Here is a 57,671-nt window from a genome sequence, read left to right on the forward strand (position 1 = left end):
AGCCCATAGGCGAGATCGCCTATGGGCTCGGCTTCAAGTACCCACAGCACTTCACCCGTCTGTTCAAACAGCATGTCGGCCTCATCCCAAAGGAATACCGAAGCTCCCTGAATTAGGCCAGAATGCCCTTAGGGTTACAATAACCCTAAGGGCATTCTCAGACAGCAATATCTTGTCGGCGAACTCTTCCCCATATAAGCAGGCAGGGCCGTTAAGTTCTAACTAATTTAGTCATAACTTCAATTTTGTTGGCAAAAGCCACGATCGCGTCCTTCATGGAGCGGAAGCCGCTTTTGCGAGCGATGTTCAGCGCCACGCTCTTCAACAGGGACAGGTTCTCGGCCGCCTGCGCCTTGCTGATGCCGTTGCCATCCTCCCCCAGGGTCACGTCCTTTTCCCAGTGCACCCGGTTCTCGATTCCCCAGTGCCCCCGAATAGCCTCTGCCAGCATTGCCGCCTCCGCCCCATTTAGGCTGCAGATGTAGTAGCTGACCCGCTCATAGTCCCGGCCCTGCCGCCTGCCCCGGCGCAGCAGGCGGATATACCACACCAGCCCCGGCCACTGGGCCTTTGCCTCCGCGCTGGCCCCATACAGGTCCAGCGTGCGGTGCACCTGGCGTCCCCGGCTGCGCTCGCTCTGCTGCCAGCGCCGGCGGCGCCGGCGGCCGTCTGCTCCATGTCTGAGAGCAGCTTCTGCTGATTGCCCTTGACCTTGATCAAGTAGTGCTGCTGGTTGCGGGCAATGAGCTCAACTGTTTTTTTTGGCAGTGCAGCGCGTCAAGCGTCGGCAGCAGGCCCCGTTGGGTGAGTCGGCCCAGCAGCTCCCGCACGCTGCCGTTCTCGAAGCGCTCGACCTCCTCTATAGCTCAACACGATTTTTACGCTGACTGGACCATTTAATTGGCTGGTACTGGGCTGGTGGCCCAAGCCCTGAATCAGTTTCTATTTAATGGAAACAGTGGAGTGTAGCGGTTGTGGCACTGCTCCTAGCCGGAGCAGCTTACTTTGTTTCTATGGCCGGGCACTACGGGGCACAGCTGGTACACCTAGAAGGCGTGGGGCCACAAGGCAACTACCTGGAAGCTGCGCACGAACATTAACTGGTTTCAGGAAACTACCTTTAGTTAGTTCAGGCAAACCCACCTGCAGATAAACGACGCAATAACCTTTGCTGCGTCGTTTATCGTTTACAATGGTATTGTGCTGCATAACAACAACTTGCCACTAAAAACCTGCAAACTATGAAAGAAAACGATCCTAAACACTGGCACCATGCCCCCGATGCAAAGCAAAAAGCAGAGGAAAATATTGGCAAAGTGGAGGAGCGCTTAGAAGAGAAAACCCTGCACGGCCACACCGAGGCCATGCAGCCGGACACCCGCCGCCACCCACCACACGACGAGCATGCCGGGCACGACAAGCACGAAGGCCACCACGACCACCACCGCATGATGATCGAGGACTTCAAGAAAAGGTTCTGGATCTCACTTGTCCTTTCCATCCCAGTGATCATTCTGAGCCCGATGATCCAGGGCATCCTGGGCTATACCCTGGATGTGCCGTATGGGACCTTCATTGCCTTTGCCCTTTCCAGTGTCATCTATTTCTATGGCGGATGGCCGTTTCTGAAGGGACTGGTTGAGGAAGTGAAGAAAGGGGCACCGGGTATGATGACCCTGATCGGGGTGGCTGTTTCGGTAGCCTACCTCTACAGTACTGCCGTTGCCTTTGGCCTGGAGGGGATGGACTTTTTCTGGGAGCTGGCAACCCTGATCGTGATCATGCTGCTGGGTCATTGGATCGAGATGCGCTCTGTACTGGGAGCCTCCAAAGCACTGGAGCTGCTGGTGAGCATGATGCCTGATGAGGCACAGGTAATCAAAAACGGCGAAACCGTTACGGTGAGTGTGGACGAGCTCCGTCCGGGCGACATCATCCTGATAAAACCCGGGGAGAAAGTACCCGCCGATGGCGTGGTGGTGCAGGGAGAAAGCTACCTGAACGAGAGCATGCTGACCGGGGAAAGCAAGCCCGTGCAGAAAAAAACAGACGATAAGGTGATCGGTGGGGCGATTAACGGGAACGGGTCGCTGCAGGTGCGCGTGCAGACGACCGGAAAGGACAGCTACCTGAACAAGGTGATCAAGCTGGTGCAGGATGCCCAGAAGACAAAATCCGAAACGCAGCGGCTAGCCGACAAAGCGGCTAAATGGCTGACCTATGTAGCGCTTACCGCAGGTTTTGCCACCCTGTTTGCCTGGTGGATACTGGCTGGGACTGAGTTTGGCTTTGCCCTGGAGCGCATGGTTACCGTCATGGTGATTTCCTGCCCGCACGCACTTGGCCTGGCCATACCTTTGGTAGTTGCCATCTCCACGGCTGTTTCAGCTAACAATGGCCTTCTGATACGTAATCGTACGGCTTTTGAGAACTCCAGAAAGATTACCACCATCATTTTCGATAAAACCGGAACGCTTACCCAGGGCTCTCATGAGGTGGCCCAGATCGTTGTGTTTGACAAGAACTATACAGAAAAGGAGCTGCTCCGCCTTGCTGCTGGCATCGAGCAAAACTCTGAGCACTATATCTCACAGGGCATCCTTCGCAAAGTAAAATCCGAGGGCATTTCTATACCTTCCTCTTCCAGCTTTACCTACCTGCCGGGCAAAGGACTGGAAGGAAACGTGGAGGGCAAAGACATCAAAGTAGTAGGCCCGAATTACATCAAGGAGTTTGCCGTGCAGGTACCCGATAGCCAGGCTGAGGAAGGCGTCGAAACGGTGGTTTATATTATGGTTGCGCAGCAAGTGGTCGGCTATATCACCATGCGCGACCAGATCAGGCCAGAGTCTGCGGAGGCTATTCGAATACTGAAAGAGAACGGCATCAAAAACCTGCTGCTAACCGGCGACAACGAGCGCGTGGCCAAAAGCGTGAGCGACAAGCTGGGCATGGACGGATACATTGCCAACGTGCTGCCCCACGAAAAGCAGGAAAAAGTAAAGGAACTGCAGGCCAAAGGCGAGTTTGTGGCCATGACCGGAGACGGCGTGAACGATGCCCCTGCTCTGGCGCAGGCCGATGTCGGTATCGCCGTAGGGTCCGGTACCGACGTTGCCGCCGAAACAGCCGATATAATACTGGTAAACAGCAACCCACAGGATATTGCCTCGCTTATACTTTTCGGAAAGGCTACGTATAAAAAGATGATCCAAAACCTGATCTGGGCAACCGGTTACAACGTCATCGCACTTCCGCTGGCAGCAGGTGTGCTGTACCAACAAGGCATTATGGTTTCCCCTGCCATAGGGGCCGCTCTCATGAGCCTTAGCACAGTAATTGTTGCCATCAACGCCCAGCTGCTACGCAGAGAAATAAAATAAGGCATAAGTGTAAACCCTTACCCTAAGACAGGTATAGAATCAACAACGTAAACTTTTAAAAACTATGAAAACCACAATAGTCAATTCGATCATTCTTCTCCTCTTAAGTGTAACCGCTTGTCAGCAGGAAGCCAGCGTGCAGACAATTATGCAGAATGAAGCGCAACGCAAGGAAGTGTATAACATGATACTGGAGGATGATGAGATGAACAAAGAGATGATGCAGGTAATGCGCGAAAAAAACAGCGGTGATATGATGGGAGATGCCGGTATGATGGGCAAGGACCACATGATGATGGGTGACAGCGCCGGTATGATGGGAGGCATGGACCAAGGGCAAATGCGCAACATGATGCAGCAGATGATGGCTGCCTGCGCCCAAGACTCTGCTAACTGCAATATGATGTCCGGAATGATGATGGGCAACAGCGGCATGATGCGGAACATGATGCAGCAGATGCGCCAGAAGGGCATGATGGACGAGGCCTGTATGCAGCAAATGATGCAGAAGATGAGCAAGATGGCGAAATGAGCGATGTAGGTTTATTTCGCTTCCCGAATAAAAAAGAGAGGCCAGCAAATCAAAATTGCCGGCCTCTCTTTTTTACGTGTGGCGGTAGGAGTTATCGTCCCTGGTCACCAGCGTAAGTTGCTGCCAAGGGGTATGAGATGCCCCGATTTATACCGCTGTGTTTTGCAAGAGATCGGGGTGGCATACGGCAGTGAGTCTAAGAGGCAGTTTTAACCGGTACCTCAATCCCTAGCTTATCCCAGGATATCTGGATAGTTCCCTCAGACCCAGGTGCAGCGTTTATGGCATACTTCAGCCTTTCCTGGTGCTGCCCCAGTGCAGTTGGCTTCACCTGAACGCGCACAATGTCGTCTTTCTGATCATAGTCATCAGCCAGGTGCTGCCCAAAGTTCCTGTTGATGATTAGGGTCCACTCCTCGCGGCCCGGAATCGTGAACAAAGCATATTTGCCTGCCGGTATTTGCTTACCGCCAATAACGAGCGCCTTGTCTGTTTCAAGGGCAGTGGCCATGTGCGCACCCGTTACCCATACCTGGTCATAAGCCACTAACCCGCCCCAAATGGTGCGTCCTTTTACGCCGGGCGCATGGTACGTGAGTTTCAGGTTTGCCTCCCCTATCTTGCCGCTCGCTTCCGACGGAATACTGCCCCTGATCGTGTCTTGAAGGGCCGCTGTATTTTCAGGCGCTTCTACCGCTACGTTTGTGGCCGCTTGCTCCTGCTGCACGGTTTCCTCGCTGTTATTGGTACAGGCCGCAAAAACAGCCGAGGCGGTTGCCACCAGGGCAACAAGCCGTAATGATCTCTTCATGTTATTGGTTTTAAGTGCGTAGGTGTAAATGTGAAAATGCAAAGATAGTACTTCTGCCAGTATTAGATATGTAGCTTTTTTTTGACTTTCCTGACAGATGGGGAGGAAACATAATACAGGAAAAACCCCGAAAGCACGGTAAAGACACCGAACAGCGAGAAAACCCGCAACAGAATATTCCCGAAGTTGTCCCTGCCCTCAAAATCCATGGTATGCAGCATCCACAGGAAATCAAACACGCGCCATCTGTTATGCCGGATCGCCTGGTAATTCCCGTATTCAGAGGAGATGTAGACGGTACAGTCTGGCTCGTTAAAGGTAATGGCCCAGGCTGGCAACGGCCGTTCGCGATATTCCTGATGTGCACCGACCTCCGTCAGGTATTGCCAACTGTACTTTCACACTGGGCTGCCCCATGCTGTGCCCACCTGCTTTATAATCGTGCGGGGCCGCGGCACCTCCCGAAAAATACCGGATCTGATAGGCAGGAACACCCAGTGTGTCGATCACTTGGATTGAATTAATTGAATCGACTTTGGCAGGGAATCCAGGGCCAACTGCAGGGAAGCCAGCTTTACCATCTCCGGGCAGAGACGGTTAGTACAGGCATCGAGCGAGGCAAAGCTGAGGTTGGAGCCTGTACAGTATTGGCAGCTGGATTTCTATTCCGTTACTTCAATAATTTATCAGGAACTCATTTAGTACGCCACGCTCTACAAAAACAGAATCTAAGTATAGTTTCGTCTCATTATTCTTGGTCACATACCAAGAAAATTCTGATTTCCTTCCAGCAACCGCTTCTATTGTATAAATACCGCAAACATCCTGTCCAATCCACTGCTCGCCTTCACTTTCTTTCACTGTGCCACAACTTTCCCTGTTTAGAATTCCTTTTGTCAATCCTTGTCCACAGTTACACCAATTAAGAATAAACTTATCTGTATTAGTTTGTGGATTAGCATTTACAAATTTAATTTTTAGGATAGCTGTTGGGCTAAGCGTATGATTGAAAGTGGTATTTCCTCCTTTGCTTAAGCTTGAAAGGGAGGCGTCTATATAACCATCGGTGTACCCTTCCTTTAAATTATTCTCATTTATAGACATTTCAAGTCTTTGAGCATCATTGAACACTATAAGGTTGGCTTTATAATACCCATTTCTATCTGTAGTCGCCTCTCCTACGGTCTCACGTCTACCGTCAGTTATTAAACCCATTCCTGATGATGATTTTACAGCATCGACTTGTATCTGAACTCCTTCGATTGGTTGATTTGAGATATCGTCAGTTATTCGTCCTTCAATGACGTAGATTTCTGCATCCTCCTTTTCGCAAGAACTGAAAACAATACATAGCGACAGTAATAGTATCAAATTAGGTATTGCTTTCATATTGATTGCTTTTTGATTTTAAATCAACTTGATGCTAACTTCTTTTCTGCCCGGAGATGGTCGCCGTGTACTGCATCAATGCTGTTCCAGCTGAAATAAAGCCCTCCCAGCGTCCAGAAGAGGAACTACACACCCAATTGTATACCCAGATAGCGATGGAATTTACGGATATAGTAGTTTTTACCTTTCGCCATAGAATCGAATATAGAGGTTATTCTGCAATGTTGTACAGTGCTATGAAGATAGCAGAAGGCATAAGGCCTGCATCAGAAATATAATACAATTTCAACTTAATGTTAAACATAAGGCAACTATGGTTTTAGCGCGTTTTTTTACCACCCTTTAGGCTTGGCAGACAAGCGCCCCTGAAGTGGAGAGAAACGAAAGTGGTTTATACCTTAAAACCGCGCTGACAGCCCGCCTCCGGCACCGAAGCGGTTGTCGTAGCTGCCGGTGAGCGAGAAGTTCTTAGACAGGAAATATTCCAGCCCCAGGTTCCAGGTGACTTCTTTCCTGAAGTTGTCTTTTCTGCCCGACTCTTTGTTAGGCAGGCTGTCTACCCACCCAAAATCCGCCTGGTACTCATACGAGCCGAAAAGCGCTGTTCTCGGGAAAATCATCACCTCGCGGCTGAAGCTGATCTGAGGGCGGAGTTTATTGTCTATCCGAACATCCAGGTTAAACAAATAGGGCGTCAGGTACCGGATACCGGCAATGGCTGTGGCCTCAATCCCATCCAGGCTATCGTCTGTTTCGTTCTCTACGTTCACGCCCGCGAATACCCTCACCCAGTCGTAGAGATACCGCTCGTATGAGAACTCAGCCTCCAGATTCCTGTTCCAACCGTACTCCGCGCTCAGGTTAAACTGGTTTCGGAGGTTAGAGGCTACCAGGTTCAGTTCGGTCATGTGCGAGGCAAGGTCTACAATTCCCCAGGCAAAATAGTGGTTGCTTTTGTTCGTCAGGATATTTAGCGGATAGCCTTTCAGCCGCTCATCCCTCGGGGTGTCGTAGCTGAAAATGCGGGCCATACCGGCATCCATGTGATAGAGGATATGGCAATGGAAGAACCAGTCCCCGTACTCGTTGGCGTCAAACTCGATCACCACTTTCTGCATGGGGGCCACATTGACGGTATGCTTTAGCGGGGAGTATTCCCCATGCTCGTTGATCACCCTGAAAAAGTGCCCGTGCAGGTGCATGGGGTGGTGCATCATGGTCAGGTTGTTCAGCGTGATGCGGGTAACCTCGCCTTTGCTGATCCTGATCTTGTCGTCCTCCTTCAGCGGCACACCGTTCATGCTCCAGATGTAGCGCACCATGTTGCCTGTTAAATTCAGGAGGATTTCCCTTTTGGGTTGCCCTTCCGCAAAATCTGTTGGCACCGGCGACTTCAGGTAACCGTAGTTATACTCGGCAAACATATCCATACCACCCATGCCCGCGTGGTCCTGCATACTGGTCGTAGGCTTGTCTTTTTCCTGTATCATTTCCAGTGCGGGCATTTCTGCTGCAACTGCTGCTTTGCCCATATCATGGCCTTCATGCCCCTGCATCATCTTTTCGGCAGCAGTTGTGTCCTGTTTCATCTCCTGCTTGCCCGCGTGGTGCATGTGCGGCGTTTGCTCCTTTTTCTTTGCTGCGGAATCCTGCATTGCAGCCGGACCAACGTCCTTCATCTCTCCCGTGTGATGGTTCATCCTGGAGTGGTTCATAATCCTGACGGTTGGGGCAGGCTTTTTCGACTCGCCCATCTGGTGGTTGGGACGCGTTGGCGCTTTTTCAGGTTCAGGTTTTGCCTCGAGCATTTTATGGTCCATCTGCTGATGGGTTTTATGTTCCAGCGAAGCCGTGTCTTTCTTCTCCCCTTCCTTTTTATGGTCCGGAGCTATTTTCTTTGTCCCACCGTGGTCCATACCCTGCATACCGTCCATCTGCATGCCATACTCCTGCATCATTTCGTGGGCTTCATCTTTTGATGGGCTGAATTTGATTGCTGGGGCACCCATTTTCATGTCCATGGCGGCCATTTGCTGCATCATGGCTATCTGATCAGGCCGGGGCACGTCAGGCGCTGCCAGAACTTGCCCGGTGCCCAGATAAGCCGAGGTCTGGCCTGAGCCATCCTGCACCGAAGCCCGTACTTCCATTTTGCCGCTTTGCGGAACAGTAACTATAAAATCGTAGGTTTCGGCTACGGCAATGAAGGTTTTGTCACGAGCAACAGGCACGACATCTACCCCATCGGCCGCAACCAGCAGCGGGTCTTCTCCGCCAAAGGTCAGCCAGAACTGGCTGGAGGCGGCAGCGTTGATAAAGCGCAACCTTACCTTCTGGCCCGGCTCAAATTCCGGGTATTGTTTTGCAGGCTCCCCGTTAGTGAGGAAGGCCGGGTAATACACATCGGCAATATCGGCTCCGTCCATGCGCTGCCGCCAGAAATTGAGCTGTGCACCCAACGCACCTCTGGCAATTACCTGGTTAAGCGGTGTGGCGGTTCCTTTTTTAATGTCATACCACTCCAGTCCCCGCTTTAAGGTCTTCAACACGTTCTTTGGCTTTTCATAGGTCCAGTCCGATAGCACCAGCACCAAATCGGTGTCATAGGCCAGCGTTTGCGCTTTAGGATCGATCACGATAGAGCCGTAAATCCCTGACTGCTCCTGCAAGCCGGTATGCGAGTGATACCAGTACGTACCCGCATGTTTAATCGGGAACTCATACCTGAACGTAGTGCCTGCCTTAATGGGAGGCGTGGTGAGATAAGGCACCCCATCAAAGAAATTGGGTAGCAGTAACCCATGCCAGTGCACCGAGGTCTCTTCGTCCATCTCATTTCTGACGTAAATCACAGCATAATCGCCTTCGGTAAAGCGCAGCGTTGGGCCCGGAATTGTGCCGTTAATGGTCATGCCCCTTGTTTTTTTGCCGGCTATTTCTACTTCTTTCTGATTGATGGTGATGGTGTAAACGGTGGTGTCAGTCTGTGCGTGGGCTTCTCCGATAAAGAGACTAAACAGTATAAAGAGCGCGAAACGCAGGGAATGGGATAGAGTTGTATTCAAGGTATTGCAGTTAGTAAAGAACGCTTACACCCATTTATACAGCATTTGGTATAGTCAAGTTGTATGCGCGCGCCTATACAAGTTTGTGTTGTGCCTGTCACGCCTTTTGCTGGTTCTATGTTTGCCCTTACGAACCTCCCACGTATCAAGCAGTACAGTTTTTCAACTCTGGCAGGCACTTTCCGTTTAGGATTCCTTTAAGAAACACCGCACGATATATGAACCTGCTATACTTTATTCCCGGCCTTCTGGTATACCTTGTAACACTTCTGGATCTGATTAAGACGACCTTCTCATCAAACGGTGGGGGTATGATCACCAGCCTTGTTGCGAAGGCTGTATGGAAAGCGTTCTTTCTGGTTTCCGGGAAGGATGGAAAAGCGAGAATACTTACTTACGCCGGTCCCGCTGTACTGCTCTCTGTCTTACTGGTCTGGGTAATCGGCATCTGGGCTGGCTTTTTCCTGTTGCTCATGGCTGACCCTGATGCCGTGCAGAAAAGCACCACCTTGGCGCTGGCCACTCCCTTGGAAAAACTTTACTACGCCGGCTTCACCCTATTTACCCTGGGCGTCGGCGATTATGTAGCTACTACCGATTTCTGGCGCATACTCACAGATGTGGCGGGCTTTACAGGACTTGCCTTCATTACGGCTTCTATCACCTACTTTGTGCCGGTTTTGTCGGCAGTGGGTTTGCAAAGCAAGCTTAGCCTGTATCTGAACAGCATGGGCAAAACTCCGCAGCGAATTCTGGCAAACAGTTGGGACGGCGAAGGCTTCTCCGCCTTTTTCGATAATGTTTCGGATATCTGCCAGATGCTCATGCAGCACACCATAAACCATCACTCCTACCCTGTAATACACTATTTCCACAACAGCAACCCCAGGCATTCTATAGCTCCCGCCATCGCGCTCTTAGATGAAACGCACCGGTTATTGCGGCATGCAGTGGACAAAAGAGCTGTTACAGACGACCTTAGGATGACGATGCTCCAAGCGGCTCTGGACGACTACCTTGACATGGTAAAAGGCAGCTTTATAAAGGATGCATCCACAGCTAAGCAGGCCCCTGTTCCGGATCTTAGCTTATTGAAGCAAGTGGGGATACCCCTTCAAAACGAAAATGACGACAGGCAAGCTATAGCCAGCAACGAGGATAAACGCCGCGAACTTTTGACGCTCTTGCTGCAAAAGGATGGCTGGGGCTGGGCAGAGGTCTATTAAACGCAGCCACCTGCAGCCCTTTATATGTTGGCAAAGCACAATAGCTGTCTACCAAAACGTGAGTTAGTAATGCCCTAGTGCCAGGGCACGGGAAAAGCCCCGCTGCAACGGGCAATCCGTCGAAGCACTATTCTTTGTCCAGGCGCTCTAACATTGCTTTCATCTCGCTGATTTCTTTTTTCTGGGCCTCAATGATTTCATCCGCCAGCTTTTTTACTTCCGGGTCCTTGATGTCAGCGCGTTCGCTGGCTAGTATGGCAATAGAGTGATGCGGGATCATTGCTTTCATCCAGAGCACATCGCCTATTGGCTCTTGCGCACGAACAAGTAACAGGGCACTTACAAACAAGGTAATACTTCCAGCAACTATGGCGATGTTCTTTTTCCTGTTTTTATACATCTTTTTCATAAACAGGAACATAATCACGGCCATTGCCGAAATACCCAGACAAGACATATAAAAGCGTGTCATGCTAAAATACACATGGTTAAACTGATACGTGTTCATGTACATGGTCATGTACATTGCCAGAAAAGAAAAGGCCAGCATAGCGACAAACTTTGTATAGCTTCCTTTCATGTTGTTGTTTTGATGCTCGTTTTCCATTTTATTGTTTTAGAGTATTGGCAAAGCATCTAAAAACGAGAATATACCATCAGGGTTGTGTTTCTGTTTATGTCACAACCGGAGGTGTATATGAATTAATTATCAGGTCTCTATGGGATAACAGAAGTCATATGCCAGCTTACTGGATCATATATACTTTACCGGTTTTACCAGTCGGGCCTTCCTCGTCGGTTCCCAGGATGTATACCTCGCCGCTGTTGTCCTGCCCAAAGCCTACTATATAATGCCCAAAGGCGTTGCCCGGCTTATCCTTAAAGTAAAGTTTTCTGTAATTCCAGGGGCCCTGCTCGCCATCCACCTTAGCTGCATAAACAGCTCCGTCTGGTTTACCGTGGTGCTGCGTCCAGACACCAAAAAGGTAGTCCCCATTCAGGGCCTGGCGTTTGTCTCCCCTGTACACATAGCCACCGACACTCACAATCCCCAATCCTTCCTCCGGATAAGTCATGCTGTTTTTAAACGCTATCACGGGGTCCACAAACTTGTTTCCCAGGCTATCCTGATCGGGGCAGTCGGGCAGCGGGTTTTTATTGTCGGCAGCATTAAAGCAGAGTGTGCCCTCTTTCACGTTCCAACCGTAGTTGCCCCCTTTCCTGATAACATCAATCTCCTCGTGCAGTACCTGCCCCGCATCAGCCGCTATGATCATTCCGGTCTCGCTGTCGATAGAAAAGCGATAGGGGTTACGTAAACCGTAGGCGAAAATCTCTTTCATGCCATCCTGGTTACTGGCAAAAGGATTATCCGCAGGAATACCATAAGGCGAACCGCTGTTGACATCGATGCGCAGAATACTGCCCAAAAGATTTTGCTTGATGTCCTGCCCGTTTCCTCCCTCATTGTCTTTGTACCAATCCCGCACGTGGCCCGTGCCAATGTCATTCTTGTTACCGCCGTCACCTATGCTGACGTACAGATAACCGTCCGGTCCGAACATCAGTGTGCCCGCGTTGTGGTTGTCCTGGGGCTGATCAACCTGCATCAGCACTTTTTCAGAGGCAGGGGCAGCATTTTCTCGATTGTCTCCTGTTGCCAAGTATTCTGCCACGACGCTGGTGTGGTCAAAGCCGTTGGGCGCTGATTGGCGCAAGGGAGCACTATAGTACACGAAGAACCTGCCGTTACGCTGAAAGTCCGGATGGAAGGCAAGCCCCAGCAGCCCCCGCTCCTCATGTTCGTCTTTGAGCTTCACAATTTTACGCTTTAGGTCCAGAAAAGGCTCCGGCTGTAGCTGACCGTCCTTAATAACCCTGATCACGCCGACCTGGTCCACCACAAAAAGCCTTTCATCGTTGGGTGGCTGTGTCAGAAAAACAGGGGAAACCAGATCAGAGGCTATCATTTGCAGGCTTAGCGAATCCACAGGTTGTTCGTCCTGTGAAGCCGCTGCGTCTGCGATGTCAGAAGAGGGCGATGAAGTACACGCGTAGTTCAGAAACAGCGGAAGTGTAAAAATGAATAAGTATAGCTTTTTCATAGTCGATAGGTATAGAGGTTAAGTAAAAGTTTAAGAGGTGCTAATTCTGTCATGTACTATCATGCATCATATTTTAACCAGCTTATCACGTTTTTGACCAGATCAGTAGTCACAGCGGTGAATTCAGGTTGTCTCTTTTGAAGGCTTTGGAGAAGCAGGGCCTTGCGCTCTTAGGACTTCCTCTAACTCACGCTCCGTCATGCTGCCCCAGTACCTTCTGTATTCTGTCTCATCAGTGGTATGTGGTATAGGCTGCAGTTCTGGCGCCACCTGATGCAAAGCCTCCTCCAGTGCCTCGTATGGCCGGTAACCTATTATAATTACGCCCTGCCCTTCTCCCTCCCGTTTCATGGTAAGCGCCGGAAACCGGCTGATGCCATGCAGCCGCACCTTTTGCAGATCCTCCTCAAAAGCTTCTCTGGCAGCTTTGCTGCCCATATCCCGCTGAAGCCTGTCAACATCGACCAATGCCTGGTTTTCTTTGTGAAGCTCTTCCCCCACCTGTTGCAGCACTTCCCAGTCAGCTATGTCTTTCCCGTGCAGCATGATCGCCTCCCGCAACTTGCGCAGGTACGCTTCCGCCGCCACCGGCGACTGCATCTCCGCCGCTTTCACAGCGATACAGGCAGGGTAAGAGGACTTTGGCGGATTCTCGTACCACACGCGCTCTCTTATCGGCATCCCGGATTTATACTTCGCCTCCAGCCACAAAGGCCCCATTTGCAGTGGGCGGCTTACGGCGTTCATGGGGTCGCTGAAGCTATCCCAATTAGGTATAAGCCCCCCCATTCGGTAGCGCCACTTTACTTTGCCTTGATACGCAAAGCGCAGCCGTCGCCACTGCGGCTCCATGGCCCAGCTCCAGCAACAAAGAGGGTCGGTGTAGAACTCTATCTCCACCGACCCCGCTTCTTTTTTATTTCTTGGATTGTTCTTGATTTCTGTCATTCTATCAAATGTAACCCCTGCCTACAGGCAGTTCTGCGGGTATTCACACCAATGGTTCTCACCGCTTGGTACGGCTTTTTTAACCTGTTGGCTACGCTCTTTGCTCATCTCTTTGTCTTTCTTCTCTACGCTCTCCATGGTGCGGTCTGTGCCGCGCGGCCCGTGGTCGATCATACCGTTACTATCCACAATATGTTTAAACGGCTCCTGTACGTACTGCCAGGTCTCACCTAAGCCCGGGCTCTTGCCTTCGTTCCAGGGGCCCTTGGCATCGGCACCGTTCGAGAGGTTAAAGTAGCTGTTGCTGTAGCGCGGGTCTCCCTGCAGCACCCCCGGCGGGAAGTTAGGCTGTATGGTGCTTAAGGCTGCCTCAAACATCTGGTGGTGGGCAACCTCGCGGGTCATCAGGAAATTTAGCGTTTCCTTTACATAGGGATCATCGGTGAACTGCATCAGGTACTCATATACGATCTTAGCCCTGGACTCAGCCGCGATGTTGGAGCGCAGGTCCACGGTTGGGTCGCCGTTTGCGTTCACGTAGGTACCCGACCACGGCACACCCTGACTGTTGGTTACGGTGGGTCCGCCGCCGCTCAACACCAGGAACTGCGGGTTCATCATGGCGTTGTGGATGAAGTTCTCCTTCTTGTCTTTGCCGTCCAGCAGCTGCATGATCTCCGCCTTTGCAGCAGCATCTTTTAGCTCCCCGTTTATGGGTCCCAGCAGCATCTGAATAGTGGCCCCCACAATCTCCAGGTGGCTGAACTCCTCAGTGGCGATGTCCATCAGCATGTCATACTTGTCTGGATGGGGCTGGCGCATGGCGAAGGCCTGTGTGAAATACTGCATGGCTGCCGCCAACTCGCCATTAGGGCCCCCAAACTGCTCCAGGAGCATGCTGGCAAAAGCCGGGTCTGGCTTAGTGACGCGCGCGTTAAACTGTAACTCTTTTACGTGATAAAACATTTGTTTTCATTTTAGTAGTTAAACAATCAATTTAAATCAGGTTAATCTAAATAAAAGCCCACTCCGCACCTGTGCGCTTATGTCCTTATCTGGCAGTATCTCTAGCCTGCCAAAACATACCATATTACCTTACTTGATGTGATCATCCCGTCCGGCATAAATTTCTGTTTTAGCCCTTAATGGTAAAGCCAAAGCAGCCACTGCCAAACCAAGTATCGCCCCTGATACACTTAAGCCTGTGGTGCTGTTCTGCATAAACCAAGGTACTGTGGCTACCAACAGGCCCAGCAGCACGTTCAGGCAACGACAGATGCGTAGTGGCTCCCCATACTTAAGCGATACTACCACTACCAACGCCCCGCGCGGCCATCCTGGTAGCCCCCAGCAGCGCTGCCACAGAAAGCGTCTACGGGAAACAGATACCCCAGATAGAGGCCTTGTATACTGCACCTGGTGGCGTGTCGGGGCCCATCTTCATATACATCATCATGTATTGCCTTAGTATAAGCAAGGTTGAAGTAAGGGTTATGGGTATAAGCCCTTAGCTAAGCTGTTACCGCTGTGCTACCGAATAAAAAACTAGTACTGCTGTGGCAGCAGCCTAATACAGGAGCAGCTTTAGTTACTTATTGGCGCATAGGCTGTGCGTCAGGTGATTTGCTCCTGTTTTACAAAGCTTTGTACACGTGGGTTTCACATAATTGTGTCCAATTTTTATATATTTTTTTGCACAAGGATTGGGGACAGGTGCTTTTTATGAGTTGGGGACCAGGGAAATATTGTGTTGGGAGGCGCTGCGCTGGCTTACAAAAGAATTCCCATGCAGTAAGCGTATTGCGGAGTGAAGTATGCAGTGGAGGGTTTGTCTGAATCCCCTTGTACGGAACTGCAGCACTATAAAAGTAAAGTGAAGCCCGCCATGATATCCACGGCTCGTTCGGGGAGCAGGCGACTGATTTTGGCCTATAGCTTTGGGTGAGTCTTCATCGGAAAAAAATACCTTCTACAACCATAGCTGTTAAGGTCGTACCGCTGCTTGGGAAACGGTTTAAATAGTACATAATATACCGCTTAATCATTAAGCAGTGCCCCTCTCCTATTCCCATAAAAGCATTACAGCAAAGATGCTTAACCTCACAGTCAGGAAAAAAGACACAAAAATCTCTGCGCAAGCCATAATGGAGGGTCTATTATTACCCGTGCCAAGTGAGTTGTAAGTAGTGTGTTTTTACCCCAGCAGTGGTCATAGAAGAAGGCACTACTTCGGGTTAAAATTTTTGTGTAGTGTACCTTCTTCTATGGTTCTGCCAAGCTATGCAAAATTAGTCAGCATCTAAGTGAAAAGGTAGGACGGGTTTTGAATGTGCCTTTTTAGGCTGGAGATGGGCTTTCTTAGTTAAACAATCAGCGTCGTCACTTATACAATATGCGGCAATTGCCAAAGCGAGCGACTATTTTGTTTGGCAATTGCTTTTCATGGAGTGACAGCTACTGCGGTGATACCTCACTTCATTAATCAGTCTCACTTCCTTCTCTATGAAACATGATTAGTTGAAGGTGCAATCCGCCTGATTCCTTGGCAGCTTGAACATAGGAGGAGTTGCAGCTCATTTTCCCAAGTAATGGATGATCTAAAAGCAAAACACATGCTCTGAAAAAGCTACATTAATCCAGCTAGTATTTATCCCTTTCCTCATAGCCTAGCACAAGATGATACCGTAGTTAGTGCACTTATCAGACAAGCCAGGTGCAGTTTCACACTTTTATGTATCTATAACCTTTTACAAACGCTCCTTTTGAAAACGTTACCGTCTAACAACACAGTGACGGGCACGTTATATTATAGGGTATACAGTTTTAGTTAGTCCTACCTTCTCCTGCCCTTTTGTAAAAAAAAGAAACTTATCAGAACAAGAAGCTGGATTCCATAAAGGGTACTTCTTTATGAGTAATTACCGGGAATGAGATGAAAAGCATTTCTGCACCAGCCCTTCCCCAGCAAGCCTTGCCCCACCGTCCAGCACTCCGCCAAATTATGCTCATTAGGCGGAAAGCTTCCCGTGCGCTGCTACCGTTCCGCCAGCCTCCTCCCTGCGCTGCTCTCCGTTCTTCCGCTGGCGGAACAGTAGCTTCTCCACCCCGCGCAAAGCAAGCGCTACCCGCGTGTTACTGGATAATCCTGCTCACCAGGTGAAACAAAGTAAACAGAGTAATATCAGTAACCAGAGTACAGAAAGGAACTACTACAAAAGGGGAAAGAAAGGGGAATGCTATGCAAAAACAACTTCCACAAAGCTACCTCACAGCTGAGTCTGTCAATGAAGCCTGTCCAGCAGCACCCGGAGGCCGACGTACTAGGGCTGCCCCAGCACGTCCCACCGGCAATGGCCACCGGTAGCGCATGGGCTGGAGCTGCTAGGTTCGGTATACCTTGTACAAGGCAGCACAAAAGGGGAAAGAAGGTGCAATACCTGACAGGACCAGAGGCAAACGCAGCCGCATGGCACCTTGGAGGGAGAAGGCCGGGTTTGTGATTTTTTAAAGTGATGGACAGATGGCTGTAGTTTGTTTTCCTTCCAAAAGTGCAAAGCCTGCGGCTGCGTGCCTCTCTGCTGGGTTATCGCATTGCAGGTGATATACAGCAGCACCTTCAAAAGGGTGTATTTATCTGGGACGCCTGTCCCCCTCTTCCTGGCAGCTCATCAATGTCCGCTTAAAAAGCTTACAATAAGTAGCCTTATGTTAACTAACTAGTTCTTACCGTTAATGGTTTATCAGCTCAATCTCATCTGTTGTGAGGTCATATAGTTGGTAAACCATCTGGTCAATTTCATTGTCTGTATGCTGGAGTTGTTGCTGGATTTGAGTCGCAAGCTTCTGCTGCGCCTCGAAATAAGATATCCACTCAGCCTTCTGAGCTAAGGTTAATTTCACTTTTGATTTCGCTATTTCCTTGACAAAATCTGACCAAGATAGGTTATACCACTGCATCATCTTTTGACTTGGAGTAACAGTGTTGAATTCTGCCTTAAGTAATGTTATGAACTTATTAGCGAGTTCTTGTAACTCCCTGTTCTTCGCTCTCATTAAGTCTGCTTTCTCAATGAAGTCCTGTTGAAATTCAGCAATAATTATCGGTAGCCGTTCAACAAAAACAACCTTAACCTCTGCAAGCGGTTTGCCTACCATGTGGAAGTTATCAAACTGAAACACCCACTTCATCAATCCTGAATTTAACAGCGCCTCCAGAAACTTAATGCTTAGGGTACTGGATCTAGGTACTATAGTATGAACCGAGTTGATACCTATGTAGCTGTTTTCATCATACACAGTCAAAAGCTTGTCATCTGTTCTCCTGATAAACAGTTTAGGTTGAAGAAAGGCCTCTTTTCCTCTTGGTTCAGCTAACCACTCTCCATACTTTATATATTCTCCGTCCCACTTTAAGCTGTATCTGTTTACCTGAGTACCTCTGATCAGCGGAGACCAGCTTGAATCAACTAACTCAAATGCAGTAAACGGTTTGTTTTTTACGTCCTTTTTAGTCTGCTTTGGAGTTCCCTTCCCTGTCTGGTAAGGCTTTACTCCAGTTGTTACAATATAGCTTTTGACAAGGGGAGTGCTTACATCCTTAATTTTCTTTCTGAGCCTTCTTGCTATTTCTGTAGCCCTGTAATTAAAAATGAGCTTATCGCTTTCGAACAGATCACTTCTTGTGAAATCAATGGTTTCAAGTAGACTATTATTGAACTCTTGCTTATTAATGCGGCTGTTGAGGAATACATGGAATTTATAATCATCTGCTACCCTAGCTTTTTTGAATATTGATACTAAGGGTTCTACTATTGCATCCGCAAAAACATTAAATGTTTCAAGCAGGCTGATCAATACATGGTCTTCAAACAAAAATTTCCTCAATTGCACCCCATTCTCTAAAACTAGAAAAGTGTTGGGTGTTATGTACCCGAGATACCCACCACCATTCAGGACGTTACTTGCCTTCTCAAAGAAGAATTTATAAGTGTCATAATTATACTGTGTAGTTGAGTAGAAAGCGTCAAAATATTTTTTCTCCACATCAGAGACTGTAGCTCCGTAAGGGGGATTTCCCACCACAACATCAAAGCCACCTGTCGCAAAAACATCGTAAAACTCCTGCTGCCAGTCGAAGGCCTTCTCTCCAGCAATTGCCGGATCTGAGACCAGGGAATTGCCGCACTTGATATTAGCGTCAAGCGTTGTAAGTTCCTTACTTTTGTTAGCGGTTTTAAGCCATAGGCTTAGCTTTGTGATCTCAACGCTCTCCTCGTTTAGGTCCACACCGAAGATATTGTTGTTCAGGATGTGCCTGTCCAGGTCAAAGGCCTCAAACTGCCCGCCACGCAAGCGGGCAAGTTCCTTGTTCACGCGCTGCCCCTCCTGGAAAAGGAAGTCGAATACCTGGTTCAGGAACGCGCCGGATCCGCAAGCCGGGTCCAGCACCTTGATGTTACGCAAGGCCTCCCGGTATGCGTCCCATGCCTTCAGATGCTTCTCCACCGCCTTGTTCGTCACCAGCTTTTTCTTTGCATCGAACCTGATGCTGGCGTAGTCACTCTCCGCAAGCTCGGGCAGCTTCTGGAAGCCCAGCTCCCGTTGCCGATCCTGCAGCCACCCCCCGACGGCTTCCTTCACGATATAGCGGGTGATATACTCTGGAGTGTAGAATATGCCGTCCTTTTTTCTTTTCCCGGCTTTGGCTTCAAAGTCTTGGCCCGCTATTTCTGCCTTTGTCTCCTCTATATCCGAGATGCTCTGCTCGAATATGTGCCCCAGGATATTCACATTCAGATCCGAGGCGAAATCGTACTTCTCAAGGGAGATGATGTGCTCCAGCGTGCTGTCCTTAATCTGCAGGTTGTCAAGCAGCACGTCGGGAGCGAACAGGCCCCCGTTAAACTTGTTGATTCCTTCCTCCGGATAGCCTTTATCGATGGCAGAGAACAAGCCTTTTACCCGCTCATAAATCTTGGTGTCCAGCCTGTTAAATTTGTCTTCCTTTACCGCCCTCAGTAAGCCTCTAAAAGTGTACGGCGGTATGATTGTCAAGTCTTCGCAGAAGCACACGAACACCACCCGGTCAAGCAGCTTTTGCGTTTTCTGGAATATGGTCAGCTCCGGTACCTCCGGGTTCTGGCTGTGCAGATGCCGGAACAGGTCCAGGCGGGCTTTCTTATAGTCCGCATAGAAGTTCTTCGTAATCTTTTGCTCCTCTGCCTGCCGCTCTCTGTAAAGCTGTTCTGTTGCCGACTCCCCGTGCTCCAGGATTAGCCGGTCCTTGTGCACCTGAAACAGGAAGCGAAGCAGCTCTTCCTCCTCATGCAGCTGCATTACATCGAACTGCTCATAGCGGCTTTGGTCGGAGTGGTGGTACAGCCTTATCTCCAGAAAATTGCTGACCAGCACCCAGCGGCAGTTGCCGCCGGCCTTCGGAACGTAGCTGAAGGCTTGCTCCACAGGGCTGCGCTTGTCGTGGAAACGGTTCTGCGGCTTGTCAAGATCAGTTCGCGCGTCCTTCAGCTCGATCACAGCCCTCACATCCGCCTTGCGCTCATTGCCGAACATCCAGAAATAACCGAGTGCCCCGTCCGCCTTTGTACTGTCTGAGTCAGACTTGTGCTCCTTGCTTAGGTTCCACCTTGGAGCCTCCGGACTGTAGACATACTCAAGCACCTCCCCGAAGAAAGTATTCAGGAACTCACTCTGCAGTTCCTCTTCTTTCTGCTTCAGGATTTTGCCGCTCTTGATGCCACTCTGCCATTTTTCAATGAGTGCCCGCTTCTTTGCCAGGTCCGGAAACTGGGACAGATGGAAGTTTTGGGCTTTGGTTTTGAGGTATTTTCGGGAGAATATCGGGGAGTACAGTTGGGCCATTGACTGGGTATAGATTTATGGAGAGTAAGTTAAAGTAAACTTAGCTTTATGCATAATCTGACGCTTACTTTCAATTCCACAGGTCAAGATCCTCTTCATAGAGCTCCGGCAAGTTCGTAGGGTACGGTTGTACAAGTATCATTAAGGAGAGCTTCTGCTGCCCCTGTAGAAGAATGCCGTGCGGCCTCTACAAAATACTCTGCTTATCTACCTTTTTTGCCTCATGCTCTGTCCCTACACCAGGACCTTCTCTGGCTTTATCTTTTGGGTTGGAATTATCGTATGTAGTATCGTTGTTGTTATTGTTGGTACTGGTATTGCTTGTAGTGTACAAACAACTATCTTTGCTAATGTCATTGATGACAACTATTTGTATTGTAGCAGCACTTGCCACAAGTACTCAATTAAAGGAAAGCCATGAAACTAAGAGACCGTTACCCAAAGCTGAAGGATGAGGCATTCGTGCGCTCGATGGTGGTAAAGTCGGTGCACGGCTCTATGATGCTGGAGAACCAGGGGGTAAGCAAGGACCGCCTGGAGAAACTGTATGCAGAGGTTAAGCAGGAGAAGCAGCTCACAAAGGCTTAAGCTGCTCCCTTATCATTTGCTCCAATTCTGAGAAATCATGTGTATCTGCAAGCTTCACGGCTTGCAGATATTTTTTTCTACTGTCTCCTTCCCGTTGATACAGCTCCACACTTTGGTAGCCGTGCATGTAGGCAAGCAGGTTCGTGATAAGTCGCGCCGAGCGTCCGTTCCCGTTCACAAAAGGGTGTATGTGCACCATCCTGTGATGTGCCCAAGCTAGCTCCCTCACCAATGCATCTGTGACATTGGTCTCTAGGTTCTGTAACCTGTAGTTAAGGTCATAGATAAACTCCGACATTAGGCGGGGGACATCAAAGAACCTCGGTGGCGTATAGGATCCTACCTGTAAATCCTTGTTTCTCCACTTTCCCGCCCACTCGTAAATCTCACCGAAGGCAGTTCTGTGGATGTCTAAAACTAGGCTGGTGGTGATTTCGATTGGAAAGTCTAGGTCCAGCATGTACTCTTCCGCCCGCAGCACTCCTTTCGCCTCCAATTCATTAAGCAGATTCTTATCGCCTATGCCCAGCAAATTATCGTCTGCTGCAGTTGTGTATTCTCCCATGAATCAAGCCTTTATACAAATATCGCAAACATTGATATTTATATAAAGGCTCATTGGCAATAACGTCTCTCGAATGACCTATAAAAGGATGTGCTAACAGTTTTGGTTTTAAGGAGGCACAGTTACTATGAAGGTAGTGTTAGGTAAAGTATTCTTTATGAAAATCTGTACTTCATTTCCCTGCTTTTAAATGCCTCTTTGCCTCCCTCTACAATATCAGCTATATGCTCTCTTATACCCATGGATTTCAATAAATCTTTTTCTGTATCATATTTACTAAAGGTGTTTTCTAAAGAACCATTAATGTAATCAAATTGAAATTGGCTGGAAGACTCATCCTTATTTTGACCTTTTTGATTCGCCACGACTACATTTTCAGAATCGGCATTAACTACAACATTTGGATTATGCGTAACTAAAATAATTTGCCGTTCTAATTTTTTATCTTTCAAGTATGACACTAAATCCTTCGTAATAGATCTATTATCTAAATTATCTTCTGGTTGATCTATCAAAATAGGAGATTTAGATTTGCTTAAACCTATTATTAACTTAAGAATAACAAAACTTGCCTTACCTGTAGACATATTATATAAGGTATCTTCATTAGAAGAAACCTCCCAGTAGTCATAAAAATAGTCATCAAGTAAAACTTTACATGCTGATTTAGCCTCAACGTTCTTCAATAAGATATAACGCTTATCTAATATCAGATTGAATATTTCTTTCTTCTGTTTTATAATCTGTTCTACATCAAATTCTGACTTAGAATGTAAATTATCTGCTAATATATCGAAGTCCTTATAAGATCTACTAGTTGCATTACTAACTCGTAGCATATTATCTCTAAACTTTTTAAAATTATACTTAGCTAAACCCAATATTTGAAGATTATCATCTTCTAAAAGCTGTATTCTATTTTTAAGAGAAGAAATAATAGTCGAGTATTCAGTAAAATTGGCTGAGTATAGTTCAAAAATGTTATTATAGACAGTTTTTAAAGCTCTTTGATTCAAATTTATTTCATCAATTCTCTGAGAAATTGAATTAAGTTTTTCTTTATCTTCAAAAATGCTACTCTCTATTTTCTGAATTTTCTCCTTGATACTAATGTTTTTTATCAATGGCTTTAGAGATTCTTCTATAGTTTTGATTTTGCTATCAATAGTTGATAAACCGTCCTTTACAATATTATCAAAGAGAAATTCTTTGGTAGTATCTAGCTTCAATAGGTCTGAATTTTGCTCAACAGAAATTAGTAACTGATCAATCTGATCATACTCGATGCTATAATGTGCTTTAAGTTTATCATTCTCTAAAGAACTTATGAGTAAATCCTTTTTTGATTTTAATTCTTTTAATGAGTTTATCAACTCACGATTGTATGTTGTTATTTTTCTAAAATCATTACTGATCTTAGTTTTTTCAAAATTCTCTTCTTGAAGTTTACTGTTGAGCTCATTATAATCATTGATTTGTTCATCTGACAGACCTAATTCACTCTTTAGTTTGATGATGCTTTCTTCATTTATTTTAATACTATTGTTTAAAGCATCTTTATTGCCTAATTGATTAAGAGAGCCTTGTAAGGTTACAACCTTGTCTTTTATTTCGAAATAGTTGTTTATTAAGTTCTCTCTTAAAGTGTCGTTGCTTTTTACTTTCGAAATAAACAGATCGTACTCATTACAATATGTTTCATCTTCTAATAACAAGTCTCTAACTAACTTATTTAACTCATTATTTTTTTTAAACTTCCTTTCAGCTAACTCTGAAAGGTAATTTTGAGGAATATATTTGATTTCTGGCAATATGCTTGGATCATCATCATTTCTGTTAAGTGATTGCATTGTGCCCGATTTTAGTTTAACTATAAAATCAAAATTATTTCCAAAACTGTACTTGTATTCATAGCGGCTCGTATCTGGATTTTTATATTTTAAAACGCTATAATCACTTCTGTCAGTCAATAAAGTCCTAGCTATGTTATAAAGCAAAATTGATTTACCAGAGGACTTTCCACCAATTATTACATTTAGATTATCGTTAAGAAATATAGGTTCATGTGTGAACTTATTGTCAGCAGTAGTAAAAGTTAATTCTTCGATAACTAACTTGGATTCTTTAAAATCCGGCTTTTCTTTTTGGATTTTTACTCTCTGTTCGGGTTCGAAGATAATTTGCTTTAATCCGTCGAAACTAGCATCCGCTTTTATCCAAGTGAAATGTTTGTTGATATCTTCCGCGCAATGAGCATCACTACACTGAATTAGAGATTTCTTGTGTTCAACAAAATCTACATTATCACCAATACTATAATCTCTCTTGCTTAAGAAGATTTTTTCATTTGTAATATTGCCAAATATGCAATGAGAATTTATATCATATTTCTTTGCTGTACTTATATTTCTAGGTTTTGCATCATGTTTAAATCCACCATAACCAGTGTAGGGACAAACAACAATAAAGTCGTCAATAATTTTAAATTTAGTTTTAAGGTTATTTATAAGTTGTTCAAAATCAATACATATAGAGTCGATGCTTAAAGACCTGATATCTTTTTCACAGCAAAATTTATCAGAATGATTATGCAACTTAACTCTTCCTATAGAAGTTAAAATTTCATCAATTTCTATTTTAGGATTAAATAAAATGTGAAAGTTTATATAGTCGCCTTTCTTATTTTTATCACTCGCTCTGAATTCAAAATTGGGAATAACTAAACATTTGCCATCTAAATGACTTCTCACTTCATTATATTCATCTTCTTTTATGTAAAAGTAATTCGTTAGTCCAATAACAGAGATATCATTTTCTATGATATTATCGCAAAATTGCTTAACCGTACAATCTCCATATTTATTAGCTGTACCATGTGTTAGTGGAGAATGTATATGCAGATCCCACTTCTTCCATTCTGAACCTCTGTTTTTCACTTTACCTTATATTAAATGGTCTGATTAAACTTTTAACATTTTGCCTAACGGTCTCAAACAGGAGTTTTAGTCATTCGCTCTATTTGCCTAATATAAGCATGCAAAATATTTGGAAAGAAATATACTTAGATTATTCAGAGAGTACAAATATCTTAAGTGAGTTGGTAAAGCCAATAAATAAGTCAAAATTTACTGTAAGCGTATCGTCCTGAAATAGATTGAGAGTTTTGAGGAAGGGCTTACCCTCGAAAACTCTCAACCCATTTCTGTACAAGACCGGAAAACAATGTTAGCGTACTTTCGGGATCCGATCCAGAAGCAGGAACAGAGCGGCCTCGACATGGAGACCCAGCAGTATCTGTCCGGACTTTGCTCAAGCCAAGGAATTATATGTACGAAAAGCGCAACAACCGCCTTCAGCTGCTGGCAGTTGTCGAACACGTCAAAAGAAACAGAATTTAGGATTTCGACTCCCTTTGCGGCTAAACTTACTAAAGAGAAAGGCTTATAAATTATTGAACCTATAAGCCTTTCTCTTTTCTGTGGCACACTTTGTTCTATATACTGCTTTTGCTTAGCTTCTTTGTAATTTCTTATCAATGAGGACAAATACTATATTGTGCTCGAGTTGTACAAGCACCTCCTTTCGTTATAAAAAACTTTTACTCGTTTTCGGACCTATGAAACTGCTTATCACATCACCCGATGCATTACTTGATACAGATAATGTTCTCTATGAAGGCATTGATGAAGCTCTTAGAGCATATAAAGATTTAGAACCAGGTAATGACGTTATTGTGCTCTCATCACATGAAGAAAAGCTCACTTATGTGCCTAAGGAGTTCAATCCTATTCAGATACATAGCTCTGTCAAGGGGAAAACAGACCTGATAAATATCTTGAAGGAGAACTCTCCTTTCAAAGAGATAAACGATATTGTAATTTTGGGTGCAAATGAGAAAGATTTTCAATTAGCAGTAAATAATAAAATTCTTCTCCTTGCTGCCGAATTTGCTAAAAAGCCAGACACTGCAAATTCTAAAATTTTTGAGTATGGCTTTCTGGTTCCTACAGTTCCACAACTTACCCAAATTTTCTTAAGGTTATTTTCTGTTAAGCAACCTTGGTTTTACTCTCTTGAAGTTTCCTCTACTACTAAGCTCTTTGCTCTTACAAACGCTAATACTCTTGGGTATAACAGGTCCAACGATATCATTCAGGCTAATAGTAAGTTCAAGAGGTGCTTAAAGGATGGAGAAGACACTCACAGAGATGCATTTACCATGTACTCTCTTTTCAGCACTTATGAGAATGTAAGGGAATTTGAGCAAGTTAAGTTTTGGACAATCTATCCATCTTCATCAAACAGTGAAGACCCTGACTTAGAACACTTCAAAGAGATTATTAGAAAATCGTATAAGGGATATCGTTACTCAAATTTATTTACAAGACACAAAGCAGCAGTTAAAAGAAGCTCTCTTTTAAGGGATATTAGGATTCAAGACACTTGCCAGAGTGAACTAGAATCAATGCATATCAGGCCCGAGTTTAAGAAAAACGATAAATTGGAAGGTCAAACTGTATGTGTCTTTGATGATTTCTCGAGCTATGGCACATCCTGTGAGGCTGCTCGAATCATGCTTGAAAAAGCAGGAGTTGCTAAAGTTATTTTTGTCAGTATGGGCAAGTTTGGGATGGAATACTATAAGCAAAACTACACTATCGACGGTGATGTCTTTACACCTAATTTCAAAGTAACTAAAGTAGGGCCCCCAACATTAATAAGCCAAAATGCAGTTATTAATAATAGAGCAGATGATGTTCTATTAGAATCTTTAAAAGGACTCATATAATGCTAATAAAAAGTATAAAGGGATTGCTGTTCCTGACTTATTTAACTAAGTACAACATCAAACATATCTATGAAATCCTTGACAGCAGCCAAACAGGTGATATTGAGAAAACGGTAGAGGAATATCTGGTAAAGCAAAATAGTGGCAATCCAGTTGATTCTGGAACTGTAAAGCTCTCTTTCAAAACCGCATACTCAGAATCTAAACTTGCATACGAGAAGCTTGTTTACAATAACATAAAAACACTTTCGATATTTGATAGAGAGTATCCACAATACCTAAAGGAGATAAGCGATAAACCGCCTATAATTTATTATAAAGGAATTCTTAACAAGACAGACCTTGCTGCTATAGTTGGCTCTCGTAATGTTTCAAACAATGCAGTTTCAAGAACTCAAAAAGTTGTAGAGATTCTTACAGAGCATCATTATGGAATTATCTCAGGCTTAGCACTTGGTATAGATAAATTCGCACATGAAGCTACACTTGCTAAAAACGCCTACACTATAGCTGTTCTTCCTGTTTCTTTAGAATATGTTTATCCAGTTTCTCATTATAGCCTTGCTAATGAGATCATCAGTAAGGGAGGCTGCATATTATCTGAAATGCCACCAGGAATCAATAGAGGAAAGAAAAGCTTTGTAGAAAGGAATAGAATAATATCCGCATTGTCAAACGTTGTTGTTCCTATCGAAATGGGTACCAACTCTGGAACAATGCATACAATAAATTATGCTTTCCGGTATAAGAAAGATTTATTTCTAGTAAGACCAACTGACAGTGATTCATCACTGCCACACTATGAAGGCATAAATTATTTAATAGATAAGCATCAAAACAAAAAAGATAACAACGTACATATAATTACTGGGCATAACTCTTTTAAAGAAGCTTTAAGCAAAATAGCAAGAACAAGCTCTGTCGGAGTTCAAAGCTCGTTATTTTAAGTTTTTACCTGTTGTATAATCAACTGTGTTGTCATGGTATAGGTTGACAGGCGCTGTCCCAAAAAAAGGGCTGATTTTCCGATACAGATTGAAGAGTCGACCTGGTGTAGGGGGTAGGATCATTCAAAAGAAAGGTTAACGGAGTGCAACAAAACGTTGCTGCTGGTTGCTGCCACTGTCCCAAACCGATTTCAAACCACTGGCACCCGGAGACCAAACCAACACCAAACAGAAACCAAACCAGCACCAAACCGCCTCCACCGCTAGTCGGCGTCCCCAAGCAACGTTTCCTCGATACAGTTTTGTTGCTCTCGGTTGCCCGTGGTTGCCCTCGGTTGCTGTTGTCCCGGAAAAAGGAGGGTTTTTTTGATACAAATGTGGAAGGTGCAACGGTATCCGTGCATAGTGTGTGCTAAGCCTATATGATGCACACTGTCAGCGGCTGGTAATTTTGATTCAATTCGTTAATAGATAGCGTTTCCTGCTGCGAAATATCATATGCATGACGACACCAAAAACTATTTCCATGGCTGCACCCACCAAAAGTGTTGTATGCAAAGGTGCATGCATGGTAAACAACAGATAGGCTGCTATCCCTAATCCAATACCCAAGGCCCAGTAGAGTTTGGAACCGTATAAAGTCGCAAAATGTAAATACCTGCCCCCGATGATGAGGAGCATGCCCTGGAAAAACCATTCTACTTTCTGAAAAGATAGCCCATAAGCCAGCGGCATGCACATGATCATAAATACAGTCCCCTCCATAGCAAGCCTGCCCAGGGGATTGCTTGGGGCATGTGCACCACTTGCACCCAAAACTTTATTCAGCAACATGCTTACCGGATGAATAAAAACGCCGCCAACAAGCAGGGTCCAAACCGCTTTGCCTGGCGACACATTCAGGGCTACAAACGCTGAAACAAGCCACACCATACCGGAAACCACTACCCCAGGGAAGCCATTCAGGTAAGCCACACGCATGTCCTGTTGGGCGATTTTCAGGTGCTTTAACTCTTGCAGAGTGCCTTCTGCCGCCTGATCAGCTTCAGCCAATGTCATCTTATTCATCCGATTTAGTATTAAGAGTTTTAGATGGTGATAAGTATCACCATCTATGATATAAACTAAAGCTTATTCTTTTTTTCTATCCAAGTCTACCAATATCCAGAATCGGACTTACGGATATGCTATATAGTATATTAATAATTAGTAAAATATTATTTTGGTTTTTATCTCGAAAAACGGCCGAATCTTGATACTGGGTAAACCAGATTCGGAAGCCCCTCAGGTACAGCAGCTCGGTGCCCGCGTATTCCCGCATGGCCGTCTCCCGAATCAAAAGGTGTTTCCTGTTTTTGAAACGAGTTGAGGAGACAGGCTCCATTCAGGGTAGCACGAAGCATTAAAACTTACAGTGCTGTGCACTCCCAAAATGCTTCATGAGATAAATGAACTTCATGAGTTTCATTAACCCAATGGAAGCCATGAATGCTATTCCTTTCTTTCCCCTTATGTGCATCATCCTTCCAGCATCGCCCTGTCAGGAGTGTTTGGCCATCAGCTTCTTTAAGCCAGCGTACTCCGGCATCTTCAGTACGTCCAGCCCGCCCTCGGTGGCCAGCTCCAGGGCCTGGTGGCACTGGCCCAGCCGATGGAGCATGGGCTGTATCTGCTGGTTGTAGTAGTTGAAGAAATTGTAAATGTCCCTGGTGGAGCAGGGTAGCTTATAGCCGGCGCTGGAGGAGACGATGAGCACGCCCTCGTCCCGCACCGGCCCCACCACGAGTGAGCGGAAGCGGTGCTCCGTGTAATTCTCGTATTTGTAGGAGTTGAGGTGCTGGAGCAACTCATAGGTGTGGATGAAGCGGGTCCTGTAGTTATAGGTGAAAACCATCAGCAGGTACTCCACGAACACCATCCGGCTTTTGATGACCGGGTCCTCACTGCCCGCGTGCCGCTGGAGGTAATCCCGCGCTCGCAGCTGTGCAGCTGCCGTGATAGCCTCGTCCTGCGCGTCCGCTACCATGCCCTCGGTATCGACGGTGTAAGGCACGTAGCCCTCCGGCCAGCAGATGACACCCACGCACTTTTCGGACAATTCCTGCTCCACGTCTAACTCAGATAATCCAGTGTGAAATAAATTCAGGCTTTCGCCCAGGAAACCTGCCAATTCCAACAGCACCGCCTCCTCCCCTGTTGAGAAAGTAAAGGTGGCCGGGGAAAAAAGGTCCACCTGGTGGTTCTCGAGGATGTAGCGGCGGAAGCTTTCCATGAATTCGGGCGTGCCCAACTCATTAGCCACGATGCTCAGGTGCGGGACGGTACGATAGAGGTTGTTGTAGATAAGGCCCGAGAGGAACTTGTAGAAGGTGCCCTTGTATTGGAGCGGCGACTTCTGGTGCAGTTTGCGCTTGTCCACCAAGAGGGCATGGAAGGAAAAGTTTAATTTCTTTAATTCAGCTATAAACTCCCTCCGTTGTAATATTCCGTTATTTCCTGCCGGAAACGAAATCACACCTCCGGGGAAGTATCGTTCCCGGAGGCGGCCGAACCCCTCCTCTACTTCCCTTTTGTTTTCTTCCTCCACGAGCACGACCGTGACAGAGAAGTGCGTGCTGCCGGGGCTCTCGAAGTGAAAGCCGTGCGCCCCCGCTTCGGAGACAAAACCAACCTTTGCCATACTTCTTTATATATAGTGTGTCCAGCAGCCGGCAACATCTTCCGGTACTGCAGGAAAGATACTAAAAATATTGTCTTTTGCTATATTATTGCTAACAGAGTTGGGAGGTGCCGTTTTGTCACGGTCGCAGCAGTGGATATTACACTTGTTAAACGGTCGTTTAACAAGTGTAAAACAACCGGAATTTTCAGTATATTGTCTTCAAATCAACCCAACTATGAAGCAAATAGACAAAATAGGCCTGGTCCTGAGAAAACTCTACGAACTTCGGTACGACCAGTGCTCCCACACACTAACCTCCATCATGAAGGAGCTCGGCATCTATGAAAACGACGTAGATATGCGGCACCTGGCCAACAGGCTGGAAGCAGACGGGCTTGCAGAAATAATTCGGACCTCTGGCGGGGTAGATGCGGAAATATCCACCTATGGAATAGATTACTTTGAAGAACACCTATCAGGCGAGATGAACCAACCAGGGAAAACAGACAGAATTGTTCGGTGGCTTTATGAGCGCCGGCACGACAAAGTAGAAATACGGCTCAATGCCCTCTTGCATCAGCTCAATATTTATGAGAGCGAAAGAGAAGCCGAGAGCATTGCAAAGAGCCTGATCGAGGAGAAGCTTGCGGAGGGATTATTGTTTGAGGAGGGGAACTCCTTGATTATGGGTATAGGCCCCAATGGTATCAAACACTGTGAAGGTGCTTTATCAAAGACACAAGCCTCTTCCTTTTCTCAGACCAACAATTTCAATGGAGACTTCAACGCCGGAAATGCCCTGTTCGGGAGCAACAATTCTGACATCCGCCAGTTCAACACAGCCTCAACCAAAGAAGCAGAGGAGCTGATCAGCGCAATAAGAAAGGAGCTGGTGAATAGCGCAGCATTAGACGATGAGGAAAAAGAGGAGTTGGTGAGCTGCGTAGATGACATTGAAGACAGAATTAAGTCGAAAAAGCCGGTCAAGAAGTACCAGTGAAGCGTTCTTTTTAATAACACCAGCAAACTCGTTGATATTTCTGCTAAAGTGACAAAGCTCTGGCATACCCTTGAAGCCTTATCACTAACCCCAAACTCATGAAACAATATATCGCATATTTTCGGGTATCAACCAAAAAGCAGGGTGAGAGCGGCCTAGGCATGGAGGCCCAACAGTTCGCAGTCCGCAAATTCCTTAAAGAAAGAGACTTCATAGTTAAGGAGTATGTGGAAGTGGAGAGCGGTAAGCGCAACAACCGTGTTCAGCTGCAGGCAGCCATTGACCACGCCAAAAGAATCCGGGCCACACTGCTCATTGCCAAGCTCGACCGACTCAGCCGCAACGCAGGTTTTATCTTCGCGCTGCGGGACAGCGGGGTGGATTTTGTTTGCGCTGACATGCCAGACGCTAACACACTTACCATTGGTATCTTTGCAGTGCTAGCCCAACACGAACGCGAGCTCATCAGCTCCAGAACAAAGGCGGCGCTGCAGGCCAAAAAGGACCAAGGGCACAAACTAGGAAAACCGGAGAACCTTACACCGATGGCCAGGATAAGAAGCCTTAGATCACGTGTTGATAAAGCGGCCATGAATGAGAACAATCGGCGAGCATCTGCCCTTATTCAGTCTTATCGGGGGCAGGGTATGAATTGGACGGAGATTGCCGATAAACTGAACGAAGCTGGATTTAAGGCAAGTCGGGGCGGAGAGTTTCAGGTAACGCAGGTGCAGCGTATCTACCAGCGCCTGGCTTTGTAAAAGTGCTTTGTCCTTTAGTCACTGCACTCGACGACATCAATGTTAAATTAAGATATTATGGATAAAAGAGTTATAAGACTAAAAAAAGAAGGTGATAAGCTTATTGGGCAAGAGGTATATTTTCTTCCTGCATTTGGGCCAGACGGTAAAACAATGTTTCGTGAGTACGAGATTGTCAAAGAGGATAAGTCCAGCAGCACCTTTGTTCCCGAATCGCTTCAAGAGGGAGACTACCTATTGGATGATTTCGAAGATGTGCCGATAATGGCTGATGTTGTGCAGGCCGGGCAGGAGATTGAAACATATAAAGGCCCTTTTCTAAAGGTGTTTGTCGGCAGCAATAGAGAGCCTTTGCCTAAAAAAGAAGAAAGGGCATAGCACCCACTTTATTTGATTGATGTATCATATTAGGATTTCAGATAGGTCCACCATTTCGACGTAAGGATCAAGCAGAGATTTGCACTTGAAGCCGCGCACCATGATGATTTCGTTATTCTCTGGCTCATACCACACCTCCGCGAAGAACCCGCCCATGTCGTAGAGCCCACGCTGTATCCCCTATCATGCCGGACGAAAAGGTAGTTGCCGGTCTGCCAAACTAACTCTGCTCTACGGCTCAGGTCATAGTAATTGAATTGACAGAGATTCACAGCTTGGAGTCTTACATCATAATGTTCATTAACCTCATTATATTCATTGTTCCTACCGAGTTGGATCTGTGTCTACCTGGCTCTCCAGCCCCTGCTGCACCTGTACCGGCTGTAGGAAAGGGCAAATTGGGGCTTTGTCATCAGGTAGTTGTTAAAGTTGCTTTCGTCTGCTGTGGCTCCGCTGGGGTTGCCGTCGTTTCCCGGAATTAAAAAGTAGCGTAGTGATCAAAGTTTTTTAAGGGCCATTTCTGCTTTTGTGATGCCCCTCTCCAAAGCCTCTTCCTTGGAGCAATTCTCCTCGCTGTACAGCTCCTCGGCGTACTTTAATGCCATACCACGGGTTTGCTCGTCCAGCACACCTAGGCGCTGTTGATGGTCGTTGAAGAGCGATTCGACAAAGGTACTGAAGTCTTCCAGGTCGATGGTAACGTGCTCTGTGTCCAGGTCTTGGAACACCTTGCTGATTTTATCCTTTAGAATTTTCTGCTCGATCAGACCCATGGCATCAATCTTCACATGCACCGTCACCACTTTCTTTTCGGTGGTAAGGCCCCATATGTGGAAGTGGTTTACCCGCTTCACACCATCCAGGCACATTATCTTCTGCCTGAGCAGGGGCACATTCACCCCCTCCGGCACTCGCTGCAGAAAGACCTTCACCACGTCCACCAGCTTCACGAAGATGAATATCAGCACAGCCAGATTGATGACAACGGCCAGAATGGGATCCAGTATGGGAATTTCCCAGAAGAGCAGTATAATACTAACTATAAACACCGCCAGCCAACCCACTGTATCCTCCAGCAGGTGTATGGTCAGTACTTTATTGTTGAGTGACTTACCTGATTTCAGCTTCCAAGCGCCTATCCCGTTCAACACCATGCCCAGCACCGCGATGCCGATCATCCACTTCACATCCGGCATTTCTGGGTTCATGATGCGTCTGATACTTTCGTAGAAAATATACACCGCTCCCAATATTAGTACCAGCGCATTGATTAGGGCGCTGAGCATGGAGAAGCGTTTGTAACCATAAGTGTATCGGTCGTTACTCTCCTTCTTCTCCGACTTCCGCTCAAAGTACCAACCAAGCCCTAACGCGAGGCTGTCGGCAAAATCGTGCAGGGAATCGGCAATAATGGCTATGCTGCCGGAGATTAGCCCTCCCACTAACTCCAAAATGGTAAAGGAGAGATTCAGCAGAAACGCTACCTTGGTATTGTTACTCTTGTTTTCCTTGCCCATTGCTTTAATATGCTTATTGGGTTTAAGCTGCTATTATTAAACTTCTGCCTCACTCATTCCAGTTCTACTACTTGAATGTCATGCGCTGTATTCGCACAGCATTCAGGATGGCCAGGAAGGCGACACCCACATCGGCAAACACGGCCTCCCACATGGTGGCCAGTCCGCCGGCACCGAGTATCAGCACAATCGCCTTCACCCCGAAGGCCAGGGCAATGTTTTGCCACACGATCTGCTTGGTCTTTTTACCGATGTTAATGGCCGTGGCGATTTTAGAGGGACGGTCTGTCTGAATCACGACGTCCGCCGTCTCAATGGCCGCGTCTGATCCTAAACCACCCATGGCCATGCCCACATCAGCCAGCGTGATCACGGGCGCATCGTTGATGCCGTCCCCTACAAACGCCACCGTGCGACCTTGCGCTTTGAGCTTCTCCACCTGGCTCACCTTGTCCTGCGGCAGCAGTCCGCCGTGCGCCTCGTCCAGTTTCAGCTCGCCCGCCACCTTCTGCACAATGGAGTCCTTATCACCCGAGAGCATCACCAACCTTTTTACGCCCAATTCGCGCATTCGGCTTATGGCCAGCGGCGCATCCTCCTTTACCTTGTCGGCAATGGTGATATAGCCGGCGTAGGTACCGTCCACAGCCACCACCACGATCGTCTCCACAATGTCTTTTAGGCTCGGGTCATAATGAACACCAAACCTCTCCAGCAACCGGGTGTTTCCAACCAGCAGCTCTTTGCCGTCTACTTTCCCCTTCAGCCCATGTCCGGATATTTCCTCCGCCTCACTAACTGTGTGCTGCCTGTACCTATCTCCGGCCTCGTCCACGATGGCCTGCGCGATCGGGTGGGTGGATTTGCTCTCCAGGGCGGCCACTGCCGACAGGAACCAGGATTTGTCACCCAAGACAGTCTCCACTTGCTGTACCTTAAACACCCCCTCAGTCAGGGTGCCGGTCTTGTCCATGACCACCGTGTCCACCTGCGTCATCAGGTCCAGGAAGTTAGAGCCCTTAAACAGCAGGCCGTTGCGCGAGGCTGCCCCAATGCCGCCAAAGTAGCCGAGCGGAATGGAGATTACTAGCGCACAGGGGCAGGAGATCACAAGGAAGATCAGCGCCCGGTACAGCCACTGATTGAAGTCATAGGCTTCCACGAAAAAGTACGGGATGAACACAAGTCCCACAGCCAGGAAGAACACGATGGGCGTGTATACTTTGGCGAACCGGGTGATGAACTGCTGTGTTTTGGCCTTGCGGCTGCCAGCCTCCTCCACCAGCTTTAGGATCTTGGACAGGGCGCTATTCTCATAAGCAGAGGTTACCTTAAGCTCGATCACCCGGTCCAGGTTGATCATACCCGCTAGCACGGTCTCGCCTTTCTTCTTCGTATCGGGCTTTGACTCGCCGGTCAGTGCAGCGGTATTGAAGGAGGAGCGCTCGGAGAGCAGCTCCCCGTCCAGGGCCACCTTCTCGCCGGCTTTTACCTGCACCACGTCGCCTACCTGCACTTCTTTGGCCTTCACCGTCACTATACCCTTGTCCGTCACCAGCCCCACCTCGTCAGGCCGGTTGTCAATTAGCGCCTTAATGGAGCGGCGGGAGCGCAGCACGGCCGCCTCCTGGAAGTGCTCCCCAATCACATAGAACAGCATCACGGCCACGCCCTCTGCGTATTCCCCGATGTAGAAGGCACCCAGCGTGGCCATGCTCATCAGGAAGAACTCGTTGAAGAAGCTGCTCCGAAGGCTCTTGATGGCATGCCACACCACGCGCCAACCCACCAGCACGTAGGCGATGCCGTACACAATGAGCCGCACATATTCGGTGAACCAAGGCGTGTCGAGGTAGTCCAGCAGAATGCCCCCCAGCAGCAGGATAAGACTGATGGCCGTTGGAATGTAGGAGGACTTTGCCTCCTCCTCGGCGTGCTCATGCTCCATAGCACCGGCTTGCTTGGTCTTGCCATCCGCAGCGCAACACGCTGCGCCTATATTGGGCCCAGGGGCTTCTGCCGTTCGGGGCGAGGTGATCTCCAGCGGCTTAAAGTCTTCTTCTATATTTTTGATTGTATCGTTGTTCTTTTTCATAGTGGTAATACTTAATGGTTAACGGGCATGCTGAATGATCAGCTGCAGACTCTCCGGAATCGGCATAGGCCGGAGCGGCGGCACGTTGGCACCACCGGTGTTACCGACGGGTATCATCCCCGCCCAGGACTTCACTCCCCCAACTAGCAGTCGCGGCAGCTGCCCTGCTAGTTCCTTTGCGTTCCTGGTTTTATAGCCAAACAAAAGCATCCTCCAATGTACGGCGGTATGTGCCACAGGGTATGGCTGGCCCAGAACGTGCGCCCGTTCCAGGTGCCTCCATGCCTCAGCAGCAAGCCCTTGCTGCCACAGCGTGCGGTAAGAGGTTAGCTCCTGCCGGTAATAATCCCGAAGCCCAGCGGGCATGCTCCAGTTAGATATCATAGTTCGCTAGTTTACGTTCATAAAACAAAGCTACAGCTGGCCTGCCTGCAATCGCATTGCATTGTTTAGCTGCAGCTCCCGCAGGTACCCTTGATCACCAGGCTAACTTCTTCCTGCCTGAAGTTCTCCGGCAGGGGGATTTGCGGGATACGCGACTTGGGCAGGCAAATTGTCTCTTGGCATTTGTTGCAAAAGAAATGCACGTGCATATCCTCAGGGGCGCATTCACAGCCCTCTTCGCAGAGCGCGTACTTTACCGCTCCGGTGCCATCCATGATGCTATGCACCAGCCCCTTCTCCTCAAAAGTCTTCAGGGTGCGGTACAGGGTAATGCGGTCCGCCCGGTGAAAAGCCGCCTCCAGGTCGTTCAGGCTGACAGTTGCCTGTTGCCCTATCAGAAAGTCCAGCACCAGCAGGCGCATGGCCGTGGGCTTGATTTGCTTTCCTTGCAGGAGATTGTCCAGTTTCTGCAGCATAGCTTCGTGTTTGGTGAGTGTTTTCTTTATTTTCTAGGCATGTAAATGATGATGCAGGCGCCCAAGAGCGCGACCAGGGCCCCGACAATATCCCACCTGTCCGGCCTGTGGCCATCTACTTTCCAGCCCCAGGCCAGCGACATGATGATGAAGACACCCCCGTAGGTGGCATACACCCTGGCAAAGCCTGCCGTTTGCCAAGTGGCCACCACCCCGTACAGCACCAGTATAACGGCCCCCAGGGCGCCGTACCACAGCGGTTTGTCCTCCTTCAGCCAAAGCCACACCATGTAGCCGCCGCCGATTTCGCACAGGCCCGCCAGCAAGAAAAAGCCCAATGACTTCAGTATATCTATCCCCATTCATTCTTAATGCCCATGACCTCCCTCACTCTCAGCGTTGCGCAGCTTTGAAAGTATGGAGTAGGCCCCTGTGGTTACAAAATTTTCCGTAGCCGTATCCACACCGGCCGGGAGCGCCACCTGCACAAAGCCCGCCTGCTCCACCCCCCGCTCAACGGGGACCATTCTAAACTTCTTCATCAGGGCCTCTCCTTCCTGCTCCTGGCCTGTGTAGAGAAAGACAAACGAAGCGTTGTTTTCCTGAACCACCGCCGCCTCCGGCAGGGCCATCACCTGCTTATTATCCAGTGCCACCTGGGCCTGCACGTACATGCCCGGAACCAGGTCCTTGTCCTCGCCTTCCATGTGGGCGTGCACCTGCACAGTGCGCTCCGGGCTGATTTCTTTGCCGATCAGGTAGATGGTGGCCTCGCGCTGGGCCTCCCTTTCCCCAGGCAAGGAGTAGCGCACCACCTGCCCTTTCCTGAGCGAAGTCAGGTCTTTCTCAAAAACGGTCAGCTCCACGTGCAGGTGGTCGGTGTCGGCGATGCGGAAAAGCACGTCCGTAGGGGCCACATACTGCCCCACATCCGCCTGGACATAGGTAATGTATCCTTCTAAAGGCGCATGCAGCGGGAGTATGCGCTTGATCTTCCCGCTTCGAAGGGAGCCGTTCGTTAAACCGATGATGGCCAGACGCTCCTGCAGGGCCTGTACCCGCGCCTGCGCACTTTTATACTCGGCCACCGTTTGCTGATACGTCTTGGCAGAGGACACCTGCTCCTCATACAGCTCCTGCTGGCGCTTGTACTCCAGCTCCAGATAGTCCAGGCGGCTCCTGGCGTCCAGGTACTCTTCCTGCAGCGTCACGAACTCAGGGTTCTCGATGGTAGCCAGCAGGTCACCCTTTTTTACGTATGTGCCTTCCAGCACTTTCGTTTTTCGGATGAACCCGCCAAGGGGCGCTGTGACGGAGGCCATGTTCTGCGGCGGCAGGTCCAGCTTTCCCGTCAGCGTGAGCGTGTTGCTCAGGTTGCGCAGCTGCGGTTTTCCTAAGGCAATGCCTGCCACCCGGTACTGCTCTTCCGTAAGCTCGGCAGTTGTCGGGCTCTCTCCTGCACGGGCCTCGCCTTCTTCCTGGTGCTCGGGCTCCTGCACGGTCTCTGGTTCGTTGCCGCAGGCAGAGAAGAGTAATAATCCCGTAAGGTATAGTATATAGCTGATCCTTTTCATTTCGGATATGGTCGGTTTAATTGGTTGTTTTATTTTCGATAAAAAACTGCAGCTCAATCACGGCCCTGTTGTAGGCGTGGAGCGTCTCCAGGTAGTTAGCCCGAATGGAGAGCCCCCTGTTCAGGCTCAGCGCATACTCCTGGTAACCGATTTGCCCTACCCGGTATGCTTTTGTGGCCTGCGTGATAATAAGCGCTGCCTGTGGCAGCGCGGTTGCCTCGTAGTAGGCCAGGCTGCTTTGCAGTTTTAACCCCTGCTGCAGCGCCGCTGCGGCATCGGCCAAGAGCCCGTTTCGGGTTTGCCGCAGGTCCAGGCTGGCGGCATCGGCCTGCAGCTTGGCGGCCTGTATGCGGCGTTGCTGCGGTTTGGGCCAAAGGGGTATGGCCACGCCAAACGATACTTCCTGCGGTGGCTCCACATCGGCTGCTGCGCCTTCGTGGCCCCCGCCTAAGGTGCGGTTGGTATACCCTACTTGCAGGTCTGGCAGCAGCCTTGCCCGCTCGAGCTTTGTCTCGGCCTGCCTAACCTCTACCTGTTGCCGGGCCAGTTGTAGCCGTGGGTGCTGCTCCAAGATCTGTTCGGTTACCTCGGGGAATGGCAGCTTTTGCAAAACTGTGTCTGCCGGGGCGATAAGGGAGTCGGTAGCCAAAACAGCCTGAAGCCGCTCCTGGAAAATGGCCCTGTCGGCCTCGACCTGAAAGGCGTTGTTGCGCACTTCCGAGAGTTGTGCCTCGGCTGTTACCTTTTCGAGCAGGTTAGTCTCCCCGGTTCGCAGCCGGACCTGGGCCGCCCTCAGGAACTGCGCATACAGGCTGTCCTGGTAACGGAGCAAACGCAGCTGCGAAAGGGTGTACACCAGGCCGTAGTAGTTCAGCCTGACATCCCGCACAATCTCCCGCTGGCGCTGCGACAGGTTAAGCCTGCTTACCTCGGTGAGCTCCTCCGCCAGCGTCGCCTGCCGGGCGTACACGGTGGGGAAAGGGAGCGACTGGGACACGGACAGCTCCCTGTCATACGCACCCGTGGAGAGCTTGCCCGTAGAGTACTGGACTCGTGTTTTGTCTGTATTCCATGCCGCCCCTTTGAGTGCCTGCGCCCTTTCTATATCCAGCCTGGCAGCCCCTACACCCGGATTCCGGTCAAGTGCCTGCGAAACCGCCTCTGGCAACGTATAAACCTTTGCGCCCTGCTGCGCCTTTGCCTGCTGCGGTGCGGCAAACGACAGTACGGCCAAGGTTGCCAGCACTATGAGAAAGGCCGTACCCGTTGGGAGCCCGTCACCGCTTGCTTTCTTTTGCTGATATTTCATATAATAACTTTCTAGTGAAACATACAGTACGGGAAGCACGATCAGGGTCAGCAGGGTGGATGTGATCAAACCGCCGATCACGACCGTAGCCAATGGTTTCTGTACTTCCGCGCCTGCCGTGCTGGAGAGTGCCATCGGAAGAAAGCCCAATGAAGCCACGGTGGCCGTCATCAGCACCGGGCGCAATCGTATGGATGTGCCGGTCAGCACCACATCGCGCAGGTCCTGCAAGCCCTCTTCCCGCCGCTGCCTGTTAAACTCTGCAATGAGCACGATTCCGTTCAGCACGGCCACGCCGAAAAGGGCAATGAAACCAACCCCGGCGGAGATGCTGAAAGGCATGCCGCGCACCCACAGCGCCAGCACGCCCCCGATGGCCGAGAACGGAATGGCCGTGAAGATGAGCAGCGAGAAGCGCACGGATTTAAACGTTAGGTAGAGCAGCAGAAAGATAAGCGCAAGGGCAGCGGGCACGGCCACCGAGAGCCGCTGGTTAGCCTGCTCCAGGTTCTCGAACTGCCCGCCATAAGTGACAAAGTACCCGGTTGGCAGCTGCACCGAGCGGTCGATCCTGGCCTGCACTTCCTCCACCACGCTGGCAATGTCGCGGCCCCTGACGTTGAAGCCCACGATGATGCGCCTCTGGGCGTCTTCCCGCTGAATCTGGTTCGGCCCCTGCTGGTACTGCACGCTGGCGAGCTGCTCCAACGGAACCTGCACCCCATTAGGCGCTGTGACGTAGAGCTGCCGCACGTCGTCTATACTTTGCCGCTCCTCCTGCGTGAGCCTGACCACCAGCTCAAAGCGGCGGTCGCCCTCGTACACCATCCCCGCGCTCTGCCCGGCAAAGGCGGAGTTGATGACCTGGTTCACCGTTTCCACATCCAGCCCGAACTTGGCGAGCTGGTCGCGGTTAATGTCCACCACGATCTGTGGCAGGCCCGACACCTGCTCCACGTACAGGTCTTCCGCCCCCTCTACCGCCGAGACCACCCGCCCCACTTCCTGGGAAAGGCGCGTCAGCTCCCGCAGGTCGTCTCCGAATATCTTGATGCCCACATCCTGGCGCACCCCCGAAATCAGCTCGTTGGAGCGCAGCTGTATGGGCTGGGAAACGCCGAAGGTGACACCGGGAATGGCTTCTAGGGCCTCGGTCATCTGGCGGGCCAGCTCTTCGCGGGTGTCGGCGCTGGTCCACTCGTCCTTGTCCTTCAGTATAATGGTCACGTCCGCCGCTTCCATCGGCATCGGGTCTGTCGGTATCTCGGCGGCCCCGATCTTGCTGATCACCTCCTTTACTTCCGGAAACCGCTCTTTCAGGATGCGGGAAGCCAGAGATACTTTTTCGATGGTCTCGGACAGGGAGCTGCCCGTTAGGAGCCTGGTCTCCAGCGCAAAGTCGCCTTCATCTAAGGTAGGTATAAACTCGCTGCCCATGCGGGAGAAGAGCAGCAGGGCCAGGGCAAACAAACCGACAGCCAGCAACAGCACCAGCGCCTTCATCCTCAAGGCCCCCTTGATAACGGGACTGTAAAGGCGCTGGAAGAAGTCCATCATCCTGTCGGAGAAGTTACGCTTGTGGGCGGTGTTCTTGCTCAGCACCAGTGCTGACATCATCGGCACGTACGTCAGGGAAAGGATGAAGGCTCCCAAAATGGCAAAGGATACCGTCAGTGCCATGGGCCGGAACATCTTTCCCTCTATTCCCACCAGCACCAGGATAGGCAGGTACACGATCAGGATGATGATCTCGCCGAAGGCAGCCGACGTGCGGATCTTGCGGGCCGACGCGTACACTTCCTCATCCATCTGGGCCTGGGTAAGCCTCTTTTCGCCACGCAGGCCCAGGTGGTGCATGGTGGCTTCCACGATGATCACGGCGCCGTCCACAATGATACCGAAGTCTATGGCGCCCAGGCTCATCAGGTTACCCGTCACATTGAACAGGCGCATCAGGATGATGGCAAACAGCATGGCCAGGGGTATGACGGAGGCCACCACCAGACCGGCGCGAAGGTTCCCCAAAAAGAGCACGAGCACAAAGATCACGATCAGGGCTCCTTCAATCAGGTTGCGCTCCACGGTGCTGATGGCCCTGCCGATCAGCTCACTCCGGTCCAGGAAGGCTTCGACGGCCACGCCCTCCGGCAGGGTCTTCCGGATCTGTTCCATGCGCGTTTTCACCCGCTCGACCACTTGGTTGGTGTTCTCGCCTTTGAGCAGCATCACAATGCCGCCCACCGCTTCGCCCTGGGCGTCGGTCAGGGCCCCGTAGCGGTTGGCCGTGCCAAACTGCACCTCGGCAATGTCTGAAACAAGGACGGGCGTGCCATCAGAGGTGTTGCTGACGACCACTTTCTCCACTTCGCTCAGGCTCTCGATTAGCCCCTCGCTGCGCACAAAGTAGGCGTTGGGCTTTTTGTCGATGTAGGCCCCGCCGGTGTTGCCGTTGTTGCGCTCCAGGGCTGTGAGCACATCCGTGATACTCAGGCTGTGCGCCTTGAGCCTGTCAGGGTCTATGGCGATTTCGTATTGCTTCAGGTAGCCGCCGAAGCTGTTCACCTCCGCCACGCCGGGCGTGCCCAGCAGCTGCCGGCGAACGATCCAGTCCTGGATGGTGCGCAGCTCCATGGCGGAGTACTGCTGCTCATAGCCCGGCTTGGCGTGCACCACATACTGGTAAATCTCGCCCAACCCTGTGGAGATAGGCGCCATCTCGGGGCTGCCGACGCCGGGCGGTATGTTCCCGGAAGCTTCCGAGAGCCGCTCCGCCACTTGCTGTCGCGCCCAGTAAACGTCCACGTTCTCTTTGAACACAATGGTTACCACGGAGAGCCCGAATCGGGAAATAGAGCGCACCTCCTCAATATCCGGGATGGTGGACATGGTCTGCTCCACGGGAAAGCTGATGAGCCGCTCCACCTCCTGGGCAGCGAGAGAGGGGCTGGTGGTGATGACCTGTACCTGGTTGTTGGTGATGTCCGGGACGGCATCGATGGGCAGCTGCGTCAGGGAATAGCCGCCCCATACAATAAGCCCCAGCGTCAAGATGCCGATGATGAGCTTATTGTAGATGGAAAAATGAATGATTTTATCTAACACTACAATAATTGATTTAACCCAAAAATCCACATATAGAAAGTATATGCGCACGCCATTCTTAGTTGCATTGGCAATGCAACAGTGCGTGTTTTCTTAAATGGAAAAGAGTAGGCTAAACCTTAGGCGGATGCCAGAAGGGGAATGCAGGCGAATAAGCCGCGTCATCAAAATACGCGCTGCTGTACGTGCCCTGCGGATACGGAAGTGGCTCTGAAGGTGGGACTGCCCGTGAGGTAAGCGTAATGCCGCCACAGCAGTTGCACTCACAAAGCGGCGAGCACAGGTCCTCGTCCTGCGCGCTGTCCTGATGAAAATGATCAGCCTGAACTGTCGTCACCTCGCTTTGGGCAAAGGCTGCGCCTTCATCTGAGCAAGGCAAGCACGCCATGGCTAAGATGAAAGTTGCCCATATGACAGTTAGGTACTTCATAAATGCAAAGGTAAGAATAATTTTGCTGTTATACTGCTTTAGCAGCGCTGCTGTTGCATCAGACACAGAACAGATACTTTTTACCACATACACCTATTATGTTAAACGGAAGCACTACTGGGGAAATGGAAATGGGTGCTGAAAGGTTTATACTATTGGTAAGGCAACCCTCCCCGGCAAGCTTTGCTCCCACCGTTCAGCACTCAGCCAGATTATGCTAATCTGTCAGAGAGCTTCCCGTCCGCTGGCCACCGTTCAGCCATCTGTTCCATTGCGCTGCTCTCCATTCCGCAGCTGTCAGAACAGTGGCTGTTCCTCCCGCGCAAAGCAAGCGCCGCCCCTGTAGCTGAAAGCCTACTGCCTGCTACACCCTAGTCCGGGTAAAATCATGGTCTATATACAAAAGATAATTATAATCATGAGGTTAATTAACCCCATGATTATAATTATCTTAATCAGAAGATGGGTTGTCAATGCCCTCTGTCATGACCCTATATTCAGCATAGCCCTTTGGCCCCATCAGCTCATACCTTATCACGCTCGTTGAAGTACTGCGCAAGGCCTTCGAAGATGCCGATGAAAAAGCCCGACATCCTGCACCAACCGCTTTTGTACCTGTCCTCCTATTTCGAAAAATACAAGTCCCATTATTACGATAACCTGACACGGGTCCGGAAAAAGAACGACATGCTCCACTGGCTGAAGTACTTTCTTATCGGCGTGGAAAAGACAGCTCAGGAGGCGGTAGACACGCTCTAAAAGGTTATCACGCTAAGGCAGGACCTGGAGAACAGCATCCGCTGGGAATGGGGAAAGCGCACGCAATCGGCCTTGAGACTGCTCCTCCAGTTATTTGAGCATCCGGTCGTGACGGTGAAAGACGCCCAGAAGAGCATCTGCCAACTAAGTAAGAAAGCAGCAGGAGAGTTGATTGAAAGCTGTGAGAAGGCAGGAATACTGGTAGAGCAGACCGGTCAGAGCCGCAACCGCATCTACCTCTTCTCTCCCTATCTGGAGCTTTTCAAGAGTTGATGCCATCACCAGGCTGAAGCCTCTCCACACCGGGGAGGCTCTTTACTTCTCCCCCATCAGCTCCTGCAGGCTGACTCTCTCCAGGTAAGGCTCCAGGCAGGCCTTGCTTTTAAAGCCGCGCACCGTCTTTACCTGGTTATCTTCCGGAGAGTAATATACCTCAACGAAGAACTCGCCCATGTGGTAGAGCACCACACTGTGCCCCCCATCGTGGCGCACCGACAGGTAGCTGCCGGTGCGCCAGACTATTTCCGCTCTGCGGTTTAGGTCGTAGTAGTTGAATTGGTAGAGGTTCATAGCTTGAGTGTTTTATATCATGATGTTAATTAACCTAATTGCCATCATGAATCATTTATCCACCACCAGACTCTAAAGAGCACTTAAATAGAACTACTTAAACTTCCCCTCGAACTACCGTCGTAGTTTCTCGCGCTCCCACCGCCAGCTGGTGGGGCGGGATAGCAGCATCACAAATGCGTACTTGGAGGTAGAAGAGGATTTTGCTCATGCTGTTATTTCCCTCCTTTGCGTTTGTCTGCCCCCTCCTTCCGGTAGTCCCAGGGACGCTTCAGTGCTTTCAGTTTCTTGCGCTCCTTTTCCGGCAGCGGCGTTTGGGTCGAGGCCTTGTCCTTCAGGTACTGCTCAAGTGCAGTCTCCAGTATCTCGCGCAGGGAGGTGCGGTCCCAGTACTCCACGCGCTTTGCCTTTAGGTACAGGTCAGCTCTCAGGATGGTGGAGTATGGAAGCAGCACATCGTGCGCATCAAGGTAATCCTGCTCACTGATGCCTCCCCCCTGCTCCTGGCCCGCTGGTGCCTGGGGCTCCTGCGGTGCTGCACCGGTTTTATCCTTAGAGTAGATCAGTTCGCTGAGGGATTTACCTCCCGCCTTAAGCCCGGATGATAGATTCAGTTTCTCTTTATTCTTTGCCATTGTTGCTCGCTTAGTCGCCTCTCACATGAAGCGCATGAGGTTCATTAACCTCGTGAATGTCGTTACTTTAATGGGGCTACGAAATGCGCTGCAGCACCTCCTCCGTCAGCTTCCTGTAGTCCACCGCACCGTTGGCCTGCGGGTCATAGGAGAAGATGTCCTGCGCCTGCACCACGGCCACGTTCAGTGTGGTGTTCTCCCTGATGGTAGTATCCAGCAGCTTGCCGCCGAGCTCCTCGCTCAGGTGCTGATACACGTCCCGGTCGATGATCTTGTTGCTCGACTTGTTAAAGCGCGTCAGGAAAGCCCCAATGAACTCCAGGCTGCCGTTAAACTCGCTGATGGTACCGGCAGACTCCAGAATCGTTTTCACGCCCTGTATCGAGAAGAAATCCGCCTGCAGCGGGATCAGGTAATAGTTGGTGAAGAGCAGCGCGTTAATGGTCAGCACGCCCAGAGCCGGCGGCGTGTCTATCACCACGTAGTCATAGGCCTGAACGGCTGGCGTGTCGAGCCTTTTCTTTAGCACAAACTCGGAGAACTTCTCCTTTGCTAGCTGTATCTCGAACTGGTTGAGCTCAAAGCTTGCGCCCAACAGGTCGATGCCGATGGAGGTATGGATCAACGCCTGGTCAAAGGTGGATCTTCCGGTAAGCACGTGGCCAATGGTATGCTCTAGCTCCTGGCGGTGCAGGGCCAGTGTAAGGTTCGCCTGTGAGTCCAGGTCTATGAGCAGCACCCTGCTGCCCCGGTCGCGCAATGCACCGGCTATGTTGAGGGCAGAGGTGCTCTTGGCTACGCCGCCTTTATGGTTGACTAAAGAGATGATTTTTGCCATAGGGCTACAATGATAGTATTTAATCTCATGAAGTAAAATAGGTTCATTTCTCTCATGAAGTTCATTAACCTAATTACATCTTTACTTATCTGGTTGGTTGTCAGTGCGCTGCACGTTTTGCCGTGCTTGCTTTTTTCCCCTTTTGTCTATGCTTCCTGATGGGATTACCGAAGACCCAGCACTTTTAGCAGCAGGCCGCCCGGGTTCTTGTCTGCTTTCGTCCTGCCTGTTTTAAGGCCGTAGCTGAACTTGAAGACGGCGTCTACCAGACCTTTATCAGACATGATCTGCTGAATGAGCTTGTTGTCCTTAATGCCCAGAGCATCCAGTATCTGGCGGGCGTTCTGGTGGCGCACCTCCTCCTCTGCCTGGTCAAAGGGAATAGGGAGCTGGTCAGGCAGCTGCGGCTTCATGTAAAAGCGGATGCTGTGGAATGCCTTCCCCTGCTTGATAAGATGGTAACTGATGTTCAGGTCCGTGTGCTCGTTAATCTGGCGCATGGCAATATCGAGCACACGCGCCTTGAACTGGCTGAACTTCTCGAACTGCTCCGGAAGCTTCCCTTTCGGGTCCTTGAGCTTGAGCATAAGCTTTAGCTCCTCGATGGTGTAGGTCTTCGTCTCGCCGATGTCCTTCCACTGGCTGGCCAGCTGGTAGATACGCTTGGCGTACTTGCTGGAGAGCTTCAGCGCCGAGTGAAGCTGGTAGGAGGTGAAGTTATCCTTCAGCTCAAACAGGTAGGGCCGGATGAACTCCGAGAGCACGATTTCCAGGCAACCATGCCCTTTGATGTACTCCACCTTCTGGAACATCCACAGCTGCTTGTAGGCTTTCTCATTCTCCACCTCGAACATCCGTGAGCCCATGTCAGCTGTGGCCTCCCGGAGCTGCTGGTAATTCCACTGGCGTCCGGTCAGCCTTTCCACGTCCGCGATGTTGATGCGGTAGGAGATGTTTGGGGAATCCTCCTTTCTCAGGTGAGAGAGCAGGCAGAAGAGGATATCCAACTGACAGGAGGAGTAATCATAGCGGGCAGCTGTGATGGCGTTGTGCTGCCTGATTTCGACGGCTTTAGAGGCTTCCATGGCTTGAACGGTTTAGCCAAAGATATAAAACAACTCCATAAAAACCACCCTTATTTTTGAACGTGGTTTTTGGCTTATAAAAAGTGGTCGGACAACTTATAAAACGTGGTTTTTAGCTTATAAAAAGTGGTCACAGAGTTATAAAAAGTGGTTTTAAACTTATAATACGTGGTTTTAAACCCGCGTAACTCCCTGATAAACACAGTACTTACAACCCCTGCAAATAGAACAAATAAGAACAAATACACAAAATTGTGTTGGGCGCTATCGCGCCATAGCGTTTAAGGGATCAACAGCCCCTACAAAAGTAAAAGTGCTCCTCCGGGAAAAGCAAAAAAAAACAAAAGGGAAAAAAGAGCACCGGGGCGCGACAACTAAGTTTTTAGTTGATAGAAGGAGACACAGGTTCCCGGGCTACAGGGGAACTGATGGGGCTTCCCGTGAATTCTGGCCACAGGACAACCATAGCTTAACGCTAGCAAGCGCTCCGAGCAAAACCGGGCGGGTTCCTTCATGAACAGTTGACGCGCTCAGAGGGGCTTAAAATCGATTTTCCGCCAGCCAACAAAACAGAACAGGAGTCCATCGCCGCAGTACCAAGGGAAAAAAAGAGGCAGCCCCAAAAACCACTTTTTATAAGTTTTGCGGAAAACGGAATACGGAAAACGCATTGCAGATTACGCATTGTGTCATGCGGATTGTTGTTTAAGAGAAAGGTTTACCCGGATTTGTGTAGCCTGGTTCAACCGATTCCCTAACCGCCTTTAAAGGAAACAGAAGTGTCGCGCAGTGTGCATGAGGCAAAACAGATTACACACTGTGCTCTTTGAAATGGAGCAACCAGGGTTAATGCAGGTCTCGCTTAGCCGTCAGTATACACATATGAAGCCAAATTCGTAAAAGGCGGGACATCAACGTTTGAACATAGATGAGCCCGGAATCAATCACCCGTCAATGATCCTACAACTACGCCCTCGCCCGGATAGCGCAGCTGCAGGATGCTGAGCCTGGCACAGCAGACGCTCAGGAGTTGATGCGGCTATGGGGGTTTGTGGCCGCGTATTAGGCAAGAACGGGTATAAGCAGACGCTTTTAGAAAGAGCCTGAAGCCAGTGCCAGGGAGCAGGCATGGTAGAATGAAGGTCTTCTTTACGAATTGGTGAAGCTACCGAAAAAGCAGGGTGAGCGGCGCATATTACCAAAGTGTTAAGCCGTATATTGTGCTAAGCAAAGGTAAAATGTAACATGATAACGACAGAAGCCCAATATCATGCGGTGGCATCCCGCATTGCACAGATAAAAAACGCTCCCGCCGGCTCTGAAGCGGCCAAAGAGATCAAGGTATTAAGCCATTTGATGGCTTAATTCGAAAGCTCGCCAAAAGCTAAATCCTGGTGCAGTGCTAACATGCCGGCGAACCCATACAAGCACCAGGCAAAAGAAAGGCAGTAGCCAGCGCAAGATAAACGCAAGCCCTATCGCGTGTCATCCTTCCCATTGCGCATCAGTTTAGGATGTGCTCCCAGCCATGTATGAGAGATAGGCTCGGATTTCGAGTGTTTATCATCAGAACCAGGCCTTCTCAAATCATCCAACGGCGGTCAGAGTAGTGGCCCGTAATTTTAGGGAGAAGTGCACCAAAAATTAGTATGCAACACAGTCAAGTACCACCTATATTGCTCTTTAGATTAAGTGCCATTTCATTTTTTGTCACATGAGAGACAGGTCCTTCCTATCAGAAGAAGAGTACGAGTTTGCTGTGTGCCGCCTGGAGATGCGCATAGACGCTGTGGCCGGCAGTTGAGGCAGAAGAACTGAAGCTGCTGACAATGCCCGTCGCAGCGTTCGAGCATAGTTGGGCCAAAGCCAGCTCCGAGCTAACTAAGATGATCTGTCCTACAAGCTCCCGACTGATGCCTGCACCAGGTCCCTGCAGTCCATCTTTGACTACCGATGTGAGTCAGTATTTGACAGTCTACACAAATCAAGGATTATTTCATATTTTCCGGCTATTCTAAATCATGCCGCCGTTTAGCCTTTATTTTCACTTTTGGTTGCTATTTTCCCCTCCGGATATTTCTTTGCAAGATGTGTTTATGTTGCACATAAACCTCTTGCCTCGCTTTCCACGTAGGGAAAGCAAGGGCAGATTATTCGCGACTCATCATCTTTAAAATATAAAAAATGGAAAACCAGCAACAGGTACCAGCATGGAAGTCCAAAGGCGGCAGGCCACCGATGAGGGCAGCGGAGAAGCGCCGCAAGTCAGCCAGTATCCGACTCACGGAAGACGAGCGTACCAATTTGGAGCAGTGGGCAGCGAATGCCGGCTACAAAGACCTAAGCGAGTACATGCGGGCAAGGCTGCTCTCCGAGAATAACGCCCCCCTCTATAACCCAAAGAAGCTGTTCCGGGCCATTGACCAAACCGGCGGGGCGCTCAAGAAGGTAGGCACCAACATCAACCAGATTGCTAAGTATGTGCACTACCTGGAGAAGAACAACATGGTAGCGGGAGAGGTGATCGCTGAATACAACCAGCACTTCCAGAAGTTTCTGCAGGTGGAGGAGGAATATGTGAAGGCCATCCGTTCCTACCTGCGCACAGTCCGCTAGATCCGCAATCCGCATTCCGCATTGCGGATTCGATTTTGTGATTATCCCATACATTTACCGGGTTATGATAGTCAAGATACTTTCCTCCGCCGCCACCTTCTCTGGGGTCCACTACAACGAGGCCAAAATAGCCAAAGGCACGGCCCAGCTGCTGGCGTCCGAGAACTTCGGCATGCTCCACACCGGATCCTCCGGCATTGCAGACATGGACTATAAGGGCTACCTGCTTTCCTGGTCCCGGTCTGAAGACAACAGGCAAACAGTAAAGCAGCCGCAGTTCCATGCCGTGATATCGTGTGAGGGCAGGGAGAAAAGCGGCCCGGAGTTGAAGGACATTGCCGAGCAGTACCTGGAGAGGATGGGGTATGCAGAGAACCCCTACCTGATCTACTTCCACACCGACACAGCCAACAACCACGTGCACATCGTCTCCTCCCGCGTGAATGCGGAGGGCAGAAAGATTGATGATTCCTTTGAGCGCACCCGGAGCCAGAAGGCGATGAAGGAGATCTTGCTCCAGGACGTTGGGGAAGAGATAAAGGCGCATGTCACAAAAGCACTGGCCTATAATTTCTCCACCCCTGTCCAGTTCAAGCTGCTGCTGGAGGCAAGTGGCGTGAAGGTAGGGGAGCGGGGCAACGCCTACGAGTTCATCAAGTACGGCAGCCGGGTAAGTGAGATGGGCAGGGCCTTTATTACCCAGAAGACTGAAGCCTACGTCCTGCCCTCCGAGCGTATCCATCAGCTACGGGCGGTGATTAACAAGTATAAGCCGGGACTGGATGAGAAGCAGCTGAATGCCCTGCTGCAATCCAAGTTCGGTGTGCAGCTGGTGTTTCACCAGGCGAAGGGAAAGGATGAGACGTACGGTTACACCATTATCGACCATGCGCAAAAGCAGGTACTCAAGGGCTCCCAGGTGATGAGACTAAGCGAGCTGCTCCATACGTCCGGAGAGGTAAACCCGGAGCAGCGCCATCACCGGCGCCTGGAGCAGGCCAAGGAGTGGGCTAGTACCAGTGAGGCCGAGAGGCGGGTCCTGGAGCGCGTGTTTCACCTCCGCGCCGATACCCTGAAGAGCAACAGCCCCCAAGCTGAAGAGGCGCGCGAGTATGCCAGTGACAGGTTGAACAGCATGCTGGCCAACAGCAAAACGCTGCCCGATGTTTTGCAAAGCAATGGATGGAATATTGCCAGGCTAGAGGGAGCGCATTACCTGATTGATAAAAGGGAGAAGGCTATCCACCCGGTAAGTCTGCTGACCAGCCGCCCACTTGACTACGGCACGGTTCACGTGCTGGACCTGGACAGAGGTATCAGCCAGCAGGCCAGCCGCCAGCTGGAGCACTCTCCCGGCTCAATCATGGAGTTGCTCGAACTCATGGCCGACGGCCTGCAGCAGAGTGGCCGGTCAGCAGAGCAGGAGCGGAAAAACAAGCGAAGGTTAAAACGCTAATCGACGATATATGAAAATAGTCATCGCAAACCAGAAAGGCGGCGTGGGCAAATCCACTACCTGCGTGCTGCTGGCAAACTACCTGGCACTGGACAGAAATGAGGAGGTGGTCATCTTCGACATGGACACTCAGGAAACCGTCCACTCCAAGTGGGAGCGGGACCGGGAGCTGTATGCCAACGAACCGCTCTATGAGGTGCTCAAGCTTGACCTGGAGGATTACCCAAAGTATGCCGCGGACCTGGATGCCTTGAAAGGGCAAACGCAGGTGATCATTGACATGCCGGGCAGGCTGGATGATGATTCGCTCCTTGCCGTGCTTAAAGACGCGGACCTGATCATCTGCCCCATCGCCTATGAGCGCAGCGTGTTTGAGTCCTCCCATGTGTTTGCCCGGGTGGCCAGGCACCTGAATGCTGAAAACAAGATTGTCTTTCTTCCCACCAGGCTAAATAAAACCATCAAATACGAGACGAAGGAGAAAGTCCGGGAGGTGCTGGCCGCTTTCGGTGAAATCGCTCCGGAGATAGCGGAGCGGGTGGCCCTGCAGCGCATCGATACTGTCTCCATTAGCTCCGAGGCTAGGGAAGTGGTGCAGGAATCCTTCGACTTTATCTACGATCAGTATATTAGATAAACACAATATTACCCCATTTTAAACCCCTCAGGATATGCTTCTGAGGGGTTTTTCTTTTTAGGCTTAAAAAGCTTTCAATCTTTTGCAGAATATATTCTTTATTTTAAGCATATAACGTATACATTGCGTATGTCAATGAATAAGAACAATTCACTATTGGATAGCATAAAAGCTAAGCTAGGTGCTGAAAAATCACCTGTAGAAGCTGTGTCGAGAGGTACTCTGAAGGTTGTGAGCCAAAGCGTGCAGCCACCAACTGCTGCTGCTCCAGGCAATGGGGAGATCTCTACCACCTCACAAGCAAAGGATATAGACACTGTCCTAAATAAGGGAGGTTTTACGCAGCTATTCAAGGTGTTGGAAGCTGCGCGAAAGGAGATGGAGATTGACAGAAAGGCTGTTTACGTGGATGAGGAGAGTGCCGAAGTGCTTGACCTGCTCAAGAAAAAAGCAAAAATAAAATCCAATGTGCTGGTGAGCTTTCTGCTGCAAGAGTTCTTCAGTAAGCACAAGGAGCTTATTCAGGAGCTGGTTGAGAAACGAAGCAATAGATTATTAGACTAAAAAATTATATGCTTTAAACTTATAATCCAGTAGGTTCATTTTTAAAAATTGAGTTATGGCATGGAGTACCTTTTTCGGAGTTGTGGCAGGAGCATACGCCGTTTATTACGTGCTCAACTTCCTCTACGATTTGTTCTTCTCACGCACACAGAAAGCGCCTGCTGATGCAGCTGTGCACTATGGCATGGAGGAGCTCACCAGCAGTGAGGAACAGGCCTATGACCTGACTGAAGGGGAAGCAGAGGACACCTACCGTCATGAGGCCGATGCTAAAGCGGAGCTCACCAGAGAGCCACAGCCGGCGCTGCGGGTAGAAGGCCAGGGTATCCCACTGGATGAGTTCCTGAAAGAAGCTAAAACCTATTCAAATTCAATATTCTAAAACCAACTCAAGTACAAGCTTTATGGAAAAGAGACTTTCATTTGTGGCAGTCGCACTACTGGCTTTAGTGCAGCAAACCATGGCGCAGGGTGTGTCAGGCATAGACGCAGCTTCCTCAGAGCTTACCACCTACGTGGACCCGATCGGAACCCTGATCATTGTTATCGGGGCTATTGTCGGGCTGGTAGGGGGGGTGCGCGTGTTCATCAAGTGGAACACAGGAGACCAGGACGTGCAGAAGTCACTTATGGGCTGGCTTGGATCGTGCGTGTTCCTGATGCTGGTGGGCGTGGTGGTGAAGGCCTTCTTCGGCGTATAGCCCCATGGCTACCGGGAGGCACACAGGGTACAATGTCTACAAGGGGCTACAGCAGCCCCTTGTATTCAAGTCCTTCAAGGGCCGCTACATCTACTGGGCGATGGGCAGTGTTTTAGCCGGTTTTTTGTCTGCTGTCACCCTGACCGTTGCCGTTAACTTCCTCGCCGGGTTTATGGCCCTGCTGGCCGTCTCCATGGGTGGTTTGCTCTACACCAACAGCCGCCAGAAGAGAGGCCTGCACGCCAAGACCAGATCCGCCGGAGTGTACGTCTTACCCTCGCGGTTCAGCCGCCGCTAATACACCATCAACCACCAGTTATGAAGAACAAAAAATTTACCCTGCCCTATATCGGCATCGACCGCCAGGTGCACGATATCCTCTACCATGAAACCGGTGACCACTCGGTATTGATACGCATCACGAATCCTGTGCTGCAGTATGCCGCGGATGTGGATGCCTACACGGACTTTCATTATGTCTTCTCCAACATCGTCAAGATACTCGGCTCGGGCTACACTTTGCAGAAGCTGGATATTTTCGCGCTGAAGCAGTTCAAGGGGCGAGCCTCGTCTGATTTCCTCAGCCAAAAATACAACGAGGCTTTTGCCGGCAGGGAGTACCGCGATATCACAACTTACCTGACCATAACACGGGACGTGAGGCGCTCGGCTTTCTTTACCTATGAGGAAAAAGAATTCAAAGCCTTCCAGCGCAACATCACAAAAGTGGTGGAGTTGCTGGAGTCAAAAGGCTTCGGGCCGCAGGTGCTCACAGAGAAGGGAATCAAGGCGCTCATCAGCCGCCTGCTGGCCTTTAACTTCTCGGATGAGGTGTACAGCCTCAACAACTTCAGCGCTTCAGAGGATGGCATAAAATCAGGGAAGCGGGTGATTAAGAGTATCTCGCTGGTAGACGTTGACGAAATCAATTTCCCCGCCTCTATCACGCCCCATACCGATGTCAACCTGGGCTTTTCGCTGCCGGTGGATATGCTGCATTTCCTTCATAAGATACCGGCCACGGACTGCGTGATTTACAGCCAGGTGATTCAGATCCCGGACCAAAGAGGGGAGATCAATAAGCTTGTCGCCAAGCGCAAGCGGCATACCTCCATGCCGGACCCGGCCAATGATTTGGCCGTGGAGGACATTGACCGGGTATTGGCGGACATCGCAAAGGATAACCAACTGCTTGTGCACGGGCACTTTAACATACTCGTTTCTGCCGGAGAGCAGCACATCGACAGGGCCGTCAACTACATTGAGAGCGCATTGTTCTCGCTGGGCATCATCCCCTCCCGCAATGCTTACAACCAGCTGGAGCTGTTCCGCTGCGCATTGCCGGGCAACGCCTCGGAGCTAAGGGCATACGATACCTTTCAGACCACATCGGATGCGGCCCTGTGCCTGCTGTTCAAAGAAGGTTTGCTGAAGGACGAGGAGTCAGGTTTTCAGGTATTCTTCTCAGACCGCCAGGGCATCCCCGTGGCCATCGACACCAGCGACATGCCCATTAACACCAACCGCATGAACAACCGAAACAAGTTCGTGCTGGGACCTTCCGGTGCCGGCAAGTCCTTTTTTATGAACCACCTTATCCGGCAGTACGCCCTGCAGGACACGGACGTGATTTTAGTGGACACCGGGCACTCCTACAGCGGCCTATGCAGCTACTACGGCGGCAAGTACATCACCTACTCCGAGGAGGAGCCCATCACGATGAACCCTTTCCGCATTTCCGTGGAGGAGTTCAACGAAGAGAAGCGGGAGTTTTTAAAGTCACTTGTCCTGCTGCTCTGGAAAGGCGCGGACGGCACCGCCAACCAGATAGAGGACAGCGTGCTTTCCTCGGTGGTGTCGGCCTACTATGAGGATTTTTACAAAAGGGAGAAAGAGAGCAGCTACCTAAGCTTTCAGTCTTTTTATGACTTTTCAGTTGACAAGATAGGGGAGATCACCAAAGCCGAAGCCATCCCTTTTGATAGCACCAGCTACCGCTTTATCCTCAAGAAGTTCTGCCTCGGCGGCGAGTACGGCACCATCCTCAACAATGCTGTAGACGCTGCCCTGTTTGATGAGAAGTTCATCGTATTTGAGATTGACGCCATCAAGGAGCACAAGATCCTCTTCCCGATTACGACCATCATCATCATGGACGTGTTCCTGCAGAAGATGCGCCACAAGAAAAACCGCAAGGCCCTGATCATTGAGGAGGCCTGGAAGGCGATCGCCTCCCCGCTCATGGCGGGCTACATTCTCTACGTCTACAAGACCGTGCGCAAGTTCTGGGGCGAGGCGGTGGTCGTGACCCAGGAGCTGGAGGACATCATGGGGAATGCCGTGGTCAAGAACAGCATTATCAATAACTCGGATACCATCTGCCTGCTGGACCAGACCAAGTTCAAAGACAACTTCTCAGAAATAGCGGGCTTGCTTTCGCTTAACCAGGTGGAGCAAAAGAAGATCTTCACCATCAACAACCTCGACAACAAGGAAGGGCGCGGCCGGTTCAAGGAAGTCTACATCAAACGTGGCAGCACCGGCGAGGTGTACGGCGTGGAGGTGTCACTCTATGAGTACCTGACTTATACCACCGAGCGCCGGGAGAAAGAAGCCCTGCAGGTGTATGTGGACCGCTATCTTACCTACCAGCAGGCACTGGAGATGTTTGTCAGGGATTTCCAGATATCTAACATGAAGCTAATTGAATTCATTAACCTAATTAATAAAAAGAGCCATGAGAAAATACCTGTGCTTGATTAGCGCCTTAACAATAGGTTGGACCGCCTCGCAGGCCCAGCAGCTTGTCTTTGACCCTGCCGTGGTGTCTACGCTCGTGGTGAACCACACCGCGCAGCAGGCGGCCTTAAATGACATTAAAGAAAGGGAAACCGAAATTTCAGCCACACAGCAGAGTATTACTTTCAAAATGGGGCAAATCAGGCAGCTGGAGGAGAAGATGTACACCTCCCTGAAGTCCGTGCAGGCGATAGTAGGCCAGAGCAAGAACATTGTCTATGCCTCCACCATTGCCCAGGACATCGGCACCTACCAGGGCCAGATGATGGACATTGCCCAGGGAGACCCGGAGTTGCTGCTCATTGCGGCTAAAACGGAGCTGCAACTGATAAACCGCACGGCGGATTTGTTCACCTACATCTACCAGGTCGCCGTGATCGGCACGGACGTGAACCTGATGACCAACGCCGACCGCCTTTCCCTCATTCGCCATGTAGTAGACGAGCTGCGCATAATGCGCGGGCTGTCTTACTCGATAGTGCGAAAGATGCGGGTGGCCAAGCATGCCGGGCTGATAAAGACCATGAACCCACTGGGACTGAAGTACCCCGATAACAGCCAGGCTATCATCAACTCGCTGCTGGATGAATACAAGACAATCAAAAAGTAAGGAAATGGCAGCCACAACTCAAATACTTAATATGCCTGAAAGGCACATTATAAAATCAACCAGAGGCAGGGGTGGTGGCACCTATGCTTTTCTTCTTCTCTGTGCTGCCTTTCTGGCCATGCTCCCGGAAGCCAGGGCGCAGGTTCCTGTTTCCATAGTGGACGGTAAATATGTGCGCCACCAGATGGAACGGGAGGTCGTGACACGCTGGAGCGGCTTCGACCCGAAGTGGTACTTCATTCTCTTTCATAACAAGTACCGCAAAGGCGACGACCGCCGCAACATGCTCCAGCTCCTGCCCACTATGGCAGCGGTAAGGCTAAATCAGGAACAGGCCGAGCGCGAAGAGGAGGAGGTAACCACTGTCTGGGAACAGGAGGTGTTCAAGGGCGCTGATCGTAGCCTTAACAAAAGCTTTCACCTGCTTTATAGCCACAAGATAGGAACCCTTGATACAGAACTGGACGCGCTCCATGCCGAGTCAATAGCGGCAGGGGTGGATCCGGATATCCTGCTCAAGCTCCGGCAGGAAAAAGACAGGATAAAGACGGATATCCAGATCACTAAAGAAGCTTATGAGGATGATGCGGTGAAAGCTAAATCCTTCCGCGGATACCTGGCTGACATGCTAACACTGCGGGGCTACTACCGGCGCATCATTTTCCTTTTCAATACCACCAACAACTTAGCAAAATAGATGCGCGAGCTCATCGACAAATCCATATTTGACCTTTTCGACGGCCTGTTTCTCAACATTCAGGACCTGGCCGGCAGCTTCCTGGCTGATGCGCAGGCGGTGGCCGCCATTGCCATGCTGCTTTACTTTGCCGTGGAGGCCTATAAGATGATGGCGGGGGATGAGCAGCTGCGCTACATGGCCCTGTTCAGGCCCTTTGCCCTGGCGCTGGTAATCATCTTCTGGGGCGGCTTTGTGGACGTGCTCAATTTCCCGCTGACCGTGGTGCGGGACAGTGCGAAAGCTATGTATGCAGCGCAGATAGACCAGGTAGGGGATATGCACCTGGAAAGAGTGGCGTTGATTGATTCTGTCGCCATCAAGCTCTCTGACTCCAGCGCAGACTTTGAGCAGGTGCAGGCAGAAACCAGAGACAAGGACTGGATGGAGAAGATGGGCATCGACCTGGAGCCGATGTTCAACAAGATGAAAGGCTATTACCTGATGCTCATGGCCAAGATGCACTTTACGATGATGCGCCTTGTGGAGTATGTGGTGATCCTCATCTTTCAGGTTTGCATTTACATTATCTTCTTCCTGCAAATCATCTTTGCCGGAATCCTGGTGATACTGGGGCCTTTCTCCTTTGCCCTGAGCATCCTCCCCGGTTTTCGCGATTCTTACCTCACCTGGATAGGCCGTTACGTCGCGGTGGGGCTGTATTCGACCATCGCCTACATTGTCATGTCCATTTCCTTTGTGCTGGTTAAATATGGGCTGATGAAGGAAATAGAGATTCTTAGGGCGGTG

The 57,671-nt window shown here is 49.7% G+C and carries 49 protein-coding genes and 1 pseudogene (1 of these 50 running past the window's edge); 24 read left to right on the forward strand and 26 right to left on the reverse strand.

The window, feature by feature from the left end; translation table 11 throughout:
• Positions 1-116, forward strand: a 116-nt coding sequence (locus tag ACXYMU_RS18945) for a helix-turn-helix domain-containing protein (protein ID WP_458988063.1), incomplete at its 5' end; no start/stop codon positions are given.
• A 95-nt stretch (positions 117-211) separates the two neighbouring features.
• Here the strand turns inward: ACXYMU_RS18945 and ACXYMU_RS18950 are convergent.
• Positions 212-679 (reverse strand): annotated as a pseudogene (locus ACXYMU_RS18950) (ISAs1 family transposase); the annotation flags it as partial.
• A 295-nt stretch (positions 680-974) separates the two neighbouring features.
• Here ACXYMU_RS18950 and ACXYMU_RS18955 point away from each other — a divergent pair.
• From ACXYMU_RS18955 to ACXYMU_RS18965, 3 genes are all read left to right on the forward strand, one after another.
• Complete coding sequence (locus ACXYMU_RS18955) at positions 975-1,100, forward strand: hypothetical protein (RefSeq protein WP_458987990.1); 126 nt, start codon at positions 975-977, stop codon at positions 1,098-1,100.
• A gap of 141 nt (positions 1,101-1,241) precedes the next feature.
• Positions 1,242-3,383 (forward strand): copper-translocating P-type ATPase, encoded by a 2,142-nt coding sequence (locus ACXYMU_RS18960; protein ID WP_458987991.1) that lies wholly within the window; start codon positions 1,242-1,244, stop codon positions 3,381-3,383.
• Between the two features lie 64 nt (positions 3,384-3,447).
• On the forward strand, positions 3,448-3,915 hold the full coding sequence (locus ACXYMU_RS18965) for a hypothetical protein (RefSeq protein ID WP_458987992.1): 468 nt from the start codon (positions 3,448-3,450) through the stop codon (positions 3,913-3,915).
• A 196-nt stretch (positions 3,916-4,111) separates the two neighbouring features.
• Here ACXYMU_RS18965 and ACXYMU_RS18970 read toward each other — a convergent pair whose 3' ends face one another.
• The 4 genes from ACXYMU_RS18970 to ACXYMU_RS18985 all read right to left on the reverse strand — a co-directional run bounded on the left by ACXYMU_RS18970 (position 4,112) and on the right by ACXYMU_RS18985 (position 9,180).
• Positions 4,112-4,726, reverse strand: coding sequence for a DUF2911 domain-containing protein (locus ACXYMU_RS18970; protein WP_458987993.1), 615 nt, complete (start codon positions 4,724-4,726; stop codon positions 4,112-4,114).
• A 62-nt stretch (positions 4,727-4,788) separates the two neighbouring features.
• The gene (locus ACXYMU_RS18975; RefSeq protein WP_458987994.1) at positions 4,789-5,064 is read right to left on the reverse strand and encodes a hypothetical protein; all 276 of its coding nucleotides are present in this window, start codon (positions 5,062-5,064) and stop codon (positions 4,789-4,791) included.
• Positions 5,065-5,401: 337 nt separating this feature from the next.
• On the reverse strand, positions 5,402-6,115 hold the full coding sequence (locus ACXYMU_RS18980; RefSeq protein WP_458987995.1) for a carboxypeptidase-like regulatory domain-containing protein: 714 nt from the start codon (positions 6,113-6,115) through the stop codon (positions 5,402-5,404).
• A 398-nt stretch (positions 6,116-6,513) separates the two neighbouring features.
• Complete coding sequence (locus ACXYMU_RS18985) at positions 6,514-9,180, reverse strand: multicopper oxidase domain-containing protein (protein ID WP_458987996.1); 2,667 nt, start codon at positions 9,178-9,180, stop codon at positions 6,514-6,516.
• A 218-nt stretch (positions 9,181-9,398) separates the two neighbouring features.
• On the opposite strand from ACXYMU_RS18985, the gene ACXYMU_RS18990 reads away from it, so the two are divergent.
• Complete coding sequence (locus ACXYMU_RS18990; protein ID WP_458987997.1) at positions 9,399-10,406, forward strand: potassium channel family protein; 1,008 nt, start codon at positions 9,399-9,401, stop codon at positions 10,404-10,406.
• Positions 10,407-10,533: 127 nt separating this feature from the next.
• Here the strand turns inward: ACXYMU_RS18990 and ACXYMU_RS18995 are convergent, their stop codons facing one another.
• The 5 genes from ACXYMU_RS18995 to ACXYMU_RS19015 form a co-directional block, all read right to left on the reverse strand.
• Positions 10,534-11,013 (reverse strand): DUF305 domain-containing protein, encoded by a 480-nt coding sequence (locus ACXYMU_RS18995; RefSeq protein WP_458987998.1) that lies wholly within the window; start codon positions 11,011-11,013, stop codon positions 10,534-10,536.
• 139 nt (positions 11,014-11,152) lie between these two features.
• Positions 11,153-12,511 (reverse strand): PQQ-dependent sugar dehydrogenase, encoded by a 1,359-nt coding sequence (locus ACXYMU_RS19000; protein WP_458987999.1) that lies wholly within the window; start codon positions 12,509-12,511, stop codon positions 11,153-11,155.
• Between the two features lie 123 nt (positions 12,512-12,634).
• Positions 12,635-13,459, reverse strand: coding sequence for a DsbA family oxidoreductase (locus tag ACXYMU_RS19005; protein WP_458988000.1), 825 nt, complete (start codon positions 13,457-13,459; stop codon positions 12,635-12,637).
• A 21-nt stretch (positions 13,460-13,480) separates the two neighbouring features.
• Positions 13,481-14,425: a manganese catalase family protein gene (locus ACXYMU_RS19010; RefSeq protein ID WP_458988001.1), complete on the reverse strand. Its 945-nt coding sequence runs from the start codon at positions 14,423-14,425 to the stop codon at positions 13,481-13,483.
• A gap of 2,763 nt (positions 14,426-17,188) precedes the next feature.
• Positions 17,189-20,338 (reverse strand): Eco57I restriction-modification methylase domain-containing protein, encoded by a 3,150-nt coding sequence (locus ACXYMU_RS19015; protein ID WP_458988002.1) that lies wholly within the window; start codon positions 20,336-20,338, stop codon positions 17,189-17,191.
• Between the two features lie 417 nt (positions 20,339-20,755).
• Here ACXYMU_RS19015 and ACXYMU_RS19020 point away from each other — a divergent pair, with 417 nt between their 5' ends.
• The gene (locus ACXYMU_RS19020) at positions 20,756-20,926 is read left to right on the forward strand and encodes a hypothetical protein (RefSeq protein WP_458988003.1); all 171 of its coding nucleotides are present in this window, start codon (positions 20,756-20,758) and stop codon (positions 20,924-20,926) included.
• Here the strand turns inward: ACXYMU_RS19020 and ACXYMU_RS19025 are convergent.
• Together ACXYMU_RS19025 and ACXYMU_RS19030 are read right to left on the reverse strand one after the other, a co-directional pair.
• Complete coding sequence (locus tag ACXYMU_RS19025; RefSeq protein ID WP_458988004.1) at positions 20,913-21,491, reverse strand: Fic/DOC family protein; 579 nt, start codon at positions 21,489-21,491, stop codon at positions 20,913-20,915. The two genes, ACXYMU_RS19020 and ACXYMU_RS19025, sit on opposite strands and share 14 nt — an antisense overlap.
• 155 nt (positions 21,492-21,646) lie before the next feature.
• Entirely contained in the window at positions 21,647-24,427 is a 2,781-nt protein-coding gene (locus ACXYMU_RS19030) for a TrlF family AAA-like ATPase (RefSeq protein WP_458988005.1), read from the reverse strand.
• A gap of 680 nt (positions 24,428-25,107) precedes the next feature.
• On the opposite strand from ACXYMU_RS19030, the gene ACXYMU_RS19035 reads away from it, so the two are divergent.
• Positions 25,108-26,280: a phosphoribosyltransferase gene (locus tag ACXYMU_RS19035; protein ID WP_458988006.1), complete on the forward strand. Its 1,173-nt coding sequence runs from the start codon at positions 25,108-25,110 to the stop codon at positions 26,278-26,280.
• The gene (locus ACXYMU_RS19040) at positions 26,280-27,227 is read left to right on the forward strand and encodes a DNA-processing protein DprA (protein WP_458988007.1); all 948 of its coding nucleotides are present in this window, start codon (positions 26,280-26,282) and stop codon (positions 27,225-27,227) included. The genes ACXYMU_RS19035 and ACXYMU_RS19040 overlap by 1 nt, the downstream gene beginning before the upstream one ends.
• 456 nt (positions 27,228-27,683) lie before the next feature.
• Here the strand turns inward: ACXYMU_RS19040 and ACXYMU_RS19045 are convergent, their stop codons facing one another.
• Positions 27,684-28,295 (reverse strand): DUF7010 family protein, encoded by a 612-nt coding sequence (locus tag ACXYMU_RS19045; protein WP_458988008.1) that lies wholly within the window; start codon positions 28,293-28,295, stop codon positions 27,684-27,686.
• A gap of 472 nt (positions 28,296-28,767) precedes the next feature.
• Entirely contained in the window at positions 28,768-29,907 is a 1,140-nt protein-coding gene (locus ACXYMU_RS19050; RefSeq protein WP_458988009.1) for a P-loop NTPase family protein, read from the reverse strand.
• A gap of 217 nt (positions 29,908-30,124) precedes the next feature.
• Here ACXYMU_RS19050 and ACXYMU_RS19055 point away from each other — a divergent pair, with 217 nt between their 5' ends.
• The 3 genes from ACXYMU_RS19055 (at position 30,125) to ACXYMU_RS19065 (ending at position 32,028) form a co-directional block, all read left to right on the forward strand.
• Complete coding sequence (locus tag ACXYMU_RS19055; RefSeq protein ID WP_458988010.1) at positions 30,125-30,889, forward strand: hypothetical protein; 765 nt, start codon at positions 30,125-30,127, stop codon at positions 30,887-30,889.
• A 98-nt stretch (positions 30,890-30,987) separates the two neighbouring features.
• Positions 30,988-31,650 carry a recombinase family protein gene (locus ACXYMU_RS19060; RefSeq protein WP_458988011.1) on the forward strand — a complete coding sequence of 221 codons (663 nt, stop codon included), beginning with the start codon at positions 30,988-30,990 and terminating at the stop codon, positions 31,648-31,650.
• A gap of 57 nt (positions 31,651-31,707) precedes the next feature.
• Positions 31,708-32,028 (forward strand): hypothetical protein, encoded by a 321-nt coding sequence (locus tag ACXYMU_RS19065; protein WP_458988012.1) that lies wholly within the window; start codon positions 31,708-31,710, stop codon positions 32,026-32,028.
• Positions 32,029-32,525: 497 nt separating this feature from the next.
• Here the strand turns inward: ACXYMU_RS19065 and ACXYMU_RS19070 are convergent, their stop codons facing one another.
• The 8 genes from ACXYMU_RS19070 to ACXYMU_RS19105 form a co-directional block, all read right to left on the reverse strand.
• Positions 32,526-33,545, reverse strand: coding sequence for a cation diffusion facilitator family transporter (locus ACXYMU_RS19070; protein WP_458988013.1), 1,020 nt, complete (start codon positions 33,543-33,545; stop codon positions 32,526-32,528).
• 67 nt (positions 33,546-33,612) lie between these two features.
• Positions 33,613-35,640, reverse strand: coding sequence for a heavy metal translocating P-type ATPase (locus ACXYMU_RS19075; protein ID WP_458988014.1), 2,028 nt, complete (start codon positions 35,638-35,640; stop codon positions 33,613-33,615).
• A gap of 18 nt (positions 35,641-35,658) precedes the next feature.
• A complete protein-coding gene (locus tag ACXYMU_RS19080; protein WP_458988015.1) occupies positions 35,659-36,024 on the reverse strand; it encodes a DUF3703 domain-containing protein in 366 nt (121 codons plus the stop codon).
• Positions 36,025-36,089: 65 nt separating this feature from the next.
• A complete protein-coding gene (locus ACXYMU_RS19085; RefSeq protein WP_458988016.1) occupies positions 36,090-36,500 on the reverse strand; it encodes a Fur family transcriptional regulator in 411 nt (136 codons plus the stop codon).
• Positions 36,501-36,526: 26 nt separating this feature from the next.
• Positions 36,527-36,862, reverse strand: coding sequence for a YnfA family protein (locus tag ACXYMU_RS19090; RefSeq protein ID WP_458988017.1), 336 nt, complete (start codon positions 36,860-36,862; stop codon positions 36,527-36,529).
• Positions 36,863-36,868: 6 nt separating this feature from the next.
• Complete coding sequence (locus ACXYMU_RS19095; protein ID WP_458988018.1) at positions 36,869-38,074, reverse strand: efflux RND transporter periplasmic adaptor subunit; 1,206 nt, start codon at positions 38,072-38,074, stop codon at positions 36,869-36,871.
• 16 nt (positions 38,075-38,090) lie between these two features.
• The gene (locus ACXYMU_RS19100; protein ID WP_458988019.1) at positions 38,091-42,485 is read right to left on the reverse strand and encodes a CusA/CzcA family heavy metal efflux RND transporter; all 4,395 of its coding nucleotides are present in this window, start codon (positions 42,483-42,485) and stop codon (positions 38,091-38,093) included.
• Positions 42,486-42,597: 112 nt separating this feature from the next.
• Positions 42,598-42,915 (reverse strand): DUF6660 family protein, encoded by a 318-nt coding sequence (locus ACXYMU_RS19105; RefSeq protein ID WP_458988020.1) that lies wholly within the window; start codon positions 42,913-42,915, stop codon positions 42,598-42,600.
• Between the two features lie 570 nt (positions 42,916-43,485).
• Here ACXYMU_RS19105 and ACXYMU_RS19110 point away from each other — a divergent pair.
• The gene (locus ACXYMU_RS19110) at positions 43,486-43,674 is read left to right on the forward strand and encodes a hypothetical protein (protein ID WP_458988021.1); all 189 of its coding nucleotides are present in this window, start codon (positions 43,486-43,488) and stop codon (positions 43,672-43,674) included.
• A 72-nt stretch (positions 43,675-43,746) separates the two neighbouring features.
• Positions 43,747-43,947, forward strand: coding sequence for a hypothetical protein (locus tag ACXYMU_RS19115; RefSeq protein WP_458988022.1), 201 nt, complete (start codon positions 43,747-43,749; stop codon positions 43,945-43,947).
• Positions 43,948-43,989: 42 nt separating this feature from the next.
• Here the strand turns inward: ACXYMU_RS19115 and ACXYMU_RS19120 are convergent, their stop codons facing one another.
• The 4 genes from ACXYMU_RS19120 to ACXYMU_RS19135 all read right to left on the reverse strand — a co-directional run bounded on the left by ACXYMU_RS19120 (position 43,990) and on the right by ACXYMU_RS19135 (position 46,802).
• Positions 43,990-44,244, reverse strand: coding sequence for a hypothetical protein (locus ACXYMU_RS19120; protein WP_458988023.1), 255 nt, complete (start codon positions 44,242-44,244; stop codon positions 43,990-43,992).
• 215 nt (positions 44,245-44,459) lie between these two features.
• Positions 44,460-44,879 (reverse strand): hypothetical protein, encoded by a 420-nt coding sequence (locus ACXYMU_RS19125; protein ID WP_458988024.1) that lies wholly within the window; start codon positions 44,877-44,879, stop codon positions 44,460-44,462.
• Between the two features lie 76 nt (positions 44,880-44,955).
• On the reverse strand, positions 44,956-45,717 hold the full coding sequence (locus tag ACXYMU_RS19130; protein WP_458988025.1) for a ParA family protein: 762 nt from the start codon (positions 45,715-45,717) through the stop codon (positions 44,956-44,958).
• Between the two features lie 164 nt (positions 45,718-45,881).
• A complete protein-coding gene (locus ACXYMU_RS19135; protein ID WP_458988026.1) occupies positions 45,882-46,802 on the reverse strand; it encodes a RepB family plasmid replication initiator protein in 921 nt (306 codons plus the stop codon).
• 2,184 nt (positions 46,803-48,986) lie between these two features.
• Between ACXYMU_RS19135 and ACXYMU_RS19140 the strand changes: the two genes are divergently transcribed.
• The 11 genes from ACXYMU_RS19140 to ACXYMU_RS19190 all read left to right on the forward strand — a co-directional run.
• Positions 48,987-49,418, forward strand: a complete 432-nt coding sequence (locus tag ACXYMU_RS19140; protein WP_458988027.1) for a plasmid mobilization protein — start codon at positions 48,987-48,989, stop codon at positions 49,416-49,418.
• 64 nt (positions 49,419-49,482) lie between these two features.
• Positions 49,483-50,874, forward strand: coding sequence for a relaxase/mobilization nuclease domain-containing protein (locus ACXYMU_RS19145; protein WP_458988028.1), 1,392 nt, complete (start codon positions 49,483-49,485; stop codon positions 50,872-50,874).
• Between the two features lie 10 nt (positions 50,875-50,884).
• Positions 50,885-51,511 (forward strand): ParA family protein, encoded by a 627-nt coding sequence (locus ACXYMU_RS19150; RefSeq protein ID WP_458988029.1) that lies wholly within the window; start codon positions 50,885-50,887, stop codon positions 51,509-51,511.
• A 156-nt stretch (positions 51,512-51,667) separates the two neighbouring features.
• Positions 51,668-52,075: a hypothetical protein gene (locus ACXYMU_RS19155; RefSeq protein WP_458988030.1), complete on the forward strand. Its 408-nt coding sequence runs from the start codon at positions 51,668-51,670 to the stop codon at positions 52,073-52,075.
• Positions 52,076-52,130: 55 nt separating this feature from the next.
• A complete protein-coding gene (locus ACXYMU_RS19160) occupies positions 52,131-52,457 on the forward strand; it encodes a hypothetical protein (RefSeq protein ID WP_458988031.1) in 327 nt (108 codons plus the stop codon).
• 22 nt (positions 52,458-52,479) lie between these two features.
• Positions 52,480-52,776, forward strand: a complete 297-nt coding sequence (locus tag ACXYMU_RS19165) for a DUF4134 domain-containing protein (RefSeq protein ID WP_458988032.1) — start codon at positions 52,480-52,482, stop codon at positions 52,774-52,776.
• A gap of 4 nt (positions 52,777-52,780) precedes the next feature.
• Positions 52,781-53,074: a DUF4133 domain-containing protein gene (locus ACXYMU_RS19170; RefSeq protein WP_458988033.1), complete on the forward strand. Its 294-nt coding sequence runs from the start codon at positions 52,781-52,783 to the stop codon at positions 53,072-53,074.
• A gap of 20 nt (positions 53,075-53,094) precedes the next feature.
• The gene (locus tag ACXYMU_RS19175; protein WP_458988034.1) at positions 53,095-55,539 is read left to right on the forward strand and encodes a TraG family conjugative transposon ATPase; all 2,445 of its coding nucleotides are present in this window, start codon (positions 53,095-53,097) and stop codon (positions 55,537-55,539) included.
• Positions 55,514-56,185: a plasmid transfer protein gene (locus tag ACXYMU_RS19180; protein WP_458988035.1), complete on the forward strand. Its 672-nt coding sequence runs from the start codon at positions 55,514-55,516 to the stop codon at positions 56,183-56,185. Before ACXYMU_RS19175 ends, ACXYMU_RS19180 begins: the two co-directional genes overlap by 26 nt.
• 31 nt (positions 56,186-56,216) lie before the next feature.
• Positions 56,217-56,882, forward strand: a complete 666-nt coding sequence (locus ACXYMU_RS19185) for a hypothetical protein (protein ID WP_458988036.1) — start codon at positions 56,217-56,219, stop codon at positions 56,880-56,882.
• Positions 56,883-57,671 carry the 5' portion of a plasmid transfer protein gene (locus tag ACXYMU_RS19190; RefSeq protein ID WP_458988037.1) on the forward strand. The gene runs 207 nt beyond the window's last position, so only the first 789 of its 996 coding nucleotides appear in the window; its start codon is at positions 56,883-56,885; its stop codon lies beyond the right edge, outside the window.

The organism is Pontibacter sp. CAU 1760 (assembly GCF_054482735.1).

What these genes read in the sequence shown, in the direction of transcription:
- ACXYMU_RS19135 (WP_458988026.1), bottom strand. Translation starts at nt 46,802, where the DNA reads ATGGAAGCCTCTAAAGCCGTCGAAATCAGGCAGCACAACGCCATCACA.
- ACXYMU_RS19120 (WP_458988023.1), bottom strand. Translation starts at nt 44,244, where the DNA reads ATGAACCTCTACCAATTCAACTACTACGACCTAAACCGCAGAGCGGAA.
- ACXYMU_RS19040 (WP_458988007.1), top strand. Translation starts at nt 26,280, where the DNA reads ATGCTAATAAAAAGTATAAAGGGATTGCTGTTCCTGACTTATTTAACT.
- ACXYMU_RS19140 (WP_458988027.1), top strand. Translation starts at nt 48,987, where the DNA reads ATGGAAAACCAGCAACAGGTACCAGCATGGAAGTCCAAAGGCGGCAGG.
- ACXYMU_RS19130 (WP_458988025.1), bottom strand. Translation starts at nt 45,717, where the DNA reads ATGGCAAAAATCATCTCTTTAGTCAACCATAAAGGCGGCGTAGCCAAG.
- ACXYMU_RS18970 (WP_458987993.1), bottom strand. Translation starts at nt 4,726, where the DNA reads ATGAAGAGATCATTACGGCTTGTTGCCCTGGTGGCAACCGCCTCGGCT.
- ACXYMU_RS19000 (WP_458987999.1), bottom strand. Translation starts at nt 12,511, where the DNA reads ATGAAAAAGCTATACTTATTCATTTTTACACTTCCGCTGTTTCTGAAC.
- ACXYMU_RS19025 (WP_458988004.1), bottom strand. Translation starts at nt 21,491, where the DNA reads ATGGGAGAATACACAACTGCAGCAGACGATAATTTGCTGGGCATAGGC.
- ACXYMU_RS18990 (WP_458987997.1), top strand. Translation starts at nt 9,399, where the DNA reads ATGAACCTGCTATACTTTATTCCCGGCCTTCTGGTATACCTTGTAACA.
- ACXYMU_RS19095 (WP_458988018.1), bottom strand. Translation starts at nt 38,074, where the DNA reads ATGAAAAGGATCAGCTATATACTATACCTTACGGGATTATTACTCTTC.
- ACXYMU_RS19105 (WP_458988020.1), bottom strand. Translation starts at nt 42,915, where the DNA reads ATGAAGTACCTAACTGTCATATGGGCAACTTTCATCTTAGCCATGGCG.
- ACXYMU_RS19020 (WP_458988003.1), top strand. Translation starts at nt 20,756, where the DNA reads ATGAAACTAAGAGACCGTTACCCAAAGCTGAAGGATGAGGCATTCGTG.
- ACXYMU_RS19085 (WP_458988016.1), bottom strand. Translation starts at nt 36,500, where the DNA reads ATGCTGCAGAAACTGGACAATCTCCTGCAAGGAAAGCAAATCAAGCCC.
- ACXYMU_RS18995 (WP_458987998.1), bottom strand. Translation starts at nt 11,013, where the DNA reads ATGGAAAACGAGCATCAAAACAACAACATGAAAGGAAGCTATACAAAG.
- ACXYMU_RS19075 (WP_458988014.1), bottom strand. Translation starts at nt 35,640, where the DNA reads ATGAAAAAGAACAACGATACAATCAAAAATATAGAAGAAGACTTTAAG.
- ACXYMU_RS19035 (WP_458988006.1), top strand. Translation starts at nt 25,108, where the DNA reads ATGAAACTGCTTATCACATCACCCGATGCATTACTTGATACAGATAAT.
- ACXYMU_RS19065 (WP_458988012.1), top strand. Translation starts at nt 31,708, where the DNA reads ATGGATAAAAGAGTTATAAGACTAAAAAAAGAAGGTGATAAGCTTATT.
- ACXYMU_RS19170 (WP_458988033.1), top strand. Translation starts at nt 52,781, where the DNA reads ATGGCTACCGGGAGGCACACAGGGTACAATGTCTACAAGGGGCTACAG.
- ACXYMU_RS19045 (WP_458988008.1), bottom strand. Translation starts at nt 28,295, where the DNA reads ATGAATAAGATGACATTGGCTGAAGCTGATCAGGCGGCAGAAGGCACT.
- ACXYMU_RS19145 (WP_458988028.1), top strand. Translation starts at nt 49,483, where the DNA reads ATGATAGTCAAGATACTTTCCTCCGCCGCCACCTTCTCTGGGGTCCAC.
- ACXYMU_RS19080 (WP_458988015.1), bottom strand. Translation starts at nt 36,024, where the DNA reads ATGATATCTAACTGGAGCATGCCCGCTGGGCTTCGGGATTATTACCGG.
- ACXYMU_RS19055 (WP_458988010.1), top strand. Translation starts at nt 30,125, where the DNA reads ATGAAGCAAATAGACAAAATAGGCCTGGTCCTGAGAAAACTCTACGAA.
- ACXYMU_RS19070 (WP_458988013.1), bottom strand. Translation starts at nt 33,545, where the DNA reads ATGGGCAAGGAAAACAAGAGTAACAATACCAAGGTAGCGTTTCTGCTG.
- ACXYMU_RS19175 (WP_458988034.1), top strand. Translation starts at nt 53,095, where the DNA reads ATGAAGAACAAAAAATTTACCCTGCCCTATATCGGCATCGACCGCCAG.
- ACXYMU_RS19165 (WP_458988032.1), top strand. Translation starts at nt 52,480, where the DNA reads ATGGAAAAGAGACTTTCATTTGTGGCAGTCGCACTACTGGCTTTAGTG.
- ACXYMU_RS19060 (WP_458988011.1), top strand. Translation starts at nt 30,988, where the DNA reads ATGAAACAATATATCGCATATTTTCGGGTATCAACCAAAAAGCAGGGT.
- ACXYMU_RS18960 (WP_458987991.1), top strand. Translation starts at nt 1,242, where the DNA reads ATGAAAGAAAACGATCCTAAACACTGGCACCATGCCCCCGATGCAAAG.
- ACXYMU_RS19010 (WP_458988001.1), bottom strand. Translation starts at nt 14,425, where the DNA reads ATGTTTTATCACGTAAAAGAGTTACAGTTTAACGCGCGCGTCACTAAG.
- ACXYMU_RS19015 (WP_458988002.1), bottom strand. Translation starts at nt 20,338, where the DNA reads ATGGCCCAACTGTACTCCCCGATATTCTCCCGAAAATACCTCAAAACC.
- ACXYMU_RS19125 (WP_458988024.1), bottom strand. Translation starts at nt 44,879, where the DNA reads ATGGCAAAGAATAAAGAGAAACTGAATCTATCATCCGGGCTTAAGGCG.
- ACXYMU_RS19180 (WP_458988035.1), top strand. Translation starts at nt 55,514, where the DNA reads ATGAGAAAATACCTGTGCTTGATTAGCGCCTTAACAATAGGTTGGACC.
- ACXYMU_RS19185 (WP_458988036.1), top strand. Translation starts at nt 56,217, where the DNA reads ATGCCTGAAAGGCACATTATAAAATCAACCAGAGGCAGGGGTGGTGGC.
- ACXYMU_RS19150 (WP_458988029.1), top strand. Translation starts at nt 50,885, where the DNA reads ATGAAAATAGTCATCGCAAACCAGAAAGGCGGCGTGGGCAAATCCACT.
- ACXYMU_RS19090 (WP_458988017.1), bottom strand. Translation starts at nt 36,862, where the DNA reads ATGGGGATAGATATACTGAAGTCATTGGGCTTTTTCTTGCTGGCGGGC.
- ACXYMU_RS18980 (WP_458987995.1), bottom strand. Translation starts at nt 6,115, where the DNA reads ATGAAAGCAATACCTAATTTGATACTATTACTGTCGCTATGTATTGTT.
- ACXYMU_RS19050 (WP_458988009.1), bottom strand. Translation starts at nt 29,907, where the DNA reads ATGGCAAAGGTTGGTTTTGTCTCCGAAGCGGGGGCGCACGGCTTTCAC.
- ACXYMU_RS19160 (WP_458988031.1), top strand. Translation starts at nt 52,131, where the DNA reads ATGGCATGGAGTACCTTTTTCGGAGTTGTGGCAGGAGCATACGCCGTT.
- ACXYMU_RS19005 (WP_458988000.1), bottom strand. Translation starts at nt 13,459, where the DNA reads ATGACAGAAATCAAGAACAATCCAAGAAATAAAAAAGAAGCGGGGTCG.
- ACXYMU_RS18965 (WP_458987992.1), top strand. Translation starts at nt 3,448, where the DNA reads ATGAAAACCACAATAGTCAATTCGATCATTCTTCTCCTCTTAAGTGTA.
- ACXYMU_RS19110 (WP_458988021.1), top strand. Translation starts at nt 43,486, where the DNA reads ATGCCGATGAAAAAGCCCGACATCCTGCACCAACCGCTTTTGTACCTG.